The organism is Halobacillus sp. Marseille-Q1614, from assembly GCF_902809865.1.
GTDB lineage: Bacteria > Bacillota > Bacilli > Bacillales > Halobacillaceae > Halobacillus_A.
This window is the reverse complement of record NZ_CADDWH010000001.1, coordinates 3739064-3796734: the sequence shown is the minus strand read 5'-3', so window position 1 is coordinate 3796734 and position 57671 is coordinate 3739064. Positions and strand designations below refer to the sequence as shown.

Sequence of the window (57671 nt, the reverse complement as noted above, 5' to 3'; positions counted from 1 at the left end):
TTCCTCCTTGTGTTTGAATGTTTACGGTTGCTAGTTTGTCCAGTAATTGGAGGAGTTATGCAAAAAAATCATCAAAAAAACCGCCCTTCGACGAAGGCGGCTTCTCCCTGTTATTTTAACGCGAACATGATTTCAGCTTCACACGCGACTTCCCCGTCAACTGTAGCGGTGGCTTTTCCTTTGCCGATTGGTCCTTTTAAACGGATGATTTCGACTTCAAGCTTCAGCCGATCACCGGGCTTAACCTGGCGCTTAAAGCGGCACTTGTCAATTCCTGTGAAAAAGGCAAGCTTGCCCTGGTTTTCTTCTTTCTTAAGCATCGCAACAGCCCCCATTTGCGCAAGGGCTTCTGTAATAAGAACACCGGGCATTACCGGGTAATCCGGGAAGTGTCCCTGGAAGAACGGCTCATTCATCGTTACGTTTTTGTACCCGACCGCGCGCTTTCCTTCTTCGATTTCTTCGACCTGGTCGATCAGCAAGAAGGGATAGCGGTGGGGGATGATTTCTTTAATTTGTTGAATGTCCAGCATAAAAAAGCTCCTTTCCGTACAAACTACTCCTATTATAAAGGCAGCCTTCCGAAAGGACAAAGTTTTTTCGCAAGCGGAAGGTTTCGACTCGTTCGTTTTAGGAAAAGGAGTTAAAGAACGAATTTTTTCTAAGAAAAGGAGGACCATCCATGCTTTGGACTATTGTTGCCATCATCCTTGTGATCTGGCTGTTAGGTCTTGTGCTCGACATAGCGGGCGGTTTTATTAATTTACTGCTTATTGTCGCAGCGATTGTGATCATTATGAAAGTTGTTCGTGGCAGAAATAAACCGTAGCGGCAAAACAGGCGCTACGGTTTATTTAATTTGTCGTTTATTTGATTACCTGCTTGATATTTTCTTTGGCGGTTCGCAAGCGGAAAGCAAGCGATGTTCCCGAAAAAATCAACAATACAGCTAAGAAGACATCTGCTGCTGTTTCGCCAGCGTCTGCTCGGTGCTTCCGGCGAGCTGTGTCTGCCTGAGATCGTGAAGCGTAATTCCAGGACTCAGCCAGAACGTAAACCACGAGCCTTCTTTAATAATCGGATCTAAGTCAAACAGCTCAAACTGGCAGTCGGACGTTATCTGCCGCAGCTGATTTTTTGTCGGAAGCGCGAATAAGTTCGAATGAGCGACGAAAAAGCTGTTAAACGCAGAAGAGAAAGCTTCACCGTGTTCAGTTTCGCTGATTGGTGTAATCACAGAAATCAGGCCGTCTTTTGATAGATAGCTGTTTAAGTGATCGAGCAGTATCTGACGTGAATCAGGATGAACATAGTGAAAAATATTGTGCAGCAAAATGACGTCCGCTTTTCCTTCATCAGGCGTCCACGAATGAATGTCTCCCACTTCAAAATGGACATGATCATAACCCCGGGATTTATCACGTGCCTCTTCAATCACAACCTCGTTAATATCGACTCCGATCATTTCAACTTCCGAATGGTCGTCGGCCAGTTTTCGTAAGTAACCGCCGTGACCGCAGCCTAAATCGACAATCCGAGTGACTTTGCGGTCACCGATCATTTTCTTAATCTTCTTAATCGCAAAATGTTCGAGGAGTGCGGACGTTTCTGCTACAATGCCGCCGTGGCGCTCATGGTCAAAGCGGGCGCGCTTTTGTGATCTCATGTATTTGGGATAGTTTAAAAGTGTCGGCATATGCAGCTCCATGATCTCTTTTAAGAGAGCTTTTACTCCGGGTGAAGCGTTTCTGCCAACGAGTGAGGCGCAGCGTTTTTTCGAAGTCCTAAACGTCTGGTTCGGGCGGCGCTTTAAGTGCTTGACCGCAACTCCGACATTCGTCCAGGAGGCAAGTAAATCAACCGGGTAGCCGGTTTCTTCACTGACATCTTCGACAGTGCGGGATTTCTTAAAATGGTGGAATAAGTTGAGTTCTGCTCCTACATAAGCATGCCAGACCGGCAGAAAGGATTCGTTTTTCTTCATCCATTTGCGGGCCTGCATGGCGTGGATCCATTCATTCATATGATGACTCCTTTGTTTTTAAAATTTCCATGGATAGTCTTCCTGTTCACTGAATAACTTGTCCTGCTGCTTTTGATCAGAGATTCTCTTTCTCCTCACCGGCAGCATGCTTCCCTGAATCGCACGGTCGAGCAGGGAAAAATTCCAGCGCCCAAGCCCTGAGATATTCAGCATCTGCTTTACGTGCAGCTGATCGTCGTCATAGATGCGCTGGACCGCCCGCATTCTCAGCTTCCTCCACCATGGGTTTGAAAAAGAATAGACGAGTGCGGACATATGGCTTAATGCTAATAAAAACGAGACGCGCGGCTTTCGAACGTCTTCATAATAATGAAGGTGCTCGTGATACGACTTACCTTCTTCCTTACACCAGGCAAGCAGTTCACCGAGCACATCGGCATCCTGAATCGCCAAGTTCATCCCTTCCCCGGCCATCGGGTGAACGGTATGTGCGGCGTCTCCCACTAAGGTAAGGTTGCCTGATACATAGCGGTCGACGTGGTACGTGTGGGGAATCATCAGCTGGATGTCTTTCCAGTCAGTGATCGCTTGGACCGTCTCGGCAAGCTCAGGTTCCAGGTCTCCATAGGCCTTATAGACATAGTCGAGACCCTTTTGCTTAATTTTTTTAAACTCGCCGGCTTTAATGAGATAGACGGTACGTACTTCGTTGTCGGGTAATGGAAATAGTCCGAGAAAGCAGCTTGTCGTCGTAATGATTTTCCCTTTTGTAAAAGTCTCCGGCCTTGGAATCGTTACGGTTAAAAAGTGATGGTTGTATTCCTTGCGCTTCATCCTGACGTTCATCGCGTCTCTCGTTGGGGACGAGCGCCCTTCCGCTCCGACATAAATATCGGCTTCGATGTGAATGGTTTCTTTTTTCTGCCTGACTTTGGCGCGGCCATTTTCAAAACCTAGAAACCTGGCGCCTGGTAAGTAATGAAAATACTTTTCGTAGTTTTGAGCTTTTTCACGCAGGATGTCCTTCGTTGTTTCATGAGGAACCATGAGTGCATGGTCATAGCGGCTGGCGACGCGGCTGTAATTCAGCTCGGTCAGCTGGATGTTCTCCGGCTCTCGCCCGGGACAGCGCTTTATTTCCTGAAAGCGAAGCTGATCGATGACATGGCCGCTTGCTTCGATTTCATCAAGCACACCGAGACGATGGAGGATTTCGAGTGTCTTTGGCTGCAAAAGTTCGCCTTTATACGCGCGCGACTTTGATTTTAGCTGTTCAGCGATGGTCACGTGGACACCGCGGCTGGCCAGCTTTGCGGCTAAGGCGAGGCCGCCGACTCCTCCCCCGGCAATAAACACCTCGGTTCTCACAGGCTTCCCTCCCCCCTGTTTTTTCTAATACTGAGGTAATTCCACAAAATAAGGGATAAGAAACCTTAGGGCCGGCCCGATTTTCCGCTTAATTCAGCCGTATACCTATTCAGGTTTTTGGTTTTCCAAAACGCTTACAACTATATCTCCAATTTGCCTGCCTAATCTCAACCCTTCATCATTATCCACTTTAAAATGGACGCCCGCATACAAACGGGATTTGGCGCACTCTTCCATTACCTTTTTTATTCCTGCGGCTTCGGGTGGAAAGAAATAAGTCAATACGGATTCTGCACACCCTGCTACAGCGGCATGTGCGGAAGGATAGGAAGGAAAACGCGGGGTAGGCAGAACGGGAGGCAGGTTTCTGTCATATTGATTAGGACGTGCCACATCCCAAAGGTATTTAAAATACCACGACACCACAAAGGCATCATTCACTGCAGCGTTAAAATATCCAAGAATTCTAGCCGTATATGGCGAACCGAGCCTATATTTTTTGGCTAAATTGAAAATCATAGGAATCATATTCTGAGCAGCTTCAGAATTTCCCCAGTATTGTGCCATTTGGATATTTTGAGGTGTCAGGGAGGATAATATTCTTTCGACAATCGATAACTCTGTACCCCAATTCACCTCAGCAGGATTTTTAATTTGCCAATTAATACGCTTTCCATAGGGATCCAGGAATCCATTTTCCTGCCTAATCATAAAAAACATCGGATAATACGCTGGCGCAGGATAAGCTGTAGGCGGGGCTTGCTCTCCTTGATAGGGATATGATGACCATCTTCTGTAATTTACACTCATTTCTCCAGCCCCTTATATTTTATCTTCTTATTCTTTATGAATATGGTTATTGAAATATAACAATGGCCTGCCTCTATCCCCTACTCTCACAGGCTCGGTTTTTTAGCGAGACGTGTCGTAACTTTATTCGGCTGCCGACAATTTCTTTCAAAGGGATTGGATGTAAAATATAGAATTAAGGCTTATAAGAACTTCATGGAGGGTCGAGGAATGAAAAAATACTTAATCATTGTTGGATTAGCTACACTTATTGGCTGCTCACAAAGTACAAGTGCAAATGAAACGATTGAAGAAAAACCTACCCAGCAGGAATTGAATGAGAAACTAAGAGAAGAAGCGACAGCCATTGATTTCGCAGCTATAAATGCCGGGAAAGTAGAAATTGGTGAAAAAGTATCTATTATAGGAGGGATCACAGAGGAGGAGGGAACTGAATCAAGCATTTTCACCGTAACTACGAAAGAAGAGGATGGCTACGGAACGTATACCGTGGAAAGTATGGCAAAAGATGCTGATTATCAAACCGGCGAGATCGTCGAAGTTTTTGGCACTTATCAAGGGACTGATGAGGATGGCACTCCCCTTATTGAAAGTCCAGTCATCGACGCAGTAAAATAATCGAATAACACGGAGTTTATAAACATCTCACTAAAAATCAGGATAGATCTAGTTAGGAGAAGCTTATCTACACGAGACTCCTGCTTAAAAAACGAATGATCCGAAGCCCCAACAAGGCTTAAGCCTTCAGGAAGCTCACCTTACGCCTACTTCAAAGGATCCCTTTCCCGAAGCCCTTAGGAAGTATCGATCCTTTGAAAGAAAAGCCGGTCGTCCAAAAGCATGAGGTTTTTCTACAAACTAAAAAACACGAGCTCAAAGGCTCGTGTTTTTTTATTCTATTTGCCTGACATGATATCGATGATCTGCTGCCAGGTGGACCATTTAAGAGCATCGGTCGGATTACCGTCGCCGAGTACCCCATATCCGATCATCAGACCCGTAGCGAGGGCCACAACACTAAGAACGAGTACAATTACGATCCGGAGCCAAATGGGTATCATGCGGCGCCTTTCTGCTCTTGGCTGCCGCGCCTTTGGCTTCTTCTCTTTTTTTGGTTTTCTTAGTTGTTTCTCCTCTATTGCCATCGATATTATCTCCTTACTTTATGATCTTAACTGATTGACGAGCCCATCATCTGGTCTCCCGTGGATATCGAACGAGAGGTAAATTCTTAGGCTCGCTGTACAATTTGTAATTCCGTCATTTCCCGCGCTAAATCGACATTAGAAGATTCGAGAGTTCCCGTGACTATCTGGGCGTCTACCTGCTGTAAAATTCCACCAGGCTCTATGCCTTCAGGCAGCCGAAAACGATTAGCTCCTGCTGATTCAAGCATTCTTGGCCATACAGCTTCGATCACGCCAAGCCGACCTTCGACAGCTGACACTCCATTACGCGTCACCATGACCGAACCATCTACGCGAAACGCAATGTCTTCCATATTCCCTGTCAGAACTATTGGCTCTTCATTTGCCCAAAGGATCGGCTCACCGGCGGATGTCGCCAGCATTACTTGTCCATTTTCAAGGGCGTTAATGTAAAAATTGCCTGATGCAGGCTCTGGTCATAAGCCTTCAACGCTCGCTGATTCATCTCAAATGTACGGTATGTATTCATCATTTCCGTCATCGTCCGGGCAGGATCAACGTTCGAACCTTCTGACTGCTTCTGCTTCACTACAAAACCGGCGGCCGTTTCACGCGCATTCTGCATGACACCTTCGGCGGGGGTAAATAAATTATTTCCTTCTTTTATCATATCGAACGCATTAGGCGTGTAAGATAAACCAAGAAGGACTTCTTGTCCATCTGCTATGATCGCGCCGTTGTTCTGTACGGTAAAACCAAGTCCGTTCGTCTGAATCGGGTTTCCGTCGTTATCGAGCACATAATAGCCCTGATTCGTCGTCAAAAAACCCTCAAGATCTACGGAGAAATTCCCGTTTCGAGTGTAGGGATCTCCCCGTTTTCATTTTGAACATTAAAAAACAGAAATCCTGCCTCGTCAGGTAAACTGCCATTTAAGAGAGCCAGATCTGTCGTCTGGCCTGTCTCCCTTAAATCGCCCTGAGAAAATTCAGGCACGGTTTCCTGCAGGTAAACACCGGTGTTGAGAGAACCGACTTCATTCCTGGCCGGAAGCGTAATTCCTCCCCTGCTTGTTGGAATAGTGGTTCCTCCCATTTCTTGAATCAGTAACTCTGGAAAAGCCCGCAATGTGCCTTAATCTGCTTTGTATCCTGGCGTGCTTGAGTTCGTCATGTTGTTCGAAAGTGTTTCCTGCATGCGCTGGCTGGCCATCATGCCTGCCGCTGCCGTGTTAAATCCTCTCAGCAAGACGATCGCCCCTTGTATTATCCAATTTTATTACGAGTGATTTTATCGATGTTATCAAGCATAATGCCTGTCCCTTTGGCGACACAGTCCATTGGATCTTCCGCTATGAAAACAGGAACTTTCAACTCTTCGGCCAGCAGCTGATCGATGCCGTGCAGAAGCGCTCCCCCTCCTGTCAGGATAACGCCGCGGTCAATAATGTCCGCAGAAAGCTCAGGCGGAGTACGCTCAAGCACGGACTTGGCCGCTTGTATGATCGATTGCACAGACTCGTGCAGAGCCCCTTCAATTTCTTCAGAATTCACCGAAATCGTCCGCGGCAGGCCTGACACCATATCACGGCCGCGAATCTCAACCTCTTCATTACGGGAGCCCTTAAAAACCGTCGCTACTTCTAATTTAATGTTCTCCGCCGTACGCTCACCAATCAGCAGCTTGTACGTCTTTTTAATGTAATTTAAAATCTCGCTATCGAACTTGTCCCCGGCCATTTTAATAGAAGAAGCCGTTACGATATCTCCCATCGAGAGCACGGCCACATCTGTCGTCCCGCCACCGATGTCGACGACCATGTTACCGCTCGGCTGGAAAATATCCATCCCGGCTCCAATCGCTGCCACTTTTGGTTCTTCTTCTAAATACACCTTCTTGCCGCCTGACTTCTCTGCCGCTTCACGAATCGCTTTCTGCTCGACTTTTGTAATGTTCGTCGGACAGCAGATCAGCATTTGCGGCTTCGACAGGAATCCTTTAACGTTCGTCTTTTGAATAAAGTGACGCAGCATCGCTTCAGTCACATCAAAATCGGCAATAACCCCATCTTTTAAAGGTCGAATCGCTTCGATGTTTCCTGGTGTACGTCCTACCATTCGGCGAGCTGCTTCACCTACTTCAAGAACCCTGCCTGTGTTACGGTCCATCGCGACAACAGAAGGCTCATTAAGGACAATACCCTTCCCTTTTACATGTATCAGTACGTTCGCTGTACCTAAGTCAATTCCAATATCTCTAGCAAACATCTTGAGTAGATCCTCCCTATTTCTAAAAAAAGCTGCTTCACACTTTATATTCTTCTAAAGAATCGCACATCTAATTCTATATTCTATCATAAATTTGCAACATTCGTGTAAATTCTTAAGAAAAAAGTTCCATTTCGGGAGGGGGTAATTCGTCGGGAGGATACCGCTCCATTTTAACTGGTGGTTTCAGCAGGAGAATCTTTTCCGATCGTCTGATATTTCATTCGAGTGGCTTCGCCTCCCCTTAAATGCCTGATGTCCTTGTGGTGCTCCAAAATTTTCTTCACTTCTTTGGCAAGGGAAGCATTGATCTCTGGCAGCCGCTCCGTTAGGTCTTTATGCACGGTGCTTTTGGAGACACCAAATTCCTTCGCGATCACGCGTACCGTCTTTTTCGTCTCTACAATGTACTCGCCAGTCTTGATTGTCCGTTCTTTGATGTAGTCATGCACATCTCTCGCCTCCTGATATTGACTATCCAAGGGGGTGGTTGAGACGGGTTAGGGTTTTTCTCTGTGTTGGGAAGAAAAGCTCTTGTTGTATCACCCTGGATGGTACCGAAAGTTCGGTTATGATCATTCTATTAACCAATATCAGCAGTTATGCGCTATTTTGAGGTACCAGGTACCGAAATTGAACGAAGGTGTACCTGGTACCGGGAGGCGGCGTCGGCGTACCTGGTACCAAAGGAGCGTGAGCGGGTACCAGGTACCCAGAGAAAAAAGAAATAAATACCTCCATAAAAGAAGGCATAGAAAAAATGGAGACCGAAGCAGCCTCCATTTTTGGCACATGAGTTTTTCTAATTGATTAAGATTGAGTAGTTGATCTAGAAGAAGAAGTATCTTCATCTAATTCTGGCTGATCTGTTTCTTCTGTACCTTCATCTGCATTTTCTTCTGCAGGTGCATCTGTGTTATCGTCTGTTTGTGTTCCTTCAGACTCCACGCCTTCTTCACCTTCAGGAGCGGCATCTGATTCAGTGGATTCTGCGGACTCGTCTGCATTTTCCACAGTTTCGTCAGCTGTTCCGTCTTCTTCAGATGTAGCGGCAGCTTCTTCTTCAGCAGCTGGTGCTTCAATCGCGCTTGCTGCTTGTCCGAAGAAGGATTCAGGGTTCACAGGCTCACCATTTTTACGAACTTCAAAGTGTACGTGTACACCGCTGTCTTGTCCAAAAGAGCTTTGACCAGACTGACCAAGTACATCACCTTGTTTCACTTCGTCACCAGATTGAACTTGTACTTCCGCTAAGCTAGAGTAAACAGTTGTCACTTCTTCGCCGTGAGTTAATTCTACGACATTTCCGTAAAGCGGATCTTCTTTAACTTCTGTTACTGTTCCAGAAAGAGAAGCTGTTACATCAAAAGCTTCACCTTCTCCTTGCGTAATATCGATCCCTTTGCTCTGGTAATACTTATTGTTGTAAAGGACTAGTGCACTTTCCTGTTCTTCATCTGTTGCTCCATAATCGAAAAACTTCGTTACGACAGTGGCTTGTTCCTGATCGGCTACTGGCATTTGCAGGTTTTCATTGTGTGAGGTAACCGGTACGGATGGATTATCCTGGTCTACGTACACATCATCCTGGCTCTGCCCTTCCTTGAACTGATCAGCTACTTCATTCGAACTCTGCTGGTACCAAAACACTCCCACTAATACTAAAGCTGCAACACCCAGGTATAAAGCGGGAAACAACCATTTCTTGCGCATCAAGCGTTTGAACTTTAATTTAGTTACGCTTTTCTTTTCCTCTCTCATGTTCATCACCTCAAAAGTCATTCTGAACGCTTTTTTGGAAATATATACATTATGATGAAAAAATTTATTGGAAAGGAAAAAAATAAAAACCGCCCAATGATGGACGGATGATGTTGGATGATGTTGGGTGATGCTGTTGGGCACAGATGCGGTACCTGGTACCGGAGATGGTTATGTCGGTACCAGGTACACAGAGAAAAAAGAAAAAAAGTTTTTGGTACCAGGTACCATCAGAGGCTGACGGCGTACCTGGTACCAAATTTCATCAATCCATTCTGGCTTCTAATGGGAGGGCGGCGGTTTGTTTGTCGACTGGTGTGATTTCTGTATTTTGATAGTAGTGCTTGATGATTTCTTTGTAGCTCTTGCCGGCTTCAGCCATGCCGTTCGCACCATACTGGCTCATGCCGACCCCATGGCCGTATCCTTTTGTTCTAAAGATGACGTGGTCTTCTTTTTGTTCAATCGTAAAGTCGCTTGATGGGAGCTCAAACTTTTCCCTAATTTCCCTGCCGGTGAATGTCTGCTCGCCAAATGAAACTTTAGCGACGCGCCCTCCATCTGTTTTCGACAGCTTTAAGTTGCCCAATCCATTTTCCACCTGAACATTAAGCGATGCTTCCAGGCTTGAAATCGGTACAATTTTTTGATCGGTAAATTTAGGCGATTTCTGATCCCACGGACTTTCTACACTTTTTAAATAAGGAATCTCATTTTCCCAGTAGTCCTCGGAGTTCTCGGTGAACCCGTTGCTTGTTGAGAAAAAGGCGGCTGTAATTGGCTCTTCTTTATAAGTAATGATTTCTCCGGCTGTGTCTTTGACGGCTTGAGCGATGCGGCCCATGTTTTTATTGTAATCGTGCTGCCATTGCTTCCGCAGTTCTTCCTCACCTTTATACACCTGGTGCTGGGTTGTATCGGTGACATCCGCAATTTGTGAAAAAGGTGCTTCCTGCACGAGGTGCTGCGTAATGTAAGTACGTGCCGCTAAGGCCTGTGCTTTTAAAGCTTCCATTTGAAAATTCGCCGGCATTTCTGAGGCAACGACGCGTGCGACGTAAGATTCTAACGGGACCTCCTCGACTTTATCGGTCTGGCTTCTCAGCACTTTTATTGAAAAAGGCGAGAGGCTCTCGGGAAGTTCTGTTGTGTATTCCTCTTTTTGCTCAGCAGGCTGTACAGTAGCGCTGTCGTTTTTGCCGATGAATGGTACGACGATGAGGGCGGGAATGAGTAAAATGCCCACAAATAGACTGATGATTGTAATGATTCCTACGCGATGGTTCTTTTTCATATATCGTCCTCCTGAATCGTTAGTAGACCTCTCTACTAAAAAATATATCCATTTGGACCCTTTAATAGAACTAAAAAAAGCAATCCCCATGTGATTAAATGGGGATTGCCGTGGTTATAATGATGTTATAAGGTCGATACAGATTCACTAGGTTCTAATTCTTCGGCATGCTCTTCTTCTTCGTTGACACGTTCGATGTTAGCACCAAGCTGAGCGAGTTTTTCCGCAAAATCTACATAACCTCTGTCCAAGTGCTTCAACTCTGTGACTCGAGTATATCCATCGGCCACAAGACCCGCTAAAATAAGAGCGGCTCCAGCACGTAAGTCAGTGGCTTGCACTTCAGCGCCCTGAAGGTTAGATGGACCTTCAATAATTACGCTGTTGCCTTCAATCTTCATCTTCGCATTCATGCGGCGGAATTCTTCCACGTGCATAAAGCGGTTCTCAAAGACGGTTTCTGTGATTACGCTGGTACCCGTTGCCCCTAACATTAATGCCATCATTTGTGACTGCATATCTGTAGGGAAGCCAGGGTGAGGCATTGTTTTGATGTCTGTTGCTTTCAACTGCTTCGGACCAATCACTCGTAAGCCGTCTTCCTCTTCTTGAATGATTACGCCCATTTCTTCCATTTTCGAAACAACGGAACGTAAATGTTCGTGCATAGCTCCTTGAACAAGAACGTTTCCTCCGGTAATTGCTGCAGCTACCATAAATGTTCCCGCTTCGATTCTGTCTGGAATGATGTTATGAGTCGCGCCGTGAAGCTTCTCGACACCCTCAATGCGTATAGTTTCTGTACCAGCACCAACGATGCGGGCACCCATTTTGTTTAAGTAGTTTGCAAGGTCGACAATCTCCGGTTCTTTTGCACAGTTTTCAAGAACTGTCTTACCTTCCGCTAGTGCGGCTGCCATAATGATGTTTTCAGTAGCACCTACGCTCGGTACATCAAGATAAATCTTAGCTCCCTGCAGACGTCCGTCTACATTCGCTTCAATCGTACCGTTCCCTACTGTTATCTCAGCTCCCATAGCTTCAAAGCCTTTTAAGTGCTGATCAAGGGGACGAGAGCCGATCGCACAGCCGCCGGGCAGGGCAACTTTTGCGTGTCCATACCGGGCCAAAAGTGGTCCCAATACGAGCACAGAAGCTCTCATTTTGCGTACATATTCTATAGGGGCTTCTGTTTTAAGATCTCCAGAAGCATCGATAGTTACTGTTCTTCCATTCATATGAACATCCGCATTCATATGTCTTATCACTTCGTTAATTGTATAGACGTCAGCTAAAGCTGGTACGTCGTGCAAAACACTTTTTCCTTCACTTGCGATTATACTTGCTGCGATGACAGGCAGTACGGCATTCTTTGCACCTTCAGCTCTGACAGTGCCTTTAAGCTGCCTTCCACCACGGACGATGATTTTTTCCAAGGTTCATTCTCCTCCGCGTCCATATTCATTATTATTAATATTCAGCAGTTAGGATGGGTGTGCCAATTGTGACGATCGTCCGGTTGCCCAAATTTCGAATGCCCAGCTGAACATTCATCGGACCCCCCGGTAAATCAATGGCCTCGCCCCATCGTGTTGTATAGCCGGACCTGCTCGTCCAGCTTTCTTCGATGGTTTCTTCCACTGTTGCTATATCGAATGATTTTTTGAATGATTGATAGAATAAAGACTCATTTATTTTACCACTCTGCTCTGCCTTAACAAATGAGTATAAAGAGACATTTTCTGTAAAAACATGAGCTTTTACCCTACCGGCCATATGTTCCATAATTTGCGCTGCTAGTGGTGCTGTACCCCTTGATGTTACCGTGTAAACTACCTCAAATGAATTGATTTCATTTTTCGGCACGATTACAGTAAAGGTTTCGAATTCCGCATTTCTTTTCTGACCGTCTGTAAAGATAAGCTTACTTGCCTCTGTACTATTCTCTTCTGTAACGTTGACGGAATCAAAGTATTGTGTGATTGCTAGTTTGACCGCTGCTAAGTCTTTTATATTCATCGTTTCTTTTAATGTTATATTTAACTCACTAATCTCAAGCTGCTCATCCTCAGCGAAGGCTGCCATTTCTATAAGCGGGGAAACCTCGCTCCAGCCTTCAGCCTTTCCCTGTGGATGAACACCTACCCCTAGTACGACGGCGACGATTGAACAAATCCAAAAAAACTTCATATGTATCTCTCCCCATTCTTTTCTTGTATACCTACAAGTTTGAACGAAGACAGAGGATTTCATACGAGTTAATTGGCGACATCTTTAGACAACGTATTCTTTTTAAAAAAGGTAAGCAATGCTGTTTGACCAGCGGATTAAATCCAGGAAAAAGTTACTTACCGATGTAGCAATTGCAATCGTAATCAGAATCATCAAGACTCGGATCTCGAACACACGGCCTTTACGAAAAAAAGCGTCCAGGTTTACGGCTTGAAGCACTTTCCACGTAATAATGATAAAAATCACGTGGGAGGTCATGCTGAGAAGCGCTTCCTCTACGAAGTACTGTTCCATTTGGGTACACCTCACTACTGTGGTTTACCATTTCACGCACATATTCAAGAATCCCACGTCAGTGGATTTTTGTCAATGTATATAATCGCACAACAGGCTATTAATATGTGACAATTTTGTGAACGGCGCGATCTGCCATAAAATTTATTTCCCGCGCAATATTTTCTATTTCCCGGGGAATAATGACATGTCCGTCGAAAAGTGGATGCGCACGTTCCTGGAGTTAAGACTATTACGCTTTCAGCGGACAACCGACCGTGCCTCCTTGCGAAAAAACCGCTCTCGGAGGTCTCGGATCGCTCATTTTTCCGCAGCAGTCTTTCGCTCTTCGCTCCCTCCTCCTAGTGAGAATACCTTCCCTCGCCTAGTTGTTTCTCTAATTAAGAAAAAACTGCTTTCTCTCGAAAGCAGTTTTTTAGAAGTTATTTTCTTTGACGTCTAAACGGTTAATGGCTCGTTTCAGGGCGAGTTCGGCTCTTCTGAAGTCGATGTCTGACTGCTTTTGAGCGAGTCGCGCTTCAGCACGCTCTTTCGCTTTTCTTGCACGATCAATATCGATTTCGGAAGGCTTTTCTGCCGATTGCGCCAGGATAGTTACCTTATCTGGACGGACTTCGAGGAACCCACCACTCACTGCGATACGCTCGGAGCTTCCTTCTCTTTTAAGGCGAACGGCGCTAATGGTTAATGGGGCTACCATGGGGATGTGTCCAGGCAAGACGCCGAGCTCCCCGCTTTCCGCCTTACAGCTAACCATTTCAAAGGCGTCTTCTAATACCGGGCCATCAGGAGTGACAACACTCACCGTTAGTGTTTTCATAGCTATTCCTCCTTAGGCAGATCATAAGCGCCTGTGTCAGGCATTCCGCTGCAAGAGCGCAACACCTGAGTGACACTTGCAATGATATGCTTATTGCATTCCTTTTGCTTTTTCGACGACTTCCTCGATGCGGCCGACAAGACGGAAAGCATCTTCTGGGATATCATCGTGCTTGCCTTCAAGAATCTCTTTAAATCCTTTTACTGTTTCAGCTACTGGAACGTAAGAACCTTTTTGGCCGGTAAACTGTTCAGCTACGTGGAAGTTCTGAGATAAGAAGAACTGCACACGACGAGCGCGGGCTACGGTCAGCTTGTCTTCGTCAGAAAGCTCATCCATACCTAAGATAGCAATAATATCTTGAAGTTCTTTATAACGCTGAAGCGTCTGTTGCACTTCACGTGCCACTTCGTAGTGTTCTTCCCCTACGATGTCAGCGTCAAGAGCGCGGGATGTAGATGCCAGTGGATCCACGGCAGGGTAAATCCCTTGCTCGGAAAGTTTACGCTCAAGGTTAGTAGTCGCATCTAAGTGAGCGAACGTTGTCGCTGGGGCAGGGTCCGTGTAGTCATCGGCAGGTACGTAGATCGCCTGGATCGATGTTACGGATCCTTTATCTGTAGATGTAATACGTTCCTGAAGCTGACCCATCTCTGTTGCCAATGTAGGCTGGTAACCTACGGCAGATGGCATACGTCCTAGAAGGGCTGATACTTCAAGACCACCTTGGGTGAATCTAAAAATGTTATCGATGAAGAACAGTACGTCCTGTCCTTGCTCATCACGGAAATATTCCGCCATTGTAAGACCTGTTAAAGCTACACGCATACGTGCTCCAGGCGGCTCGTTCATCTGACCGAATACCATGGCCGTTTTCGTGATTACTCCAGAGTCTTTCATTTCATAGTAAAGGTCGTTACCTTCACGAGTACGCTCACCTACACCGGCGAATACGGAGATCCCGCCGTGCTCTTGAGCGATGTTGTTAATAAGCTCCTGAATCAGTACGGTTTTACCTACACCGGCACCACCGAACAAACCGATTTTACCACCTTTTACATAAGGGGCCAGCAAGTCTACAACTTTAATTCCTGTTTCAAGAATTTCAGTTTCTGTTGCAAGGTTTTCAAACTTAGGAGCTTGACGGTGAATCGGGTCACGACGAACATCACTAGGGATTGGATCGTCCAAGTCGATTTTTTCACCAAGTACGCTGAATACTCGTCCAAGCGTTACATCACCTACAGGAACGGCGATTGGTCCTCCTGTATCGATTACGTCTGTACCACGCTGCACACCTTCTGTTGAAGACATGGCAACTGTACGGACAGAGTTGTCTCCAAGGTGAAGGGCAACTTCAAGGGTAAGATCAACGCTCGTTTCATCTTCAGACTGTGCAAAATAGCTAACTTTCAATGCGTTATTAATATCAGGGAGGTTGCCGTCATCAAATGCAACGTCAACAACCGGTCCCATGATTTGGGTTACGCGTCCTTTACTCATCGATTTCCCTCCTTACTTATCATACAAGTCCAAGAATTCTATTCGAGGGCAGCTGCACCGCCGACGATTTCGGTAATTTCTTGGGTAATGGCTGCTTGGCGGGCACGGTTATAGGAGAGTGAAAGGTCGCCAATTAATTCATCGGCATTATCCGTTGCACTCTTCATCGCTGTCATACGGGCAGCGTGCTCACTAGCTTTTCCATCCAGCAATGCGCCGTAAATCAGGCTTTCAGCATATTGCGGGAGTAACACTTCCAGGATCTGTTCCTCATTCGGCTCATACTCATAAGCGCTGGAAGGAGCTTTGCCTCCTGGGTTTAAATCTGTTAATGGCAGCAGTTTCTTCTCAGTGACTTCCTGAGTAATCGCACTGACATAGTGATTGTAGTAAATGTACAGCTGATCGATATCTCCATCAATGAAAAGCTGAACCGTTTCTGATGCGATATCTTTGATATCAGCGAAGTTTGGCTGATCTGAAATACCGGTAATATCTTTATCAACAGGCATATTACGATTGCGGAAAAAGTCCCGGCCTACTCGTCCCATTGTGATCAGTGTATATTCATCTGCGGATGTATGGCGCTGGCGAATCTGCTGATAGACCTTACGCAGGACACTGCTGTTATAAGCACCAGCCAACCCGCGGTCTGAAGTGATGACAAGATAACCTGTACGCTTCACTTCACGGCTTTCAAGCATTGGGTGCCTTGCACCGCCGCCTGCAGCAATACCCGCGACTACTTCCTGGATCTTTTCACTGTAAGGAACGAAAGATCTGGCATTTTGCTCGGCACGGTTCAGTTTAGAAGCTGATACCATTTCCATCGCTTTCGTAATCTGCTTCGTTTTCTTAGTAGATGTGATCCGACCTTTAATATCTCTAAGGGATGCCACGCTGTTTCACCACCCTTTCTAACTAGCATGATCTTTTCGCTTTTCTTATTCAGAAACTACAAAAGTTTTCTTAAATGCTTCAATAGCGCCATTCATTTCTCCTTCGTCCGCTAACTTACCAGTTGAACGGATTTCAGAAAGAAGTTCTTTACGGTTGTTATCTAACCAAGTATGGAATTCTGACTCAAAACGAGTGATATCTTCCACTGGAATGTCATCTAAGAACCCTTTTGTCAGAGCAAAAATACTCATAACTTGTTTTTCAACGGCTAGCGGCTGGTGAAGTCCCTGTTTCAGTACTTCAACGGTACGAGCCCCGCGGTTAAGTTTGGCCTGAGTGGATTTATCCAGGTCAGAACCGAACTGTGCGAACGCTTCTAGCTCACGATAAGACGCAAGATCCAGACGCAGTGTACCTGCAACTTTCTTCATCGCTTTGATCTGAGCCGATCCTCCAACACGGGATACAGAAAGTCCGGCGTTGATGGCTGGACGTACACCAGAGAAGAAGAGGTCAGACTGCAAGAAGATCTGTCCGTCTGTAATGGAAATTACGTTTGTTGGAATATAAGCAGAAATATCGCCTGCCTGTGTTTCTACGAATGGAAGAGCTGTAAGTGATCCTCCACCCTTAGCGTCACTAAGTTTAGCGGCACGCTCAAGTAAACGGGAGTGCAGATAGAAAACGTCCCCTGGGAAGGCTTCACGGCCTGGCGGGCGGCGAAGAAGCAAGGAAAGCTCACGATATGCAGCAGCCTGCTTAGAAAGGTCATCATATACAACAAGGACGTGCTTGCCGTTATACATGAAATCTTCACCAAGAGTAACCCCAGCATATGGAGCAAGGTAAAGAAGTGGTGCCGGCTGGGACGCACTTGCTGTTACAACGATTGTATAATCAAGAGCTCCGTGGCGGCGAAGTGTTTCAACTGTACCACGTACTGTTGATTCTTTTTGACCGATCGCTACATAGATACAAATCATATCCTGGTCATGCTGGTTTAAGATTGTATCAATGGCTACAGATGTTTTACCTGTCTGACGGTCACCGATGATAAGCTCACGCTGTCCACGTCCGATTGGCACAAGAGCGTCAATCGCTTTAATACCGGTTTGAAGCGGCTCATCTACGGATTTACGATCCATAACTCCTGGTGCAGGAGATTCGATTGGGCGAGTTCGGGTCGTTTCGATTGGACCTCTGCCGTCTACCGGCTGTCCTAATGGGTTTACGACACGTCCCAGCATTTCCTCACCTGTAGGAATCTGCATGATACGGCCCGTACGACGAACTTCATCGCCTTCTTTAATATCTGTAAATGGTCCAAGAATAACGAGACCAACGTTACTTTCTTCCAAGTTCTGTGCCAATCCCATGACACCATTTGAGAATTCAACAAGCTCACCGGCCATACAGTTATCAAGACCATGAGCACGTGCGATACCGTCACCTACTTCGATAACTGTACCTACATCGTTGACTTCAATATCTGTTTCGTAGTTTTCAATTTGCTGTTTTATCAGCGCACTGATTTCTTCAGCTTTGATGCTCATGCCATTTCACCCCTATCGTCTATAATTCGGAGAAACTAGCTCACGTTCGATACGGCTAAGCTTCCCACTGACAGAACCATCAAAAATGCGATTTCCGACGCGCAGACGGATACCTCCAAGAATGGAAGGGTCGACCACATTCGTCAGGTTAAGTGACTGTTTGCCTACCTTAGGTGCAAACGTTTTTGAAATACGTTCTTTCTCATGGTCCGATAAAGGATTCACAGTATACACGGTTGCATCTGCAATACCTTTTTTATCATTCATCTTTAAAATGAACTGGTCGGCCATATCCTTAATGATTTCTTCCCGATGACGGTCGATTAACAGCATTAGCGTGTTGACGGTCTCTTTAGAAAAGCCTTTAAGAGAACCCTTTAACAACTGTTTCTTCTCGTTCACCGATAAGCGAGGGTGCTTCAGGAACTTCTCAAGACCTTTATTGCCTTGGAAAATTTCCTTTAACGCACGTAATTCATTTTCGATCTTGTCCAGTTTAGACTGTTCTTGTCCGATTTGAAAAAGAGCATTCGCATAACGTTTGGCAATGATTGTTTCACTCATCGCTCTTCTCCTGCCTCATTAATATATTGATCGATAAGCTGCTGCTGATCTTTCTCAGACAGTTCTTTTTCAATGACTTTAGAAGCAATCATAACGGACATGGAAGCCACTTGATCTTTAAGTACTTGTACTGCTTTATCACGCTCTTGCTCGATTTCTTGACGGGCAGACTCTTTTAAGCGTTCTGCTTCTTGACGAGCCGATTCGACAATGTCACGCTCTTGCTGAACAGCCGTTTTGCGTGCATCCTCGATGATATTCTGTGCGTCTTGACGCGTTCTTTTTAACTCTTCAGCTGCTTCACGATGTTGAATCGCAGCTTCTTCACGACTTTTTTCAGCTGTGTCAATTTCGTTGGCAATGTAGTCTTCACGCTCTTTCATCATGTTCATTAAAGGTCCCCATGCAAACTTTCTTAAAAGCACGAGAAGGATAATGAAGAAGAAAAGCTGAGCAAACATATCGCCAATCGCAAAACCTCCAGCCCCCAGGACTAAATTAGATGTAAATCCCAGCACAGTTGTCACTCCTTTCCACAAAAAACACCAGTTAGCTTCACCATATAAAAATGGAAGGCCCCTCATCGACGCCTGAATCTTACAGTTTTATAAACCCGGCTGAAACTCCGGCGGCTGCCTAAGTTTTCTTTTGAACAAACAGGGTACATATACCTCGAAGGACATAAAGGAAAAGCGAAGATTCACGAATATGAACTTCGCTATTTTCACCTTTACATTTACTGACCCATTACGATAAATGCTATTACAACACCGATAATCGGAAGTGCTTCTACTAGTGCGACACCAATGAACATTGTTGTTTGAAGAACACCGCGTAATTCCGGTTGACGAGCAATTCCTTCTACTGTTCTACCTACGATTAAACCGTTACCAATACCTGCACCTACTGCTGCAAGTCCTACTGCTATTGCCGCTGCAATTAGACCCATTTGAAAATCCTCCTCTTATTTTGTAAAAAGTATTTATGTTTTTTTATTAATGGTCGTCTGCCACTTTATGAGACATATAAACCATTGTTAACATAACAAAGATAAACGCCTGGATGAAACCAATGAAAGTACTAAAGCCCATCCATGCTACCATTGGAATAGTAGCTCCCAAGAAACCTAACACACTGCTTGTTGCCATGCCTACCAGTAACGATAACAGAATTTCACCTGCGTATATGTTACCGTAAAGACGCAGTCCAAGAGTTAAAGTGTTGGAAAATTCTTCTAAAATCTTGAATGGAAACAGGAACGGCAATGGTCGTACAAAGCCTTTTCCGTATTCTGCACCACCCTTTAACTTCACTCCGTAATAGTGTGTTAAAACTACAACCATAACGGCTAACGTTAGAGTGATTCCCGGATCAGCAGTTGGTGATTTCCACCATAGATCATGACCAACCACTCCGTTAGTTATAACACCGAGCATGTTTGATACAAATATGTATGCAAACAACGTAAGACCTAAAGGCAGGAAAAGCTTTCCTTTACGCCAGTCCATATTTGACCCGATAATGCCCTTAATAAAATCAATCAGCCATTCCATAAAGTTCTGAAAACCTTTTGGGTATCGCTGCATATTCTTTGTTGCGGCAACCCCCAGAATGAAAACTACTAATGAAGCAACAAACATCATTAATATGTTGGACAAGTTGAAACTCAACCAAGGAATCCCAAACGCGTGCTCCCACATCGGTGCTTCGTGATTCAATCTGTTCACCTCTCTTCCATCATTCTAATCTGTTGATCTGTTGAACAGGTAATCTATTAAAATGACAATGTAGGCTGTCATTAAGCCCAAAACTACTGAAATTAAATGGAAATATTCTTCATATTGTAGGGTGACGACTACCGCTAATGCAGCAGTTGCCATACGTGTAAGTGTTCCTAACCCTCTCTTCTTCGGCTTGTCCTTCGTGGACTCTTCACCAAACCTGGTGATTTTCTTCTGCATCAGCCAGAGATTGTAGAAACTTATTGTGCTTCCTAATAGAAGCCCGAGGAAAATTGTCTGCCAAGGGGTGATGCCCCAACCTAAAACGAGAATTGCCAGAAGGTAGAACATCCATTTTCGCTGACGGGCTATCATATACTGATACTCTTCCAAATTAATCGTCTCCCGTGTAAGCTCGTACTAAATGAATGGTTCCGTATGTACCCGATCCTAACCCTAGAAATAATCCTATAATTAGAAAAAGGGGACTTGTTGAAAATTGATTGTCCAGCCATTTCCCTAGAAACACACCTACAAGTGGTCCTCCTGCTAATTGGGAAACAATGGCACTAGTGATTGCCATTGCCCGGAAAGGAGACTGCGGCTGCTTCACTTCAACACCCTCTTTTTTAATATTGAAAAAAAGAGCTGTGGAGGCATGAAAACCTTATCATTCCACACTATGTAAGAATACAATAGGGGTCTATTCATGTCAATCCGTTTGTGAGGAAAAATACAATTGTCCGACACCGAATGATCACATTTTTGTCACATTTAGGGATCTTTTGGCTTTTAGTCTTTTTTAAAAATAAAACAGCCGCGAATCGCGGCTGTTTTATAAGTGAACAGGAAAGCTGAAATTGTACTTTTCTTCATTGATTTCGACAGTGACTACAGCGACATATGGACCGTAATACTCCTCGTCCATATTCAGGTTAATCTCGCCTTCGTTTAACCCTTCTTTTGGATCATCTATCTTCACGAGCTGGCCCTGATGAAGTAAAGTGCCGGCCCTGTATAAATCAATCGTTACCCGATCAGCTTCTTCCGTTAAATGGAAGCGGTACGATAAGTCGCTGTCGCTTTGCCAGTCCTTAAACAGTTCGAGCCCTGATACTTTTTCATAATTGGCGGTTTCTATCATAAACAAATACGGCAGGTGGTAATCCTTTGTATCACTTTGTATTTGCAAATACCCCTGATGTACACCTTCCTTAATAAAGGAACGGTTCATCTGTACTTCAAACGGCATTTCCGCTTTTTCTCCCGGAGCTAACGTAAAGCTTGGCGGCACCCGCCAATTTAAGCCGACTTTCTGCTTCGGCTGCTGTACACGGAACGTCCGCTCATCTTCTCCCTGGTTTTTTACGGTGACCGTTATCTTTTTACGGAAAAATGTCTCTTCCACCCGTCCAAAATTCAAGGCGCCCGGCGACAGTAAGACTTCCGGATCGAGCGCCTCATCCGTATCTACATAGCCTGATCCCTGCTCAGTCGGCAGAAATGTTCCATCCCCTTTTAGCAAAAGGTCCGCTGAACTCATGATCGACTGTTTAATATCGTGAGGCGACCAGTCGGGATGGGCTTCTTTAATCAGCGCCGCAGCCCCGGTGATGTGAGGAGCAGCCATGCTTGTTCCCTGCAAAGCCTGATATCCGCCTGGAACCGTACTGATGACATTCACACCCGGCGCTAAAATATCCGGCTTGACGCTCCAGCTCGCGGTCACAGGTCCGCGTGAACTAAACGGCGCAATGCCGTGGCTTGCTTTCTTGCTTATCGTCTCCAGCCACTGATCCTCCTGGACGCCTTTTTCAATCAGCCAGTCTCCTTGTTCTTTTGTTACCGCCGCCACAGGAATCGGGAGGTCCAGCCCTTCCATCGAGCCGTACAAGGGATCATCGCTGTTGTTAATAATGATCACCGCTTCTGCTCCACGCTGATAAGCCGCTTGAGCTTTTTCAGCAAAAGGAGTTTCTCCTCGTCTCATCAAAACGATTTTTCCGGTGACGCCAAAGAAGTTCTCATCCGATCCGTCAAAAAGCGGCATTTTTTTATTAAATGTCCATGGCTTTGAACCATGTAAGAGCAAGACGGGAACTTCTCGCTTTTCCCCAGGGATTTTTATAATAGGATGCTCAGCAGGCAAAGACGCTGCTCCTACTGTAATTGCATCAGGCGAAGTCGCCGGAGAACCGACCGTCCACGGACTTGGCCCTGCATTCCCAGCCGCAACAACGACCGTCGTCCCTAACTCGATCGCCTTATCGACCGCTTTTGTCGTCGGCCAGTCGGGCCCGTTCACATCGTTCCCTAGCGATAAGTTGATCACGTCCATCCCGTCTTCTACCGCTTCTTCAATTGCAGCGATTACCTGAACCGATGTCCCCATACCACCGGGACCTAGCGCCCTGTACGCATACAGCTCTGCATCAGGTGCCACACCTTTCATGTCGCCGTCTGCTCCGATCACACCAGCAACGTGTGTCCCGTGAATCGTGGCTCCCTCTTCCATCGTCTCCATCGGATCATCATCAAAATCGACTACATCAAATCCGCCCTGATAATTCACTTTAAGATCCGGGTGATTGTAATCGATTCCTGTATCAATCACGCCCACTTTTACTCCGCGTCCGGTATAGCCGGTATCGGGCCGAATAATATCCGTCGTCAGCGAAACTGCTGATTGATTAGCGAGCGGTTCAAACTGAGTTTCATACGTCAGCACTGGATACTGCTGAATCCCTTCATGCACCCGCACCATTTTCTCCAGTTCCCCCGGGGTCCCTTTTACCGCCACACCGTTAAAAATCGTGTCATACTCTGCTACCACTTCAAGCCGGGGCAGCCGAGACTCCACCTGCTTTTTAAAAGTAGACACATCCATTTCTTTTAGTTCCACAATTATCGTTACTTCTTCATCCGGTTTCGGCTGGCTGAATCCCATCAGAAGGAGCGCCAGCCCAATGATGGCCATGATCTTATACCGCATAGCGTGTCTCCTTTTTGGGATAGTTTGTGTCAGGAAGGATGGGGTTATACAGGGGATTAAGGTATCTGGCCGCGAGCACCGCCGCGGCCTATTTAAAAAAATCAAGCTCTAGTTCTAGAGCTTGATTTAGTCATCTGCTTTTATTCTGTTTCAAAATGCTCCGGTTTATCCTCACGATGATTGAAATAATAGCGGATCGCTTCCGCAATACGGGCAGAGGCCTGTCCATCTCCATAAGGGTTGGAGGCATGGGCCATTGCCGCGTGTTTTTCATCATCAGATAAAAGTTCATGAGCCAGGTTGTAAATATGATCTTCGTCGGTGCCGGCGAGCATGAGCGTTCCTGCTTCAATGCCTTCGGGGCGCTCGGTTGTATCACGAAGGACGAGCACGGGTACGCCAAGGGAAGGTGCTTCTTCCTGAACGCCGCCGGAATCGGTCAAAATTAAGTGGGCGCGGGAGGCGAAATTGTGAAAATCAATCACATCAAGCGGGTCGATCAGCTTAATGCGGTCATCGTTTCCTAAAATTTCGTCGGCGGTTTCCCTTACAACCGGGTTTAAGTGGACAGGATACACGACTTCGATATCGTCGTGAGTTTCCACTAACCGCTTGATCGCGCGAAACATCTGCTTCATGTTATTTCCGAGATTCTCGCGGCGGTGCGCGGTCATTAATACGAGTCGGCGTCCGTCTAAGCTGTCCAGCACGTCCGACTGGTACGCTTCATCCACCGTCGTTTTTAATGCATCAATGGCTGTATTACCGGTTACAAAAATGCTCTCAGCCGGCTTATTCTCCTCAAGAAGATTATCACGTGACTTATTCGTCGGGGAAAAATGAAGATCAGCCATAACCCCTGTCAGCTGTCGGTTCATTTCCTCAGGGAACGGTGAATATTTGTTCCATGTGCGAAGTCCCGCTTCAACGTGGCCGACGGGAATCTGATTGTAGTAAGCGGCGAGTGAAGCGGAAAACGTTGTTGTCGTATCGCCATGCACGAGCACGATGTCAGGCTCGGCTTCTTTCATTACATTGTCCAGACCCTCAAGCGCCCGGGTTGTAACTTGTGCGAGCGTCTGGCGGTCTTTCATAATATTCAAATCAAAGTCAGGTTCTATGTTGAAAATGTTTAATACTTGATCGAGCATCTGCCTGTGCTGAGCCGTCACTGCCACAATCGGCTCGAACTGCTCCGGCCTTTTTTTCAATTCTAAAACGAGCGGGGCCATTTTAATCGCTTCGGGACGGGTCCCGAAAATCGTCATGACTTTGAGTCGATTAGCCATAAGCGCCTCCTTATTTAGTTCCAAACAGGCGGTCGCCGGCGTCACCAAGGCCAGGTACGATGTAACCTTTTTCGTTCAGTTTCTGGTCCATGGCTGCTAAGTAGATGTCCACATCCGGGTGGGCTTCTTTTACAGCGTCTACACCTTCAGGGGCAGCTACAAGACACATAAGGCGGATTTGGCGCGCTCCGCGTTTTTTCAATGAATTGATCGCTTCGTTCGCAGAACCTCCTGTCGCAAGCATCGGGTCGATCACAATCAATTCACGCTCTTCGATGTCGCTAGGAAGTTTTACATAATATTCAACAGGCTGCAGAGTTTCCGGATCTCTATATAGTCCAACGTGACCGACTTTGGCAGCTGGAATAAGCTTGATAATACCATCAACCATTCCTAAACCGGCACGAAGAATAGGAACAAGACCAATTTTCTTCCCTGTTAGCACTTGAGCTTTCGCGTTCGGGACAACAGGTGTTTCAATTTCCACTTCTTCTAAAGGCAGATCACGAGTGATTTCAAAAGCCATCAGCGCCGCTACTTCGTCTACGAGCTGGCGAAAATCCTTCGTCCCTGTCTCCTGTTTCCGTATGTACGTCAACTTGTGCTGAATTAATGGATGGTCCAATACGTATACATTTCCCATGTCAGTCACTCCTTTTAATTGTTTGCATCCCTAAAATTGTACAGAAAATGTCGATAAAGAGCAAGGGGCCATATTTCGGTACCTATTTTCGGTACCTATTTCGGTACCTGGTACCACAACTCTCCCTCCGCGTACCTGGTACCGAGAATCAAACTCCCGGTACCAGGTACCCAGAGAAAAAAGAAAAAAACTCACCTAAAAAAGGTGAGTTTTCTCCATTATGGCGTACTTGGCATTAGTGATTGATAGAGTGGGAAGCGGGACGTTAGTTTTTCTACACGTTCCTTAGCTTCCTTAAGTTTTTCGTCGTTGTCATGGTTTTTAAGAGTGAAAGCGATCAGCTCGCCGATTTCTTTCATTTCATCTTCTTTAAAGCCGCGGCTTGTCACAGCTGCTGTACCAATACGGATTCCGCTTGTCGTAAACGGTCCTTCCGGATCATAAGGAATTGTGTTTTTGTTGGTCGTGATCGCAACAGCATCAAGAGCTTTTTCAGCCACTTTTCCTGTTAAACCAAGTTCGCGAAGATCTAACAGCAGCAGGTGGTTATCCGTACCGCCGGATACAATGCGGACACCGTTCTCCACAAGCGTTTCTCCTAACTGCTTCGCGTTTTTAATGATTTGACGGGAATATTCCTTAAATTCCGGCTGCAAGGCTTCTTTAAAGGAAACGGCTTTGGCTGCGATGATGTGCATTAGTGGACCGCCCTGCATACCTGGGAATACAGTTTTGTCGATTTTTTTAGCGAATTGTTCTTCACATAAAATCATGCCTCCGCGCGGGCCGCGAAGTGTTTTGTGAGTCGTTGTCGTCACAAAGTGAGCGTGCGGCACTGGATTCGGGTGTAGGCCAGTGGCGACAAGTCCTGCGATGTGAGCCATATCAACCATCAGGTAAGCTCCTACTTCGTCAGCGATTTCTCTGAACTTAGAGAAATCAATCTCACGCGGGTAGGCACTTGCGCCAGCAACGATCAGCTTCGGCTGAACTTCTTTTGCTTTTTCAAGGACAGCGTCGTAGTCAATGCGTTCATCTTTTTCAGTAACGCCATACTCTTCAAAATTGTAAAGAGTACCGCTGAAGTTCACAGGGCTTCCGTGAGTTAAATGTCCACCGTGGCTTAAGTTCATTCCAAGAACTGTGTCGCCAGGCTCAAGAATCGTGAAGTAAACGGCCATGTTCGCCTGAGCACCGGAGTGAGGCTGGACATTAGCGTGCTCAGCTCCAAATAGTTCTTTGGCACGATCTCTTGCCAGGTTTTCTGCTACATCGACGTATTCACAGCCTCCATAATAACGGCGGCCTGGGTAACCTTCTGCATACTTGTTTGTTAATACGGAGCCCATTGCTTCCATGACAGCTTCTGATACGAAATTCTCTGAGGCAATGAGTTCGATATTTTTTTGTTGACGATCCTTTTCATTCAAAATCGCTTCATATAATTCAGCATCCGAACGTTTTACGTGTTCCATAGTAAAAAATTCCCCTCTCCGTTTCCATTCTTTAGTTGGACTAGCATTCATAAACGGCTCTGGCGCCGCCGATTAATGGCGGACGTGTGCGAGCCACCGTGACGTGGGCCTGACCTATCGACTTTTGTTCAATCCTAAGTGGTACAGCAACGCGTTTGAGGTGCATCCCAATTAACGTATCCCCGATATCTACACCGCCCTGGGCTTGTACCGTTTCGACGAGCACCGGATCTTTCATATGCTTATACGCGTAGGAAGCCATCGATCCACCGGCTTTAGCCACTGGTATCGCGGTTACTTCCGTGAGCCCATAAGCTTTTTGGACTTCACGTTCAACGACTAATGAGCGGTTTAAATGCTCACAGCACTGAAAAGCAAGCTGTGCACCGGATTGTCTAGAGAACTCCTGCCATTCATCAAAAAGCACTTCGGCGATGGCTTCACTGCCAGATGTTCCAATTCGTTCGCCGGCTACTTCACTGGTAGAACAGCCAATGACGAATAACCCGTCTTTCATATGGCCGGTTTCCAGTAATTGGCGGGCAACATGAGCGACATCTTGCTGGATTGCCTGAACTTCTGTCATTTCTTAGCCATCTCCTTTTCCATGGTGAGTAAGCTTTTAGGCAGTTTCACCGTGACGACAAATACTTTCGAAAAACAACAATCACACTTTGCTATTTATTCTATTACTTATTTTCATATTCGGCAATCTTATTCACACGTTTTTCATGACGGCCGGCTTCAAATTCTCCGGTTACCCATGTTTTGGCAATCTCACGGGCAAGTCCAGGTCCGATGACGCGCTCACCCATGCAGAGCACATTGGAGTCGTTATGCTCGCGGGTCACTTTTGCCGTAAAAAGGTCGTGAACCAGAGCGGCACGGATTCCTTTTACTTTGTTGGCAGCAATTGACATGCCGATGCCTGTTCCGCAAATCAGTATGCCTTTATCAAATTCTCCGCTTGCTACACGCTCAGCTGCAGGGATCGCGTAGTCTGGATAATCGACGGACCCTTCACATTCACAGCCGATATCGTCAAAGTCGATGTTCAGTTCTTCTAACACTTCGGCAACTTCGCGGCGGATGTTAATCCCGCCGTGGTCGGATGCTAAAATGACTTTCATCTTGCTGTCACTCTCCTCTATCATCACATTGTCCACTTTATAGTGACAGGTCAGAAGATGTCTGTCAATTAAATAAAAGATTCAGTGAGCTTCATAGGCGGGGGGATGAAACACGGAAAAAGATGGTCGAGAAGATTTCCCGAAAATACTTACACGCTGTTCTTTAAAAGCCGAGCATATTTCCTTTCTTATACGGGGGATCAGCGACAAGGATGAAGTCAAGTGGCAGGAAATGGTGAGAGTCCTGCTTAAAAAACAAACGGGCAAGACCCCGCCGTGCGGTTTTCACGAGGGTTGTTGAAGTAAAAAAAGGGGGGAAATAAATGTGTCCTATTCAGGAGATTCAATGAACAGGACTTTTTTTACTGCTATTTATTTTTACTGCTTAATTTTTTCACTAGAGCATTTATTGTTTCATCGAGCTCGTCGCGGGTTCTGCGGTACACATCTTTATTTTGGCCATACGGGTCTACTATGTTTAAATTCGGCAGCTCCTGCTCTGCTTTTCTAATCGCATCAATCTCATCTGCTAATTCTTTCAGCAAATGTTCCTCCAGCTCGGCTTCACTTAAATCTTCTTCGACCTGACTTAAGATCCACGCCCGCTTCTCTTCTAATAGAGCATACAGATCTGTTAAATGCCGCCACTGGTCTTCTTTAATATATACATATTCTTTCAGGGTAAAAAATTTATCTTCAAATTCAGGATACTGAAGAGCAAGTGTCTGTTTATGGCTTTCGGTCATTGATAAAACGACGTCCGCCCATTCAAGCAGCTCTTCATCAACCTGTGTTGATGTATTGTCAAAGGTTAAGCCGAGTTCCTTTAACACTTCTGCAGCGTTGGTGGCAATTGGCTGATTTGCCCCGGCAAATATTCCCGCTGACTTGATTTCCGCGTCGTGCTCCTTGGCTTTCATAAGCGCTTCAGCCATCGGGCTTCGACATGTATTTCCTGTACACACAAAAAGGATATTCATCCGTGGTCCCCCCTTTTTCTATCATATTCCCTATTTTAACACAGCCCTGTTCTTCAAAAAAATTTAAAATATTGCATAAAGCCCCAGTGCACATAAGATACTGCCGCCAAACAGCTCACTGTAAGCCCCGACAAAATTCGTCGCTCTTCGGCCGACAAAAAAACCAAGCCATGTAAGAACGGTACTCATGAAGCCAAAGGCTAATATCGCAAAGATAAAGCTCGCATTGTTAAGCCCGAGACTGAAACCGACCGGAAAGCTGTCAATGCTCACACTAAACGCAAACAGCCACATCCCTGCTCCTGTCACGGAATAAGCGGTTGATTTCTTTTCCGAAAAAGAAGCAAACACGGTATAGGCGCCAATTGTCAGCAGCAGGAAGCCTCCGGCTAGGGAAGCCCACTCCGTTACGTTTACGAAAAGCCATTTGCCTAGTAATATCCCTAATCCCGGCATGACCATATGCAGCACGCCTACAAATAGACCGGCCAGTCCAATATACTTTAAGCGGATCGACTGCATCCCCATTCCAAGGGACACCGAAAAAGCATCCATTCCCAGCGCAATCGATAAAAGCACTAATGACGTGATATTCTCTATTTCCAATTGAAAGCCTCCTCCTCGGACATGCTAATGTAGCGTATGCGCCGAGAAGGAGGCATATGATTAGTGCTGAATGATTTTCTGGGAAGCGGCTTTTTGCAGACGGTTCATAATCGCTGCACCGACTCCTGTTTCTGCAAAAGTTTCGCATAATATGATGTCGACATCAGCTTTTTTAAATTGGCGAAGCGCACGGTAGAGCTCACCCGCTACTTCTGTTAGATCCTCTCGAGAGCCGCAGACGATAACCGGCTCGTGATCCAGCTGTTCCGCCAGTTCCGAGCTTGCGATAACTCCGACTCGATCACCATCATCTTTTAACTGCTGCAGCTGCTCCTTAAAAAATCGCTCATCTCCATCGATCAGCCAGAGCGGTGATTCAGGCGCGTAATGTGTATATTTCATCCCAGGCGACTTCGGCTGCTTGTCTTGTTCCGCTAAAGCCGGATCGACGATAATGCCGGGCACGAGCTCCTGTAGATCTTCTTTTGTTACACCGCCGGGACGTAAAATGATTGGATTTTCGGTCGTGCAGTCCACTACGGTAGATTCAACGCCTACCCCCGTCGGTCCGCCGTCGACGACTCCGGCAATTCGGCCGTCTAAATCCTGCATCACGTGTTCTGCATCAGTCGGACTTGGCCGGCCGGATCGATTCGCACTCGGAGCGGCAAGCGGCAGCCCGGAAGCATTTAAAATCGCAAGGGCAGTATCGTCACTCGGCATCCTTATCGCTACTGTGGATAAACCGGCCGTCACGTTTTTAGCAGCACGTCCGTTACTTGGAAGGACCAATGTTAATGGGCCCGGCCAGAAAGCAGACATTAACTTCTCGGCAATTGCCGAAATTTCTGTGACCAGCTCATCGACTTGATCACGATTCGATACGTGGACGATCAGCGGGTTGTCCGCCGGGCGGCCTTTTGCTTCAAAAATCTTCTGAACTGCATCTTCCCTGGTCGCATCGGCCCCGAGGCCATATACGGTTTCCGTAGGAAAAGCGACGACCTGCTGTGCTTTGAGCAGTTCCGCCGCTTCGATTATTGCTGAATTCTTTTTATCAATAGGTGTGGATAATTTCCACAGTTTAGTTTGTTCATTCATGCCTAAAGACTCCTTTTACTGCACCATTTCTACATATTATTATGAATAAATCCTATAAAAATCGCAAATTCAGGCATTATTAACAAGATATCCTCAACTTATCCACTGGTTTATCCACATATCCAGAGAATAAATAACGGTTACCGTTAAAAATAACTCCCACTATTCACAAGTTATTCACAGTTATATGAATGATTGTGAATAACTACTCCACTTTTCCACAATCCACTGTGTATGTCCACAGCTGCTCCTTTTGATTACAGAGGACGAACTGCTGATGTTTAAGGATGGTGCTGAGCTCCTGTGAATGACTTTTCACTTGAAGTTCACGCAGTTCTTCTATTTTCGCGTACGTCTGGATCAGTTCAAAAATATAGAGAATGCCTGTTGTCGTAACATTTCCATCGAGCTGCAGTCTTCTCAGCCTTTTTATCCCATTACCCTGGTCATCTAAAATAAACGTTCCTATGTCTTCATGCTTTTGTTTGATCGCATATTCGCTTTCTTTTCCATCTTTTAATTTTTCAATATACATAAACGCCACCGCCTTTCTCTACCACTCTATGAATCAGGGACGGCTGTTATGCTAGGAAAATAATTTATTCCATAGTTTTACGAGAAAGAACTCAACTTCTTCTTCTTGCTGTTCCTGTACTTCAGGCTCTTCTTTGGAATCTTCTGTTTCTGCTGCTTCTGCAACAGAAGCTCCGTTTGAAAAATCAAGGAAGCATAGCGGCGGAAACAACACACACCACCAATTATCGCCTTCCCCTTCCCCTATTGTAATTAAAATCGCTTCATACTCACCGGCCGGGTAAATGTAAGATCCATACATTTTCGTCGGGAATTTGACGGATTTTCCGTAATCGACTTGATAACTTTGCTTAACCCCATAATCTGCTACTGTCTCACCGACAATCTCTTCAATTTCTCCTAAACGGCTTTGAATCAGTATTCTGGCTGCTTCAATCGATGTTAAAGATTCCACCCATGTCGTGATTTCAGCATTCACGCGGTCACGCACTTCTCTTTTTAGTGCCTGTGCCGCGTCATCGTTGCTGTCGGCCAAGATTCTCAAGCGGATCGCTTCATCAGGGATCACTTGATATTCAGCCCCGCTTACTTTTTCTTCCGGTGTTCCATATAAAAGACTTGTAACAGTAATAAAAATAATAAGTATAGGTATGATTGCATTTTTCATAAAAAAATCCCTCCCTGTTGATAACCATTGTGGCCCGGGGAGGAATTTTTTAAACCTATGAATCTTGAATTGCGAAAACCATTCGGTCTTTTCCGTTAATATCCTTTTCAATCGTGACTTGATAGTTTCCTAGAATCGTTTGAATGATCCCTTTAACTGCTTCACCCTGCTGATAGCCGATTTCAAAAGCGATCAGCCTAGGCTTCTGCTCTCTCTTTTTAACTTGGGTAAGGATGGTTTCATAGGCGGCCAATCCTTCATTATCAGCAAAAAGAGCGAGAGATGGATCATAATTTTTCACGGTATCATGAAGCGGTTCCGATCGATCAATATACGGCGGGTTTGAAACAAGAACATCAATCGCAGCATTGTGTAATGGCTCAAGGAAATCTCCAGTTCGCCAGTCGATCGAAGCACCTTGCTGCTTCGCATTGGCTTGTGCGGTTTGCACAGCTTCCGGCGAGATATCGCTCGCGATGACGCGGCGTCCTGTTTCAAGCTGAAGTGTCACAGCAATAATGCCGCTGCCTGTGCCGATATCTGCGATTGTTTGGTCACTTGGCACAAGACGCGAAAGGACGCCATCGATCAGCTCTTCGGTTTCCGGCCTAGGAATCAGGACGTGTTCATTAACATTAAACTCACGTCCGTAAAAGTGAGCGCGGCCGATAATGTGCTGAACCGGTTTTCCCGTTTCGGCGTGCTCTTTTACTTTTTCAATAAAAGAATTTTTCAGCTCCTGAGGTAAAGGATCCCGTCCGTAAGCAAGCAGCATCGCAAAGCTCAAATCCAGAATATCCTCTAACAAGAGGTCGGCGACGCGTGGTTCACGGTCATATTCTTTTAAAAAAAGAGAAGCCCAGCGGCGGGCTTCTTCAATCGTAGTAAAAACCATAATTATTCTCCGATCGCTTCCAGTTTCTTCGCTTGTTCTTCCATAATCAGAGCATCCAAAATCTCATCCAAGTTCCCTTGCAGAATCTGGTCAAGCTTCTGAAGCGTAAGACCGATGCGGTGATCGGATACACGGGACTGCGGGAAGTTGTACGTACGGATACGCTCAGAGCGGTCTCCGGTGCCGACAGCGGATTTACGTGTTTCATCCAGTTTTGCCTGTTCTTCGCGCTGGAACTTATCATAAACACGGGCACGAAGAACTTTCATTGCTTTTTCCTTGTTCTTAATCTGGGATTTTTCATCCTGACAGGAAACAACGATTCCAGTTGGTTCGTGTGTCAATCGTACGGCTGACATCGTCGTGTTTACACTCTGTCCGCCAGGTCCGCTTGAGGCAAACGTGTCAACACGGATATCTTTATCGTGAATTTCAACCTCTACCTCTTCCGCTTCAGGAAGTACAGCCACTGTCGCTGTGGATGTATGAATACGACCTCCTGATTCGGTTTCCGGTACACGCTGAACACGGTGCGCTCCGTTTTCGAATTTCATTTTAGAATAGGCACGGTTACCTTTAATCATAAAGATAATCTCTTTATAGCCGCCGACTTCGTTGGACGTAGACTCAATGACTTCGATTTTCCAGCCTTGAGATTCCGCATATCGTGCGTACATACGGTACAAGTCACCCGCAAATAAAGCGGCTTCGTCACCACCGGCTGCACCGCGGACCTCTACGATAACGTTCTTGTCATCGTTCGGGTCAGAAGGAAGCATAAGAACCTTCAGTCTTTCCTCAAGCTCTGTCTTGCGTTCGGACAGTTCGGAGATTTCTTCTTTCACCATCTCTTCCATGTCGTCGTCCAGGCTTTCACTCAGCATGGCTTTCGCATCATCCAGCTGTTCGATGACTTCTTTATACTCGCGGTAAGCCGCCACCGTTTCTTGTAAACCGGATTGTTCTTTCGAGTATTCACGCAGCTTATTTGTATCAGAAATTACTTCAGGATCGCTGAGCAATTCATTTAATTTTTCATAACGATCTTCAAGGGTTTGTAAACGTTCGATCAATGGTATGCACCTCTTTCTCCATAACAGTACAATTATATTATAGAGCCGTTACGGTTACAACCACGTCGAGTAAAAGGAGCAGGAATTCAGTTCCTTACCCTTCTGTTTTTACCGTTACGTCATAGCCTGGCACCGCATCCCGAATCGTCTTGGCCATATCCTTGGTCCATTGCTCTTTCTCATCATCAGCCAGTTTCTTATCTGTTGATACGGTCACCCATGCGTGGTTGTTCTCCATAATAATTCTTTGTACGTGGACACCAGGAACGGTATGAGCCGCATTGCGGATCTGGTCACGGTCCTGCTTTAATCCCCAAGTATCTCCAACGCGCTCAATCGAACGCGGGTTATCTGTTGTAGGGGACGGCTCTTTTTGAACGCCCATATCCATAATATCCTGGCGATTCGTATGGCCCTGCATTTCATTAGTATTATAACAGCCTGCTGTTAAAAGGATCAGGCCGATAGTCAGTAGTAAACGAAGCATAAAAAATCACCTCTTCTCTTTTTTACTAGTTTGACCGAGAAGAGGGTGATTATGCTTCCTTATGACTGGCGGTTTATGGGTAATGTACAGCAGCGGAACGAGCCGCCTGATTTTATAATTTCGGATAAATCCACTTCCAGCACTTCAAATCCGGCGCCGCGAAGCTCTTGATTCACCCGTTCATTTTGCGGAAGGCTGATCACTTTACGACCGCCGATCGATAACACATTCGTCCCTAACTGGAACTGTTCCTGCCCGCCTACTTCAATACAGTGGAACGTCTGTTTTAAAAGGTCAACGTCCTTTTGTTTAAAGGCATCCGGAAACAGAAGCGCCGTTTTTTCATCGACAATATTAAATGCGCAGTCTAAATGTAAAATATCCTCACGAAGCTCAAGCGGGATGACTGTGTAGGCAGGCAGTGTTTTTTGAAGCTGCTCTGCTGCTGAAAGCGTCGTACGCTCACTAATGCCGACATAGATGGTCTGGCCGTTAATAATGACGTCTCCTCCTTCAATCGAAGGCCCCGTCAGCTGTGTATACGTAATGTTCATTTCTTCTATGAATTCAATCAGCGGCTCGACTTCCTCTTTCCTTAAGTCACTTGCCAGCGAAGAAATGTATAAGTGCTGGCCAATGCAAAAGCCAATATCTCTCGTAAAAACCTGTTCATTAAATCGCGGATGTGCCGGAATATACCCCACATCGACGTTATGATTCTGCAGGAGACTTACGAACTCCTCGTGCTGCTTTAACGCACGGTCGACATCGATATTCTCTGAAGCGTAATGCTTTTGAGTTTCGTTAATAATTTCGGTGATTTTCATGTGTTCCGGCTTGCTCACCAAGACATTGACTAACGTGCCATACTCGGTTTCACAACCCATTGATTGATTTGAGTTCGCATTCATCGTCTGCATTCATGATTCCTCCATCGCCCAGGGGGTGTTATTCTCCTTATATTTTCACTTAAACCCATATACTCTAAACCTTTTTCAGCTGATTTTTTTGGGTGGTACCCGGTACCTGGTACCAGTGAAGCGACTTTTGGTACCTGGTACCTCAGTTAGTACCTGATCCTAAAATGGCCGCCTTTTTATTCTAACCTTAGGTTGCTCGATGAACCTGTATGTATTCCTTTACGGCTTATGTTTTACTGCTTATTATACAAAAAACCTTCCCCTGGACCAAGAAATCCGATCCAATTAAAAAATCCCGTGCACCAGGGCACGGGATTTTTTTATTTAGCGATAGGTCTCGACGTGTTCTTTTATTTTGGGCTGCCTGGGCTTATTAGGCACCTCATGGTGGTGGCGGCAGCGCGGTTCATAAGATTCGGAAGCCCCGACTAAAATAATCGGGTCATCATAAGAAGCCGGCTTGCCGTCAATCAGTCGCTGCGTACGGCTTGCCGGTGAGCCGCATACCGGGCAGATGGCGTTAAGCTTTGTGACACTTTCGCTTAAGGCCATAAGCTCAGGAACTTTTCCAAAAGGCTCTCCGCGAAAATCGGTATCGAGACCGGCCACAATGACACGAATGCCGCGGTCCGCGAGGCATTCGACGACTTCTATAATATTATCATCAAAAAACTGCACTTCATCAATTCCGACTATATCGACATCTTCCCCGACTTCTGGAAGGATTTCGAGGGATTCACTCACCGGACGGGCTAATACCGATGTCCCGTTGTGGGATACAATCGAGTCCTCTTTATATCGATTATCGATCGCAGGCTTAAATACACGTACAGACAAATTTCCATATGTAGCACGGCGTACCCGGCGGATCAGCTCCTCCGATTTCCCACTAAACATACTTCCACAGATGACTTCTACCCATCCACTTTGCTTCATCACATACACGTCAACTGTCTCCCTTCTCCTCGTAAGCACTTCACTAAAAAAGCTCTCTCTGGACGACCACGAGATCCATGATCGTCTCAGGACAGCTTTCCTTCATTCGTTCTTTATTTTATCTAAACGGCGCTGTTCTAAACATTTGAATGCGGTTCTGGCGTTCGGCTGTGAAGATAGAGCACTTCACTCCGCGTTTTGCTTATACGTACGCTCCTCAACTCTCGCCTTCGCTTTTCTTTTGTCCAGCTCGAGCACCTAGCTGCTCGAGGTCATAAGCAAACTGCCTTCATCATGCAAAACCATCTGATTGCGGCACCTTGCTTATGCGTGTCGTGTCTACCAGGCCGCCTACGCTTTTCTTACAATAAAAAACAGGCAAACGGTAAGTGAATTTGCCTGTTTTCGTTCAAAATATTCAAGGAATGCTTTGTGGGCACTCGTTGATAATTATGAAAGGTTATATTTTTTCTTAAAGCGATCCACACGGCCACCAGCTTTGTCAGCTTTCTGTTTGCCTGTGTAGAACGGATGAGATTCTGAACTGATTTCTACACGGATTAGCGGGTAAGTGTTGCCATCTTCCCATTCAATTGTCTCATCGGACGCTTGAGTTGATCCGGTTAGAAATTTAAAATCAGAACTTGTGTCTAGGAATACAACTTTACGGTATTCTGGATGAATTCCTTCTCTCATGTTCTTCCACTCCTTTTTGCCCTGATTCCTTTGGAAACAGAGTTATTGTAAGAGCCGTCGAAGGTTAGTCGATACACCTTGTACTGAAACTCACATAGAAAGATTATATCAGCCTGGGATAATCATTGCAACAGCTTATCGGTTATTATTTTCTTGCGCCTGCTTTGGCGGGCTTGCCTTGCATTTCTTTATCCATCAGGTCAAAGAATTCTTTATTATTCTTAGATGAACGCAACCTTCTCAGGAAGCGGTCGGTAAAATCGTGGGAGTCTGACATCGTTTTACGGATCGCCCAGACTTTATCCAGCTCAGCTTTAGGTAAAAGAAGCTCCTCTTTACGGGTCCCTGAGCGGCCGATATCAATTGCAGGGAAGATACGTCGCTCGGCAAGGCTGCGGTCGAGGTGCAGTTCCATGTTCCCTGTTCCTTTGAATTCCTCATAAATGACATCATCCATCCGGGATCCTGTATCGATTAAGGCGGTAGCCAGGATTGTTAAGCTTCCTCCTTCTTCGATATTCCTTGCTGCTCCGAAGAAGCGCTTCGGACGGTGGAATGCTGCCGGGTCGATACCGCCTGAAAGTGTACGTCCGCTCGGCGGGATGACAAGGTTGTAGGCACGGGCAAGGCGGGTAATGCTGTCCATCAGTATGATAACGTCACGCTTGTGCTCCACTAGACGCATCGCGCGTTCTAAAACGAGCTCAGCCACTTTAATATGGTTCTCCGGGACTTCATCAAAAGTAGAGCTTACCACGTCTACATCGGGCGCTACGGAACGCTCAATATCTGTTACTTCTTCCGGGCGCTCATCGACAAGAAGAATAATCAATTTAGCGTCCGGATGGTTCGTTGTAATGCTGTTCGCCATTTGTTTTAAAAGCATCGTTTTACCGGCTTTTGGCGGTGCAACGATCAATCCACGCTGGCCATAGCCGACCGGGGACATAATGTCCATAATACGTGTGGACAGCTTTTTACTTTCCGTCTCAAGCTTCATTTGCCGGTCAGGATATAAAGGCGTCAATGCCGGGAAATGTACGCGTTCCTTAGCCGTTTCTGGATTTTCTCCATTCACCGCATCTACGTGCAGCAAGCCGTAGTACCGCTCGTTTTCTTTTGGTGGACGGACTTTTCCAGATACTTTATCCCCATTACGCAAGTCGAAACGGCGGATTTGGGAGGCTGAGATATAAATGTCTTCGGCACTTGGAGAATAGTTAATCGGACGTAAGAAACCAAAACCTTCGGATGGAATGATTTCAAGAATTCCGTCCATAAATAAGAAACCATCTTTTTCTGCCTGAGCTTTTAGAATCGCGAAAATCAACTCTCGCTTCGTCAGCTTCGCATAATAAGAAACTTTGAATTGCTTAGCTAAGGAGTAGAGTTTTTTTAATGTCATCGTTTCTAAGCTAGAAATTGTTACTTCTGACACAAAATCACCACTTTTATTGAATTTTTTCTATAGATTTTAAAATTTCGAACAAGCTTCCGTTCAGCAATGGGCAAAAATTGGACTGAAATGGTTGTGAAGATGATAAGGAAGGTTATCGAAGTTCATTGAAGAATCTTTTTCTATTGAAACAATATACATTTTACAACTTGTACGGTATAGGATTCAAGAAATTTATTAGGCAGGTAAGTAAACGGGGCAGCAACAAAGAAGAAAGAAAGCCAGTTTCCTGGCCTTCTTCTATTATTTTATTACTAGATTTGGTTTTTTCTTCAGACTGTGGTCTCCGTCGATGAAACGTACGGTACCTGACTTCGCTCTCATAACAAGAGTTTGAGTGGTCGCTTTTTGTCCTTTAAACTGTACCCCCTGAAGGAGTTCACCATCGGTTACGCCGGTAGCTGCGAAGATGGCGTCATCGCCGCCAACGAAGTCATCCATGTTAAGGACTTTATTGACATCCTCGATCCCCATCTTTTTACAGCGCTCCAACTCCTCATCGTTTGACGGTAAAAGTTTACCCTGGATCTCACCACCGAGGCATTTTAACGCCACAGCTGCGAGTACCCCTTCAGGAGCTCCGCCGGAACCGAATAAAATATCGACACCTGTATCATCGAATGCTGTATTAATAGCCGCTGCTACATCTCCATCAGGAATCAGCTTAATACGGGCGCCTGCCGCTCGGATTTCCTCAATGATTCCCTGATGGCGCTCACGGTCCAGGATAGTTGCTACGACATCCTCAACATCTTTTCCTTTCGCTTCAGCTACCGCTTTTAAGTTATCGGCAACTGATGCGTTGATATCGATTTTTCCGACAGATTCAGGACCAACCGCGATTTTATCCATATACATATCCGGTGCGTGTAACAGCTGCCCATGATCAGCAATTGCAATTACCGCCAAAGCGTTCCACGTTCCATTGGCTACAATGTTTGTACCTTCTAACGGATCGACAGCGACGTCTACACGAGGGCCATAGCCGTTTCCAAGCTTCTCCCCTATGTATAACATGGGGGCCTCGTCCATTTCGCCCTCCCCGATAACAACGGTGCCTTTCATCGGAATAGTGTCAAAAACGTCACGCATCGCTGAAGTTGCGGCGTCATCCGCTTCTTCTTTCTTTCCTCTTCCCATCCAGCGAGCTGACTTTAGTGCAGCTGCTTCTGTTACTCTCACTAATTCCATTGATAGACTTCTTTCCAAGGTACTTCTCCCCCATCGCAAAAAAGAATTTCCCCTCATCTCCCCATGGAAATGAATAAGTTTTTACAATAGTCATATTAGGTAATTAGAGGAGCTGTTAATCCCCGAAGGCTGTCAGTTTGGTCTCGATGTTAAGGTTACTTTTATTTTCGCGTCATAAGCAATCTACCTGCATCGGGAAAGATCACCCGATTTCGGCATCTCGCTTATGCGAATCGTGTCTATCAGGCCGTTTCCGCTTTTCTCTTGTCTAGCTGCAGCGCCTAGCTGCTCGAGGTCATAAGGCAATCGACTCTGTGGAGAAAATGCACTCCACGCCGCCGCTTGGCTTATGCTTGTCGCAGCTGACCAAGGCGCTTTTCTTTTGTCCAGCTTCGGCTCGCAGGCCCTAGCGTCATAAGCCTACCTGCATCGGGAAAGATCACCCGATTTCGGCATCTCGCTTATGCGTACAGGCCTGAACACTCGCCTACGCTTTTCTATTAAGAATTCTGGAATTGTTCGACTTCTTCTTCTGACATTTCTTCGTACCAGATTTTAGCTCCGAGTTCAATGAGTTTGTTGGTGATGTTCTCATAACCTCGTTCGATATGGTCGATTCCGGTGATTTCGGTAATGCCGTCGGCCATTAAGCCAGCGATGACTAAAGCGGCACCGGCTCTAAGGTCGGTGGCTTTCACTTTAGCTCCTTCGAGGTGTGATGGACCGGCTATGATCGCCGACCCGCCTTCGGTCTTAATCGATGCATTCATGCGTCTGAGTTCATCGATATGCTTAAAACGAGCGGGATAAACCGTGTCTGTGACAACGCCTGTCCCGGTTGCCTGGGTCAGCAGTGTAGTAAACGGCTGCTGAAGATCAGTTGGAAATCCTGGATAAACGAGTGTTTTGATATCGACACTCTTTATCTTTTCTCCTGGTTTCACGTAAAGCTGTTCTTCGTTTTCCTCAATGGTAACGCCCATTTCACGAAGCTTGGCTAAAAGGGATTCCAGGTGCTGCGGGATGACGTTATCAATAATCATGCCGTCTCCCTGCGCAGCGGCCATAATCGTATACGTTCCGGCTTCAATTCGGTCTGGAATGATCGTGTGCAGACAGCCTTTCAGCTCTTCCACACCTTCGATACGGATGACGTCTGTTCCGGCTCCTTTGATTTTAGCTCCCATGCTTGTCAGCAATGTGGCTACATCAATGATTTCGGGTTCTTTCGCGGCATTTTCAATCGTCGTTTTTCCTTTGGCTTTGACAGCAGCGAGCATAATATTGATCGTTGCTCCCACACTGACAACATCCAGGTAAATACGCGCTCCGCGAAGCTCTTTGGCACGCAGATAAAGAGCACCCTGTTCATTGCTTACTTCAGCACCTAAAGCTTCAAATCCTTTAATATGCTGATCGATCGGACGAGGACCTAAGTGACAGCCTCCAGGAAGGCCGATAACCGCCTTTTTAAAGCGGCCGAGCATGGCGCCCATAAAGTAATAGGAAGCACGCAGCTTTTTGACTCGTCCATTCGGAAGCGGCATAGAGATCATTTCTGATGGATCAATTTCGATCGTTTGTCCATCTTTATTGACTCTTCCGCCGATCTCTTCTAACAGCTCTGATAGAGTCTGAACGTCAGATATGTTAGGAAGTCCTTCAATAGTTACCGTAGAATTGGCCAAAATCGCAGCAGGTAATAAGGCAACAGCACTGTTTTTTGCGCCGCTTACGCGAACTTGTCCACGTAAACGGGGTCCGCCTTCAACTATTAATTTTCTCATGAGTAACTCCTCACTTTACAAGGTAAAGATTATGACCTTAGTGTATGCACTTTTTTCCAATTGACTCGTATTACTTTTGATTATTCCAGTCATTTAGAAATTTTTCAATACCCTGATCCGTGAGCGGGTGCTTCACGATTTGCTCAAATAGTTTAAATGGCACAGTCGCGATGTGAGCACCGTTTAATGCTGCTTCTGTAAGGTGCATTGGGTGGCGTACAGATGCTGCAATGATCTCCGTTTCAATGGCGTGGCGGTCAAAGATCTCCGCAATTTGAGCAATAAGTTCTATTCCGTTTTGGCCAATATCGTCCAATCTTCCTAAGAAAGGTGACACGTAGGTAGCTCCTGCGCGGGCGGCCATAAGCGCCTGATTGGCATTGAAAATCAAGGTAACATTCGTTGTTATATTTAAGTCGCTCAATGCTTTAACGGCTTTAAGACCTTCTAAAGTCATCGGCACTTTAATGGTAATATTCGGCGCGATTGCAGCCAGCTCTTTAGCTTCTTTCAGCATACCTTCTGCATCCAGAGAAATAACCTCGGCACTGACTGATCCTTCTGTTACTTCTGTAGTAATTTCTTTTAACCGATCGTGAAAAGAGACACCTTCTTTAGCAACTAGGCTTGGATTTGTTGTTACTCCATCAAGCAGTCCGAGGGCGTTTGCTTCTCTAATATCTGAAATATTGGCTGAATCAATGAAAAATTTCATTTTAAAAATCCTCTCCTTGGAAGTAATTGTCGAATGGTGGCGTTTTCATATATGTGGAAAAGGAAACCGCTACTTGGTAACGGCTTCCTTTCTTGAATCTTTTATGCTTTTTGAGAAGAACCAAATTCACGCATCTTGCCAATAACCGTTTCTTTAATAGCGTCGCGGCCAGGTCCAAGATATTTACGTGGATCGTATTGCTCAGGCTGATCAGCCAGTACCTGACGCACAGCTTTACCTTGAGCGATTTGGTTTTCTGTATTTACGTTAATTTTCGCTGTTCCGAAAGAAATAGCTTTCTTAATATCATGTGTAGGGATTCCTGTTCCACCGTGAAGAACCAGCGGCTTGTCTACAAGACCCATGATTTCTTCCATACGGTCGAATCCAAGGTTAGGCTCCCCTTTGTAAGGTCCGTGCACAGAACCAAGAGCTGGAGCGAATACGTCAACGTTTGTTTCATCAACTAGCTGCTTACATTCAGATGGAATCGCGTAAGCTGCTTCTGCATCATCAACGATAAGATCGTCTTCTTGTCCTCCTACACGGCCAAGTTCTGCTTCAACAGAAACTCCGTGGATGTGAGCAAGTTCAACAACTTTTTTCGTTACTGCAATGTTCTCTTCTAGTGGATCATGAGATGCATCAATCATAACAGAAGTAAATCCAGCGTGGATAGCTTCTGCACATTTTTGGAAGCTTGATCCGTGATCTAAGTGGATGGCAACTGGCACAGTTGTTCCATAAGATTCCATTAGAGATTTAACCATAGCAACTACAACGTTGAATCCGCCCATGTAGCGGCCAGCACCTTCTGATACTCCAAGGATTACCGGAGACTGTTCTTCTTCTGCAGCTTGAAGAATTGCTTGAGCGTACTCTAGGTTGTTAAGGTTAAACTGCCCAACTCCATAGCGTTCTTCCTTCGCTTTTTCTAGCATTTCTTTCATTGAAACTAACGGCATGAAAGATCCTCCTTTAAATGTATGAAACTTCTCTATTACTAACATATAGATGTCCAAATTATCCCAAATATATGTCTGTAAGCTCTTGTCACAGTTACTAGAATACCAAGACCGTTAGAAAGGTGCAACATCCACTTCCAATAGATAACGCTTACATTGTAAAAAACTTTTTATTTTTTTGCTGTCATTGTTTTTGAGACTAATTCACGCAGCTCATGAATGTCGAATGGCTTGGAAACAACTTCCTTAACAAAAGAAAATTGGATATTCTCAGCAATGGATTTAGGAGATAAACCTGTCATTACGAGGACGGGCTGATGAAGGTCTTTCCCTTCTAAAAACTGTAAGACTTCGCTTCCATTCATTAAGGGTAGTCTATAATCCATTAAGATTAAATCCGGCTGATGTTCGACAGCTGCTTCGCATGCTTCTTTTCCTGTTTTTGCTGTGATAATTTCATATCCGTCCGCTTTGAGTAATTCTTCAAGCAACAGTCTGATACCTGGTTGATCGTCTACTACTAATAGTTTGTTTCCCATCAGTTCTTTTCACTACCTTTCCATAACATGTATCCCCTATACCTATTAAGTCTTTTGGTCTATCATTTCTACATGTATATCCAGTTATCCTGCTTTAAATTAAAATTAATATAGTTAATAAAGTGATAATTGTACATAAATCCTGTTTATATTTAAAAATTCGAATAGCATTTTTTGTCCAAAAGAGTAACTTCCTGTAAAGCGATGACGGACCATGCAGCGCTTTATCTTCTCTTAACTCGTGAGAAACGCTGAAATTATGTATAAACATGCAAAACCCGAACTTATTAAAAAAAGCTGTCCATAAATTTACAATCCACCCATGGTTTTCAAGTCAACCGAAAAGCGGGTATATTCCCCTTTCTATTAACTTCAAAAAAATGCCCCAAATACCGATCTGGCATTTGAGGCACTTGGCTTTTATTTCTCCTGCATAACCGCTCCAATAAATCCGTTGAAAAGTTCCTGCGGACGTGTTGGGCGTGATTTGAATTCCGGGTGGAACTGGCTTGCTACAAACCAAGGATGATCCTTGACTTCGATAATCTCAACAAGGCGTCCGTCCGGGCTTGTCCCTGAGAACACAAATCCTTTTTCTTCCATTTGTTCACGGTAGTGATTGTTAAACTCAAAACGGTGGCGGTGACGTTCGTATACGACTTCCTCTCCGTAAGTTTCCATCGCTTTTGTGCCTGGCTTCAAGCGGGATGGGTAAATTCCAAGACGAAGCGTCCCCCCAAGATCAGATACCTCTTTTTGCTCAGGAAGCAGATCAATAATTGGGTGCGGCGTGGATGGATCGATTTCTGCTGAGTGAGCTCCTTTAAGTCCAAGCTCATGGCGGGCAAATTCAACCGTTGCCAGCTGCATGCCTAAGCAGATTCCAAGGAAAGGCACTTTACTTTCTCTTGCGTAACGGATCGCTTCAATTTTCCCTTCAATTCCGCGGTCGCCAAATCCGCCGGGAACAAGAATTCCATCAACATCCTGAAGCTGGGCTTCCACGTTCTCGCGAGTAACCTCTTCAGAGTTGACCCACTTAATTTCAATGTCGGCGTCATAGCTGTAGCCTGCGTGTTTCAGAGCTTCAACGACAGAAATATAAGCATCCGGCAGCTCGACATATTTACCGACTAACCCGATTGTTGCTTTTTCTTTTAAGTTTTTAACTTGTTGCACAAGCTGATACCATTCGTCCATTTCCGCCGGTTTGGTTTCAAGGCCGAAGTGCTGGCAAGTCAGCTCGTCAAGCTTCTGCTCCTGAAGGGTAAGCGGCACATCATATAATGTATCAGCATCTCCTGCTTCAATAACCGCTTGTTTATTGATGTCACAGAACAGAGCTATTTTTTCTTTCATATCTTCAGAAATCTTCATTTCTGTACGCAATACGATCACATCAGGCTGAATACCAAGAGAGCGTAATTCTTTTACACTGTGCTGGGTCGGTTTTGTTTTCATTTCGCCTGCCGCTTTTAAGTAAGGAACAAGCGTACAGTGAAGGTACATGACGTGTTCACGGCCGATATCACTCTTAATCTGGCGGATTGCTTCTAGGAATGGCAGTGATTCGATATCCCCTACCGTACCTCCGATTTCAGTGATGACGACATCTGCATTCGTTTCATGGCCGGCACGGAAGACACGGTCCTTGATTTCATTCGTAATATGAGGAATAACCTGAACCGTTCCTCCAAGATAATCGCCGCGGCGTTCCTTTTTAATAACATTTGAATATACTTTTCCTGTTGTGATGTTGCTGAACTTATTTAAGTTGATATCAATGAAACGCTCATAGTGGCCAAGGTCGAGGTCTGTTTCCGCTCCATCATCTGTAACGAAAACTTCCCCGTGCTGGTATGGACTCATCGTACCCGGGTCCACGTTGATGTACGGGTCAAATTTTTGAATCGTAACCTTTAATCCTCGGTTTTTCAGCAGTCGTCCTAAAGAAGCTGCCGTAATCCCTTTCCCTAAGGACGATACTACACCACCTGTGACGAAAATATACTTTGTTGCCATGGTTTATCCCTCTTTCTATCCATTAATTATACAATCTCTATAAAGGAGAAAATTTATGTGTCATCTTCCTAAAAAAATTATAAATTAGGTTCATGCACCAAAAACAAAAAACGCCCCCCAGTACAGGGGAGCGTTAAACGTTCAACTAAATTAAAGAGCCCAAATAAAATAATACTCATTTGGTTATTGAAAGTCAACCTTAGGATTCATCTTCCTCGTCTTCGTCACCAATGAAGCTTACTTCGTCACTGTTCGTCAACTCGTCTTCGTCTTCTTCATAATCCTCGTCGAACTCATCCGTAACGTCTTCCTCTTCATCAAGCTCAAGATCTTCATCTGTCAGATCAAGATCGTCATCGAGGTCTTCTTCAATCTCATCGTCGAAGCCTTCAACACCAAGCTCGTCTTCCAAAAGGTTCGCCACTTTTTTCTTCTTCTTCTTACGCTTCTGCGGCAGTGTAGCTATTTCTTCTTCCATTTGTTCCACAGGATACCAGGTTTTCAGTCCCCATCGGTTTGTCCCGATCGTCATGAAACCGCCGTCCACATTTAAATCTGTATAGAATTGGGCAATATTGGTTTCTTTTTGTGCAGCTGTAAATCCTTTTAAAGAAGCAATACGCTCAAAGATTTCGTTAAAATCCATCGCTTCTCTCTCCTCTTCCAGGATGGCGACAGCTAATTCAATCATTGAAGTTTCTTCAATTTGTTCTCGGCTCATTTCCTTAATAGTCACGACCTAAGCACTCCTTTATCCATCCGCAACCAAAGGGCATACGAATGACATATAATCATAACCCTCATTATATGGTTAGCCTTAGCAAAAATCAATCCCGAGGCGATCTTATTTGGTCGTTTAGTGATTTTATCGTAAAATAAGAGAAGCAAATCGTGAAAAAGGAGAGAAACTAATGTTAAAATCACACCCTATTAATTTGATCGGTACCATTATTCTCCTCCTTGTTGTTGGGGTATGGCTGATTGTAAATTTCGGATACATTGAAGAGCATCACCTAGAGGATGCGATCGTTGAAGCTAAGTCTAAGGATGAAGACGGGCATTATATAACGGTAAATAATGAAAAACTGCTCGTTAAAGATAAGACTCTCTGGATGGTTATCAAAGAGGGTGAACCCTACGAAGTTATTTATGAATCCTACGGTCTGCAACCTGCCTATGTGGTAGAGATCGACCAGGCAAATGACGATGAATCGTTAGGCGGCGGTCATTAAAGGTTATTGTTGATACCTGCTCGCTTTTACGCGGACTACCGGCCGATCCTCTTCGTTCGCTGGCTCTCTGCGGGGTCTTTAGCAGGCCGTTTTTTAAGCAGGAGTCTCCCCAAATAGGAGAACCTAAAAGAACCCCCCTCTCGAAGAAAATTCTCCGAGGAGGGTTCTTTTTTACGTCCCTTATTTTCGCAGCGAGTTTAAAGATGTGCTCGTATTACGTGCTCCACATGTCGCCGGCTCTGCTCCCCCAGCTCATAACTTAGATGAAAGAGAGTCTTCGCTCCCGGAGCAAAGTATACGATATAAGCTGTAAACTTTACATATTGCGTCGGTATTGGCCTCCGACTTTGTAAAGTGCATTGGTGATCTGACCGAGGCTGGCTACTTTTACGGTCTCCATTAATTCAGCAAAAATGTTTCCTCCACTGGCGGCTGTGTGCTGCAGTCGCTGAAGTGCGGTTTCTGTTTCGTTCTCATGCTGCTTCTGGAAGCTGCGCAGCTCTTTAATCTGGTGTTCTTTCTCTTCTTTAGAAGCACGTGCTAACTCCATAGAGTCAATCTCTTCTTCAGAAGGCGGATTAGGGTTCAGGTACGTATTTACACCGATAATCGGCAGTTCGCCTGAATGCTTTTTCCCTTCATAATAAAGCGATTCTTCCTGAATCTTGCCGCGCTGATACTGGCGCTCCATAGCTCCAAGCACACCGCCGCGATCGTTGATTCTCTCAAACTCCTGCAGTACGGCTTCTTCGACAAGATCTGTCAGCTCGCGAATAATGTAGGATCCTTGCAGGGAGTTTTCATTCTTTGTCAATCCGAATTCTTTGCTGATGATCATTTGAATGGCCATCGCTCGGCGAACAGACTCCTGTGTTGGTGTCGTGATCGCTTCATCATAAGAGTTCGTATGCAGCGAGTTACAGTTGTCCTGGATCGCAATTAAAGCCTGAAGGGTAGTCCGGATGTCGTTAAAATCAATCTCCTGTGCGTGCAGAGAGCGGCCGGACGTTTGAATGTGGTACTTCAGCTTCTGGCTGCGCTCATTTGCTCCGTATTTATTTTTCATTACAATCGCCCAGATTCTTCTCGCTACTCTCCCAAGCACGGTATATTCCGGATCTAAACCGTTGGAGAAGAAGAACGACAGGTTCGGTGCGAACTTATTGATATCCATGCCGCGGCTTAAATAGTATTCAACATACGTAAAGCCGTTCGCCAGCGTAAACGCAAGCTGAGTAATCGGGTTTGCGCCAGCTTCGGCTATATGGTAGCCGGAAATCGATACAGAGTAATAGTTGCGTACCTCATGGTCAATGAAGTACTGCTGAATATCGCCCATCATCCGCAATGCAAATTCTGTGGAGAAAATACACGTGTTCTGGCCCTGATCTTCTTTTAAAATGTCAGCCTGAACCGTACCGCGGACGACTCGAATCGTTTCTTCTTTAATATTAGCCGCTTCCTCTTCATTCGGTTCACGGCCGTTTTCTTCTTTAAACTTCTCCATCTGCTGATCGATCGCTGTATTGAAGTACATGGCTAAAATAATCGGTGCCGGCCCGTTAATCGTCATTGAAACCGATGTGGACGGATCGATCAGGTCAAAGCCATCGTACAACTTTTTCATATCTTCGAGTGTACAAATGTTAACGCCGCTCTCCCCGACTTTCCCGTAAATATCAGGACGCTCATCAGGATCTTCCCCGTAAAGTGTTACGGAATCAAACGCCGTACTTAAGCGCTTCGCTTCGTCTCCTTCAGATAAATAGTGGAATCGGCGGTTCGTACGCTCAGGTGTACCTTCACCGGCAAACTGGCGCTTTGGATCTTCACCTTTACGCTTAAATGGAAATACTCCAGTAGTAAACGGAAACGCACCCGGCACATTTTCTTTTAACAGCCATGTCAGTCTGTCACCCCAATCGCTGTAATTTGGAAGTGCAACTTTAGGAATCTTCAAGCCTGATAAGCTTTCAGTTGTAATGTCCATCGTGATTTCTTTATCACGTACTTTAAATGTGTACGTATCCCCGCTGTAGCGCTCATGCAGAGCGTCCCAGTCATTAAGCAGATCTGTTGAATGACGATCGAGCTTTTCTTCATGCTCTTCAATAGAGGAAAGAAGCGCTGGTTTTGTCTGATCATCCTCAAGAAGTTGAGCAGCTCCTTTTAACTGATAAAGCCTGCGTGCCTGCTCTGCCTGTTCCTCTGCATGCTCATGGTAATCCCGCACGGCTTTTGAAATATCGCGCAGGTACTGCTGGCGTTCATTAGGAATAATCACATTCTGTTTCTCAACTTTTTCTACTCTCTCAAGCTGCGTATCTTCCTGCCAGCTGTAATCTTCATTCAATTTATCGACAATTCCAGCAAACAGTGTGTTTGTCCCTGGGTCGTTAAACTGGCTGGCAATCGTTCCGTAGACCGGATACTTGGAACTGTCTGAGTGAAATAGCATGTGGCTGCGCTCATACTGCTTTTTCACCTGATTAAGAGCATCCTCAGTGCCTTTTTGTTCGAATTTATTAATGACGATAAAATCAGCGAAATCGATCATGTCGATTTTCTCAAGCTGTGAAGGCGCCCCGAATTCTGCGGTCATGACATACATCGAAAGATCCGTCACGTCGGTAATCGCCGCATCCCCCTGGCCGATCCCACTCGTTTCCACGATGATTAAATCCATCCCGCCGGCTTTCATCACTTGAATCGCTTCTTCGACTGCGGTGGACAGTTCAGAACGAGCGTCTCTCGTGGCCAGTGACCTCATATATACACGCGGGCTAAAAATCGCGTTCATCCGAATCCGGTCGCCAAGCAGCGCGCCGCCGGTTTTCTTTTTCGTCGGATCGACAGATAAAATCCCGATCTTTTTCTCAGGAATTTCATTAACGAAACGGCGGATCAGCTCATCAGTAAGCGAGCTCTTACCTGCTCCCCCTGTTCCTGTGATACCGAGGACGGGAATTTTCTTTTCCGTTACTTTCTCAATTGCTGTTTCAAAAGTTGCGACAGCTTCGCGTTCCTGCTTTGGCGTATTCTCGACATACGTAATAAACCGCGCCATCGCCTGCGGATCACCGCTGACTAAATCAGAAACCGCACTTTCTATATCATGAATCGGCGGAATAAAGTCACACTCTTCGACCATCTGATTGATCATACCCTGCAGGCCTTGAGAACGGCCATCTTCTGGAGAGAAAATTCGAGCCACACCGTATTCGTGAAGCTCTTTAATTTCTCTTGGGATGATTACACCTCCGCCTCCGCCGTACACACGGATATGACCTGCGCCTTTTTCACGAAGCAGGTCGACCATATATTTGAAATATTCGACATGTCCCCCTTGATAGGAACTAATCGCAATTCCCTGGACATCTTCCTGAATCGCCGCATTGACGACTTCTTCGACTGACCGATTGTGGCCTAAGTGGATGACTTCTGCTCCTGTCGCCTGCAAAATCCGGCGCATGATGTTGATTGAAGCATCGTGGCCGTCAAACAAGCTTGAGGCTGTGACAAATCGTACTGGACGCTTCGCCTGATAGACCTTTGGCTGTTCCATAAAAGCTCCCCCTTTTTTAGGTTGGCTCTGTTAAACGATGATGTTGGCTTTAGAGACTCCTCATCTTGTGGAGCCGCTAAAAAGCGAGCGGATTGCCTTAAACCAACATCTCTAAACAGAGCAGTTAAGTTAATTCACTTTCCGTAATGTTCAATCCCTGCAGCAGCATTTGAATCTGCTGCTCGGTATAGGACTCCAGCGTAAACGTTCTCTGGAGAATCCAGCGCCTGAACCCCCACATCTGGCCCTGGACAAAAATATTATTCGCCACAAGCGTAACTGCTTCTTTGGAAATCTCAAACGGCAGGCTGTTTTGAATCACTTTTTCGAGCATGGCGACCATCTCGCGCTCCTTCTGCAGCACATAATCCTTCGCATCTTTCGGCAGCGATTTGACTTCCTGATACATGACGAGTACTTCCCCCTGCATGTCATCCATGAGGTAAAAATAAGCCCTGACCGCTTCTATTAAGTTGGCGACACTTGTTTCATTCTGGTCAATTGAAGCTTCCATTCTCTCTTTTACGCGCTCATATATCGAATCACAAACAAGAAACAAGACATCTTCTTTCGTGCGGATGTACTCATAAAGCGTCCCGATGCTAAACCCCGAAGCTTTCGCAATTTCCCGCGTTGTCGTTTTGTGGAATCCCTTTTCAGTAAAAAGAGTGACAGCTCCTTTGATCATCTGTTGCCGCCGCTTTAATACGAGTGCTTCATCTTTAATTGAAGAGTGGACTTGTTTTTTTGCCATTATCTTTCACCCTTCCATTCTTGGTACCAGGAGCGGGCCAGCTCATATGGATCGGCGGCCGGGTCTTCTAGTTCTTTGAGTTTCCCGGCCTCTTGTTCTATTTTGCTTCTTACGTCGCGCCAGATCTCTTCACGAATCAGTTCATAAACCTCAAGCTGCAGCTGCAGCTGCCGCTGTTTTTCCCCCTGGTCTGTTTCATAAAGGTAGGCATAGTGATCACACATGCCCTGCCACAGTTCTTCCATTCCTTTGTTCTCTGTTGAAATGGTTTTGACGATCAGCGGATGCCATCCTTTCGGCTGAGCGATCATCATATACTCTTCAAGCGTCGCTTTCAGCTTAACGACCCCTGGAAGATCCGCTTTATTGATCACGAATAAATCAGCAATTTCCATAATTCCGGCTTTAAAAATCTGCAGCACATCCCCACTGTTTGGAGTCAGGACGAGGCCTGTTGTATCGACGACTTTCATAATATCAAGCTCCGACTGTCCGACGCCGACGGTTTCTACTAAAACGACGTCGAAGCCGTAAGCATCACAGACCCGGATCGCATCTTTTGTTGCCCGTGCTAAGCCGCCGAGACTTCCGCGAGTCGCCATGCTGCGGATGAAGATCCCGGGATCGAGAAAATGCTGATTCATCCGCGTCCGATCACCGAGCAGTGAACCGCCGCTAAACGGGCTGGTGGGATCGACAGCGATGACAGCGACCGTCAAGTCCTGGGCCCGCAAATGAGTGAGCAGCCGATTAATGAGTGAACTTTTCCCTGCACCAGGCGAGCCGGTAATCCCGATGTGGTGCGCTTTTTTCTGTACGGAAAAAATGTCGCTCATCAGCTTCAGTTTGTCTTCATGGTCATTTTCAATCAGTGTGATGGCACGAGCGAGGGCCCGCATGTCTTGTTGTTGAATTCTCTCAGCTAACGAATGCATGGTCGGGCCTCCTCTCTTTTATTTCGTAACCATCCGGCCAATCACGAGACGCTGGATTTCATTCGTACCTTCATAAATCTGGGTGATTTTCGCATCGCGCATATAGCGTTCAACAGGATAATCCTTCGTATAGCCATACCCTCCGTGGACCTGTACCGCTTCAACTGTAATCCGCATCGCCGCATCGCCGGCAAACAGCTTCGCCATCGCAGAAGCTTTCGCGTACGGCTTGCCTTCAGACTCTAAGTAAGCGGCCTGATAAGTAAGCAGGCGGGCTGCTTCGATTTCAGTAGCCATATCGGCAAGCTTAAAGGAAACGCCCTGGTGCTGAGCAATCGGCTTGCCGAACTGCTCACGTTCTTTCGCGTAATTGACAGATTCATCAAGAGCTCCCTGAGCAATTCCAAGCGCCTGGGCAGCGATACCGTTACGTCCGCCGTCTAATGTCATCATTGCAATTTTAAAGCCCTGCCCTTCCTCGCCTAACAGGTTTTCTTTCGGAATACGGCAGTCTTCGAAAATCAGCTCAGTTGTTGGGGAAGAGCGGATGCCGAGCTTTTTCTCTTTCTTCCCAAACGTAAATCCTTTCATTCCTTTTTCAACGATAAAAGCACTTACTCCGCGGCTGCCTGCATCAGGATCAGTTTTAGCAAACACGACATAAATATCACCGACACCGCCGTTTGTGATCCATACTTTGCTGCCGTTCAATACATAGTGGTCGCCGTCAAGCTTCGCCTGTGTACGCATGGATGATACGTCACTGCCGGCACCCGGCTCAGATAACGCGTAAGCTCCCAGTTTTTCGCCAGTGGCGAGCTGTGTGAGGAACGTTTTCTTCTGCTCTTCTGAACCAAACTTATAGATCGGCCAGCTTGCCAGCGAAATATGAGCGGACAGCGTAACGCCTGTTGAGGCACAGACACGGGACAGCTCCTCAACAGCAATCACGTAGCTGACAAAATCAGAGCCGATGCCGCCATACTCCTCAGGCCACGGAATACCCGTTAAGCCAAGCTCCGCCATTTTGTCGAAGATCTCCCGGTCAAACCGCTCTTCTTCATCACGCTCAGCCGCTGTTGGCTCCACTTCATTTTTGGCAAAATCCCGCACCATTTTTCTGAGCATTACTTGTTCTTCGCTTAGTGTAAAATCCATTTTGTATCCTCCTAGTCTTTCGTTAAGTGATTGCTGATGACGATGCGCTGTATTTCACTCGTTCCTTCGTAAATCTGGCAGACTTTCGCATCTCTGAAAAGCCGTTCGACCGCGTAATCCTCGGTATATCCATATCCCCCGTGAACCTGAACCGCTTCGATTGAAGCATCCATCGCGGCCTGAGAAGCAAACAGCTTGGCTATTGAGGCTTCTTTACCGCATGGCTTTCCGGCCCCCTGTAAGGAAGCCGCCTGATAGACCAATAGTTTTGCAGCCTCCACATTTGTTGCCATATCTGCGAGTTTAAAAGAAATGCCCTGATGCTGGGCAATTGGACGGCCGAACTGTTCACGCTCTTTCGCATAAGCGACCGCGTGCTCTAAGGCAGCCTCAGCAATTCCGAGTGACTGTGCCGCAATTCCGATTCTTCCTGTGTTTAAGTTGGAAAGGGCAATTTTAAACCCTTCCCCTTCTGGTCCAAGCAGCTGAGAAGCTGGCACCTTACACTGGTCAAAGCTTAAAGACACTGTGCTTGAACCATGCATTCCCATCTTCTTTTCCGCTTTTCCAATCGTAAACCCTGGAGTATCCCTCTCAATGATAAAAGCGCTTACACCTTTGGCGCGTTTTTCTTCACGGTTGGTACGAGCAAAAACTATAAATGTATCTGCCGCTCCGCCGTTTGTGATAAAGATCTTTTCACCGTTTAAAAAGTAGTGATCGCCCTGTTTTTCAGCGCGTGTTTTTAAGCTTCCTGCATCGGACCCGGCACTTGGCTCTGTTAAGGCAAAGGCTCCTAAGTATTCTCCAGAAGCAAGCTTCGGAATATATTTCTGCTTCTGCTCCTCTGTTCCGAAATAAAGAATCGGGTTGGTGCCGACTGATGTGTGGACCGAAAGTATAACGCCGAGTGTTGCGCTAACCTTTGAGATTTCATGAATCGCCATCACATAAGACGTATAGTCCATCTCTGAGCCGCCGTACTGTTCAGGAATCGGAATTCCCATCAGTCCAAGCTCCCCCATCCTTCTCACTAGCTCGACCGGAAAGCGGTCTTCCTTCCCCATTTCCCCAACCGCCGGTGCGACTTCTTTTTCTGCAAAGTCTCTAACCATTTTCTGAAGCATTCGCTGTTCATCCGTAAACTCCAGGTTCATCGTGCTTCTCTCCCTCACCTTTATTCATAGCTGTAGAATCCGCGGCCGGACTTCTTACCAAGCCATCCCGCTTTTACGTATTGTCTCAACAAGGGACAAGGTCGATATTTGCTGTCGCCAAATCCTTCGTGAAGAACTTCCATAATATATAGACATGTATCAAGGCCAATGAAATCAGCTAACGTCAGCGGTCCCATCGGATGATTCATTCCGAGCTTCATGACCGTATCGACGTCTTCTACGGAAGAAACACCTTCATAGACGGTGTAAATCGCTTCGTTGATCATAGGCATCAGAATTCTGTTTGAAACGAACCCCGGAAAATCATTTACCTCAACAGGCGTTTTGTTCAGCCTTTTCGCTGTATCCTCAATCGCCTGATACGTTTCATCACTCGTCTGTATCGCGCGGATGATTTCCACCAGCTTCATGACCGGGACCGGGTTCATGAAGTGCATGCCAATCACTTGAGACGGACGATTTGTGACAGCCGCAATTTCTGTAATCGGAAGCGATGAAGTATTGGACGCGAGGATCGCATGTAACGGTGCAACTTCATCAAGCGTCTGAAAAACTTTCGTCTTTATGTCCATGTTTTCAACAACGGCTTCAATGATAAGGTCACAGTCTGATGCATCCTTAAGGTCAGTCGTGCCGCTTAGATTCTGAACGGTTTGCTGCTGTTTTGCTTCAGTCATTTTCCCTTTCTCCACCGCACGGCTGAGACGTTTTTGGATTCCTTCTAATCCTTTTTCTAAAGCCTCTTCTTTTAAATCATTCAGCTTCACTTGAAGTCCGGCCTGGGCAAACACTTGAGCGATTCCTGCTCCCATCTGCCCGGCACCGATGACCATTACTTTTTCAATTGCCATTTATGCACGACCTCCTGCGACTTCAATCAGCACGGCATCTCCCTGGCCGCCTCCTGAACAGATCGCTGCAATTCCAAGACCCCCACCGCGGCGTTTCAATTCATGGGCAAGTGTTAAAATAACCCGCGCTCCGCTTGCTCCAATCGGGTGGCCTAAAGCGACTGCCCCGCCGTTTACGTTAACTTTTTCCGGATCAAGACCGGCGATCTTTCCGCTTGCAAGAGATACTGCAGCAAATGCTTCGTTCACTTCATATAAGTCGATATCATCTGCCGTCTTTCCTGCTTTTTCTAGAAGTTTATTAATCACAAGACCAGGAGTTTTTGGAAAATCATGCGCTTCAACCGCTATTTCTTCGTGAGCAAGAATTACAGCCAGCGGCTCCACTCCAGCTTCTGCCGCTTTCTCATCGGACATTAATACCATTGCCGCCGCTCCGTCATTGACTCCAGGCGCGTTACCGGCAGTAATCGTTCCTTGCGGGTCAAATACAGGGCGCAGTTTAGCCAGCGCTTCAACGCTCGTATCTTTACGTGGTGCCTCATCAACGCTGATCACTTTCGGATCGCCTTTTCGCTGGGGTACTTCAACAGGAACGATCTCTTCAGCTAATTTATCAGCAGAGGCTGCTGCACGCTGGTGGCTTCGGTACGCCCACTCATCCTGCGCTTCACGCGTCAGCTCCAAGTCTTCTGCTGTCCGGTTTCCGTAGTTCCCCATGTGGACACCTTCAAAAGAACACGTCAATCCGTCGTGCACCATCATATCTTTCACCGGAGAATCTCCCATGCGCAGACCCCAGCGTGCCTTTGGCATAAAGTATGGCGCATTGCTCATGCTTTCCATACCGCCGGCTACGATGATGTCTTCTTCACCAAGTCGGATAAACTGATCGCCCATCGTCACACTGCGCATTCCTGACGCACACACTTTATTAACCGTTTCTGTTTTCACTTCCCAAGGGATATTCGCTTCTCTTGCCGCCTGGCGGGATGGCAGCTGTCCTTGTCCGCCTTGCAGGACAGTCCCCATGATGACTTCATCAACATTCTCGGGGCTTACGTTCGCACGTTTCAACGCTTCTTTAATCGCGATCCCTCCGAGCTGGGCTGCGGTTAATGGCGCTAACCCTCCTCCGAATTTTCCAAAAGGTGTTCTGGCTCCTGAAACGATTACTGTTTTGCGCATAAGTATTGTTCCTCCTCTTTATTTTCTGCTTCTGTGATTAATTGCAGGTGGAAGCTGCTCGCTTTCTAGCTGCCATAAGTCAATTGCTTGCGGGAAGAAAAACCACTCCCCTCCCCGCTTGGCTTATGCTTGTCGCAGCTGAACAAGGCATCTCCGCTTTTCTTGGTGTCCAGCTTCGATGCCTAGCTGCTCGAGGTCATAAGTCAATCGCTTGCGGGAAGAAAAACCACTTCCCTCCACCGCTTGGCTTATGCTTGTCGCAGCTGAACAAGGCATCTCCGCTTTTCTTGGTGTCCAGTTGCAGCGGTCAGACACTCGCGTCATAAGCAATCTACCTTCATCGGTAAAAAAACAACCGATTGCGGCATCTTGCTTATGCGTTTCGTGTCTACCAGGCCGCCTCCGCTTTTCTTGGTAAACGCTTTCAAAAATTATGGTGATTGAACGCTCGCTCAATCTTCTCTCATAAGGAAAGTGTACAAAAAATTCTGTACACTTTCCACTGGTATTTTACTATTAAAGTGGATTTTTGCAGATTCACCGCCAAATTTATGATTTTGCGGCAAACTCTTTAAAAATCGCGGCCAAATTAAGATTTTCGCGGCGATTCTGCTAAAATCGCGGCGAAACCGAAATAATCGCGGGTAAATCAGCATTTTATTTATCGCGTCCGGCTCAAAAAAATCCTTAAGCCGAAGTCTTCTCTTCTTCTTTTTCAGCAAAAATTGATTTCGCTAAAATTTCTGCAATATCCATGGTGCTCACTTTTTCTTCAACTTCTTTCGCTTTCGTTCCATCGGACAGCATCGTCAGGCAGAATGGGCAGCCGCTTGAAATCATTGTCGGCTCGACTTCTAGAGCCTGCTCGGTACGTGCGACGTTTACGCGGTTTCCTGACTTTTCTTCCATCCACATCATGCCGCCACCGGCTCCACAGCACATGCCGTTTGAGCGGTTTCGCTTCATCTCAACGACTTTGACGCCTGGAATCATTTCAAGAACATCGCGAGGCGGCTGATACACTTCGTTATAGCGGCCGAGGTAACAGCTGTCATGATACGTGATCGTTTCATTGACTTCAGCTTCCGGCTTCAGTTTGCCTTCTTTCAGCCACTGGGCAAGCATTTCAGTATGGTGGTACACCTCTGCCTCAAATCCAAGGTCAGGATATTCGTTTTTAAAAATGTTGTAGGCGTGAGGGTCGATCGTAATAATTTTCTTCACATCGTGCTTATTGAATTCCTTAATGTTCTTTTCCGCAAGCTCCTGGAAAAGGAATTCGTTCCCCATCCGGCGGGCGGTGTCTCCAGAGTTCTGCTCTTTGTTTCCTAAGATCGCAAACTTAATTCCCGCTGCGTTCATCAGCTTGGCAAAAGCCATCGCAATTTTCTGGCTGCGGTTGTCATAAGAACCCATTGAGCTGACCCAGAAAAGATATTCAAATTCTTCGCCGGATTTCTTCAGTTCTTTAACTGTCGGGATGTTCACATCT

Annotated in this window: 63 protein-coding genes (1 of these 63 cut by a window edge); 3 read left to right on the top strand and 60 right to left on the bottom strand. The window is 46.0% G+C overall.

The annotated features are described in order from the left end of the window. Positions 1-110 precede the first annotated feature (110 nt). Positions 111-533 (bottom strand): 3-hydroxyacyl-ACP dehydratase FabZ, encoded by a 423-nt coding sequence (fabZ, locus tag HUS26_RS18995; RefSeq protein WP_173918599.1) that lies wholly within the window; start codon positions 531-533, stop codon positions 111-113. A 149-nt stretch (positions 534-682) separates the two neighbouring features. On the opposite strand from fabZ, the gene HUS26_RS18990 reads away from it, so the two are divergent. Beyond that, positions 683-829, top strand: a complete 147-nt coding sequence (locus HUS26_RS18990) for a lmo0937 family membrane protein (RefSeq protein ID WP_173918598.1) — start codon at positions 683-685, stop codon at positions 827-829. Positions 830-949: 120 nt separating this feature from the next. Here HUS26_RS18990 and HUS26_RS18985 read toward each other — a convergent pair whose 3' ends face one another. From HUS26_RS18985 to HUS26_RS18975, 3 genes are all read right to left on the bottom strand, one after another. Next, on the bottom strand, positions 950-2023 hold the full coding sequence (locus HUS26_RS18985; protein ID WP_173918597.1) for a class I SAM-dependent methyltransferase: 1074 nt from the start codon (positions 2021-2023) through the stop codon (positions 950-952). Between the two features lie 18 nt (positions 2024-2041). After that, on the bottom strand, positions 2042-3352 hold the full coding sequence (locus HUS26_RS18980; protein ID WP_173918596.1) for an NAD(P)/FAD-dependent oxidoreductase: 1311 nt from the start codon (positions 3350-3352) through the stop codon (positions 2042-2044). Positions 3353-3457: 105 nt separating this feature from the next. After that, positions 3458-4162: a vanadium-dependent haloperoxidase gene (locus HUS26_RS18975; protein ID WP_173918595.1), complete on the bottom strand. Its 705-nt coding sequence runs from the start codon at positions 4160-4162 to the stop codon at positions 3458-3460. A 210-nt stretch (positions 4163-4372) separates the two neighbouring features. Between HUS26_RS18975 and HUS26_RS18970 the strand changes: the two genes are divergently transcribed. Next, complete coding sequence (locus HUS26_RS18970; protein ID WP_173918594.1) at positions 4373-4780, top strand: hypothetical protein; 408 nt, start codon at positions 4373-4375, stop codon at positions 4778-4780. Positions 4781-5058: 278 nt separating this feature from the next. Here the strand turns inward: HUS26_RS18970 and HUS26_RS18965 are convergent, their stop codons facing one another. From HUS26_RS18965 to rpoE, 47 genes are all read right to left on the bottom strand, one after another. Further along, positions 5059-5307: a DNA-directed RNA polymerase subunit beta gene (locus HUS26_RS18965; protein WP_173918593.1), complete on the bottom strand. Its 249-nt coding sequence runs from the start codon at positions 5305-5307 to the stop codon at positions 5059-5061. 86 nt (positions 5308-5393) lie between these two features. Continuing rightward, a complete protein-coding gene (locus HUS26_RS18960) occupies positions 5394-5732 on the bottom strand; it encodes a flagellar basal body rod C-terminal domain-containing protein (RefSeq protein ID WP_173918592.1) in 339 nt (112 codons plus the stop codon). Continuing rightward, the gene (locus tag HUS26_RS20320; RefSeq protein ID WP_371809610.1) at positions 5732-6133 is read right to left on the bottom strand and encodes a flagellar basal body rod C-terminal domain-containing protein; all 402 of its coding nucleotides are present in this window, start codon (positions 6131-6133) and stop codon (positions 5732-5734) included. Before HUS26_RS20320 ends, HUS26_RS18960 begins: the two co-directional genes overlap by 1 nt. Before the next feature lie 14 nt (positions 6134-6147). Next, complete coding sequence (locus HUS26_RS20315; RefSeq protein WP_371809609.1) at positions 6148-6438, bottom strand: hypothetical protein; 291 nt, start codon at positions 6436-6438, stop codon at positions 6148-6150. 6 nt (positions 6439-6444) lie between these two features. Further along, positions 6445-6558 (bottom strand): flagellar basal body protein, encoded by a 114-nt coding sequence (locus HUS26_RS20310; RefSeq protein ID WP_371809608.1) that lies wholly within the window; start codon positions 6556-6558, stop codon positions 6445-6447. A gap of 17 nt (positions 6559-6575) precedes the next feature. Next, entirely contained in the window at positions 6576-7577 is a 1002-nt protein-coding gene (locus HUS26_RS18950) for a rod shape-determining protein (protein ID WP_173918591.1), read from the bottom strand. Between the two features lie 173 nt (positions 7578-7750). Beyond that, entirely contained in the window at positions 7751-8029 is a 279-nt protein-coding gene (spoIIID, locus tag HUS26_RS18945; protein WP_173918590.1) for a sporulation transcriptional regulator SpoIIID, read from the bottom strand. A gap of 358 nt (positions 8030-8387) precedes the next feature. Next, positions 8388-9338, bottom strand: a complete 951-nt coding sequence (locus tag HUS26_RS18940; protein ID WP_173918589.1) for a M23 family metallopeptidase — start codon at positions 9336-9338, stop codon at positions 8388-8390. A gap of 265 nt (positions 9339-9603) precedes the next feature. Beyond that, positions 9604-10632 (bottom strand): stage II sporulation protein D, encoded by a 1029-nt coding sequence (gene spoIID, locus HUS26_RS18935; RefSeq protein ID WP_173918588.1) that lies wholly within the window; start codon positions 10630-10632, stop codon positions 9604-9606. A gap of 125 nt (positions 10633-10757) precedes the next feature. Then, positions 10758-12068 carry a UDP-N-acetylglucosamine 1-carboxyvinyltransferase gene (gene murA, locus HUS26_RS18930; RefSeq protein ID WP_173918587.1) on the bottom strand — a complete coding sequence of 437 codons (1311 nt, stop codon included), beginning with the start codon at positions 12066-12068 and terminating at the stop codon, positions 10758-10760. A gap of 34 nt (positions 12069-12102) precedes the next feature. Next, positions 12103-12822 carry a YwmB family TATA-box binding protein gene (locus tag HUS26_RS18925; RefSeq protein ID WP_173918586.1) on the bottom strand — a complete coding sequence of 240 codons (720 nt, stop codon included), beginning with the start codon at positions 12820-12822 and terminating at the stop codon, positions 12103-12105. 102 nt (positions 12823-12924) lie between these two features. Then, on the bottom strand, positions 12925-13158 hold the full coding sequence (locus tag HUS26_RS18920) for a DUF1146 family protein (protein ID WP_173918585.1): 234 nt from the start codon (positions 13156-13158) through the stop codon (positions 12925-12927). Between the two features lie 415 nt (positions 13159-13573). After that, positions 13574-13978, bottom strand: a complete 405-nt coding sequence (locus tag HUS26_RS18915; RefSeq protein ID WP_173918584.1) for a F0F1 ATP synthase subunit epsilon — start codon at positions 13976-13978, stop codon at positions 13574-13576. A gap of 90 nt (positions 13979-14068) precedes the next feature. Next, positions 14069-15481, bottom strand: a complete 1413-nt coding sequence (gene atpD / locus HUS26_RS18910) for a F0F1 ATP synthase subunit beta (RefSeq protein WP_173918583.1) — start codon at positions 15479-15481, stop codon at positions 14069-14071. A 38-nt stretch (positions 15482-15519) separates the two neighbouring features. Continuing rightward, positions 15520-16380: an ATP synthase F1 subunit gamma gene (atpG, locus tag HUS26_RS18905; RefSeq protein ID WP_173918582.1), complete on the bottom strand. Its 861-nt coding sequence runs from the start codon at positions 16378-16380 to the stop codon at positions 15520-15522. 45 nt (positions 16381-16425) lie between these two features. Further along, entirely contained in the window at positions 16426-17934 is a 1509-nt protein-coding gene (gene atpA, locus HUS26_RS18900) for a F0F1 ATP synthase subunit alpha (RefSeq protein ID WP_173918581.1), read from the bottom strand. Between the two features lie 12 nt (positions 17935-17946). Beyond that, positions 17947-18498: a F0F1 ATP synthase subunit delta gene (locus tag HUS26_RS18895; RefSeq protein WP_173918580.1), complete on the bottom strand. Its 552-nt coding sequence runs from the start codon at positions 18496-18498 to the stop codon at positions 17947-17949. Beyond that, positions 18495-19016, bottom strand: a complete 522-nt coding sequence (atpF, locus tag HUS26_RS18890; protein WP_173918579.1) for a F0F1 ATP synthase subunit B — start codon at positions 19014-19016, stop codon at positions 18495-18497. Before atpF ends, HUS26_RS18895 begins: the two co-directional genes overlap by 4 nt. Before the next feature lie 218 nt (positions 19017-19234). Further along, positions 19235-19447: a F0F1 ATP synthase subunit C gene (atpE, locus tag HUS26_RS18885; protein ID WP_035548636.1), complete on the bottom strand. Its 213-nt coding sequence runs from the start codon at positions 19445-19447 to the stop codon at positions 19235-19237. Between the two features lie 46 nt (positions 19448-19493). Continuing rightward, positions 19494-20216: a F0F1 ATP synthase subunit A gene (gene atpB, locus HUS26_RS18880; protein ID WP_173918578.1), complete on the bottom strand. Its 723-nt coding sequence runs from the start codon at positions 20214-20216 to the stop codon at positions 19494-19496. A gap of 24 nt (positions 20217-20240) precedes the next feature. Beyond that, complete coding sequence (locus tag HUS26_RS18875; protein WP_173918577.1) at positions 20241-20612, bottom strand: ATP synthase subunit I; 372 nt, start codon at positions 20610-20612, stop codon at positions 20241-20243. Between the two features lies 1 nt (position 20613). Then, positions 20614-20802, bottom strand: a complete 189-nt coding sequence (locus tag HUS26_RS18870) for an AtpZ/AtpI family protein (protein WP_371809642.1) — start codon at positions 20800-20802, stop codon at positions 20614-20616. Positions 20803-21054: 252 nt separating this feature from the next. Further along, complete coding sequence (locus HUS26_RS18865) at positions 21055-23211, bottom strand: S8 family serine peptidase (protein ID WP_173918575.1); 2157 nt, start codon at positions 23209-23211, stop codon at positions 21055-21057. A 140-nt stretch (positions 23212-23351) separates the two neighbouring features. Then, on the bottom strand, positions 23352-24500 hold the full coding sequence (gene wecB / locus HUS26_RS18860; protein WP_173918574.1) for a non-hydrolyzing UDP-N-acetylglucosamine 2-epimerase: 1149 nt from the start codon (positions 24498-24500) through the stop codon (positions 23352-23354). 10 nt (positions 24501-24510) lie between these two features. Next, on the bottom strand, positions 24511-25143 hold the full coding sequence (upp, locus tag HUS26_RS18855; protein ID WP_173918573.1) for a uracil phosphoribosyltransferase: 633 nt from the start codon (positions 25141-25143) through the stop codon (positions 24511-24513). Between the two features lie 218 nt (positions 25144-25361). Next, complete coding sequence (glyA, locus tag HUS26_RS18850; RefSeq protein WP_173918572.1) at positions 25362-26618, bottom strand: serine hydroxymethyltransferase; 1257 nt, start codon at positions 26616-26618, stop codon at positions 25362-25364. 40 nt (positions 26619-26658) lie between these two features. Beyond that, complete coding sequence (locus tag HUS26_RS18845) at positions 26659-27204, bottom strand: TIGR01440 family protein (RefSeq protein ID WP_173918571.1); 546 nt, start codon at positions 27202-27204, stop codon at positions 26659-26661. A gap of 103 nt (positions 27205-27307) precedes the next feature. Next, on the bottom strand, positions 27308-27748 hold the full coding sequence (gene rpiB / locus HUS26_RS18840; protein WP_173918570.1) for a ribose 5-phosphate isomerase B: 441 nt from the start codon (positions 27746-27748) through the stop codon (positions 27308-27310). A 368-nt stretch (positions 27749-28116) separates the two neighbouring features. After that, complete coding sequence (locus HUS26_RS18835) at positions 28117-28728, bottom strand: low molecular weight protein arginine phosphatase (protein WP_173918569.1); 612 nt, start codon at positions 28726-28728, stop codon at positions 28117-28119. Between the two features lie 63 nt (positions 28729-28791). After that, on the bottom strand, positions 28792-29334 hold the full coding sequence (locus HUS26_RS18830) for a manganese efflux pump (RefSeq protein WP_254434248.1): 543 nt from the start codon (positions 29332-29334) through the stop codon (positions 28792-28794). Between the two features lie 60 nt (positions 29335-29394). Next, on the bottom strand, positions 29395-30435 hold the full coding sequence (locus tag HUS26_RS18825; RefSeq protein WP_173918568.1) for an L-threonylcarbamoyladenylate synthase: 1041 nt from the start codon (positions 30433-30435) through the stop codon (positions 29395-29397). Positions 30436-30640: 205 nt separating this feature from the next. Next, positions 30641-30970 (bottom strand): hypothetical protein, encoded by a 330-nt coding sequence (locus HUS26_RS18820; protein ID WP_173918567.1) that lies wholly within the window; start codon positions 30968-30970, stop codon positions 30641-30643. 51 nt (positions 30971-31021) lie between these two features. After that, complete coding sequence (gene spoIIR, locus HUS26_RS18815; protein ID WP_173918566.1) at positions 31022-31636, bottom strand: stage II sporulation protein R; 615 nt, start codon at positions 31634-31636, stop codon at positions 31022-31024. 55 nt (positions 31637-31691) lie between these two features. Continuing rightward, the gene (gene prmC, locus HUS26_RS18810; protein WP_173918565.1) at positions 31692-32531 is read right to left on the bottom strand and encodes a peptide chain release factor N(5)-glutamine methyltransferase; all 840 of its coding nucleotides are present in this window, start codon (positions 32529-32531) and stop codon (positions 31692-31694) included. Positions 32532-32533: 2 nt separating this feature from the next. Further along, positions 32534-33604 (bottom strand): peptide chain release factor 1, encoded by a 1071-nt coding sequence (gene prfA / locus HUS26_RS18805; protein ID WP_173918564.1) that lies wholly within the window; start codon positions 33602-33604, stop codon positions 32534-32536. A gap of 94 nt (positions 33605-33698) precedes the next feature. Further along, positions 33699-34091: a hypothetical protein gene (locus tag HUS26_RS18800; protein WP_173918563.1), complete on the bottom strand. Its 393-nt coding sequence runs from the start codon at positions 34089-34091 to the stop codon at positions 33699-33701. 59 nt (positions 34092-34150) lie between these two features. After that, a complete protein-coding gene (locus HUS26_RS18795) occupies positions 34151-35011 on the bottom strand; it encodes a dimethylarginine dimethylaminohydrolase family protein (RefSeq protein WP_254434247.1) in 861 nt (286 codons plus the stop codon). Positions 35012-35335: 324 nt separating this feature from the next. Then, a complete protein-coding gene (locus HUS26_RS18790; RefSeq protein WP_173918562.1) occupies positions 35336-35956 on the bottom strand; it encodes a thymidine kinase in 621 nt (206 codons plus the stop codon). Positions 35957-36397: 441 nt separating this feature from the next. Then, on the bottom strand, positions 36398-36643 hold the full coding sequence (locus HUS26_RS18785) for a type B 50S ribosomal protein L31 (protein WP_173918561.1): 246 nt from the start codon (positions 36641-36643) through the stop codon (positions 36398-36400). 145 nt (positions 36644-36788) lie between these two features. Next, on the bottom strand, positions 36789-38081 hold the full coding sequence (gene rho / locus HUS26_RS18780; protein ID WP_173918560.1) for a transcription termination factor Rho: 1293 nt from the start codon (positions 38079-38081) through the stop codon (positions 36789-36791). Between the two features lie 261 nt (positions 38082-38342). Continuing rightward, positions 38343-39308, bottom strand: a complete 966-nt coding sequence (gene glpX / locus HUS26_RS18775; protein ID WP_173918559.1) for a class II fructose-bisphosphatase — start codon at positions 39306-39308, stop codon at positions 38343-38345. Positions 39309-39790: 482 nt separating this feature from the next. Further along, the gene (locus HUS26_RS18770) at positions 39791-41077 is read right to left on the bottom strand and encodes a UDP-N-acetylglucosamine 1-carboxyvinyltransferase (protein WP_173918558.1); all 1287 of its coding nucleotides are present in this window, start codon (positions 41075-41077) and stop codon (positions 39791-39793) included. Positions 41078-41147: 70 nt separating this feature from the next. Beyond that, positions 41148-41792, bottom strand: coding sequence for a fructose-6-phosphate aldolase (fsa, locus tag HUS26_RS18765; RefSeq protein WP_173918557.1), 645 nt, complete (start codon positions 41790-41792; stop codon positions 41148-41150). 101 nt (positions 41793-41893) lie between these two features. After that, positions 41894-42757: a class II fructose-1,6-bisphosphate aldolase gene (fba, locus tag HUS26_RS18760; RefSeq protein ID WP_173918556.1), complete on the bottom strand. Its 864-nt coding sequence runs from the start codon at positions 42755-42757 to the stop codon at positions 41894-41896. A 170-nt stretch (positions 42758-42927) separates the two neighbouring features. Further along, complete coding sequence (locus tag HUS26_RS18755) at positions 42928-43296, bottom strand: response regulator (protein ID WP_173918555.1); 369 nt, start codon at positions 43294-43296, stop codon at positions 42928-42930. 420 nt (positions 43297-43716) lie between these two features. Further along, complete coding sequence (locus tag HUS26_RS18750) at positions 43717-45318, bottom strand: CTP synthase (RefSeq protein WP_173918554.1); 1602 nt, start codon at positions 45316-45318, stop codon at positions 43717-43719. Positions 45319-45517: 199 nt separating this feature from the next. After that, entirely contained in the window at positions 45518-46054 is a 537-nt protein-coding gene (rpoE, locus tag HUS26_RS18745) for a DNA-directed RNA polymerase subunit delta (protein WP_173918553.1), read from the bottom strand. Positions 46055-46229: 175 nt separating this feature from the next. Here rpoE and HUS26_RS18740 point away from each other — a divergent pair, with 175 nt between their 5' ends. Beyond that, positions 46230-46550, top strand: a complete 321-nt coding sequence (locus HUS26_RS18740; RefSeq protein ID WP_173918552.1) for a hypothetical protein — start codon at positions 46230-46232, stop codon at positions 46548-46550. Positions 46551-46866: 316 nt separating this feature from the next. Here HUS26_RS18740 and icmF read toward each other — a convergent pair whose 3' ends face one another. The 9 genes from icmF to HUS26_RS18695 all read right to left on the bottom strand — a co-directional run. Further along, entirely contained in the window at positions 46867-50115 is a 3249-nt protein-coding gene (icmF, locus tag HUS26_RS18735) for a fused isobutyryl-CoA mutase/GTPase IcmF (RefSeq protein ID WP_173918551.1), read from the bottom strand. A 124-nt stretch (positions 50116-50239) separates the two neighbouring features. Then, positions 50240-50869: a TetR/AcrR family transcriptional regulator gene (locus HUS26_RS18730; RefSeq protein ID WP_173918550.1), complete on the bottom strand. Its 630-nt coding sequence runs from the start codon at positions 50867-50869 to the stop codon at positions 50240-50242. Then, complete coding sequence (gene meaB / locus HUS26_RS18725; protein ID WP_173918549.1) at positions 50869-51804, bottom strand: methylmalonyl Co-A mutase-associated GTPase MeaB; 936 nt, start codon at positions 51802-51804, stop codon at positions 50869-50871. Before meaB ends, HUS26_RS18730 begins: the two co-directional genes overlap by 1 nt. Before the next feature lie 18 nt (positions 51805-51822). After that, positions 51823-52962, bottom strand: a complete 1140-nt coding sequence (locus HUS26_RS18720; protein ID WP_173918548.1) for an acyl-CoA dehydrogenase — start codon at positions 52960-52962, stop codon at positions 51823-51825. Positions 52963-52973: 11 nt separating this feature from the next. Further along, a complete protein-coding gene (locus HUS26_RS18715) occupies positions 52974-54119 on the bottom strand; it encodes an acyl-CoA dehydrogenase (RefSeq protein ID WP_173918547.1) in 1146 nt (381 codons plus the stop codon). Positions 54120-54139: 20 nt separating this feature from the next. Further along, on the bottom strand, positions 54140-54991 hold the full coding sequence (locus HUS26_RS18710) for a 3-hydroxybutyryl-CoA dehydrogenase (protein ID WP_173918546.1): 852 nt from the start codon (positions 54989-54991) through the stop codon (positions 54140-54142). Further along, complete coding sequence (locus tag HUS26_RS18705; RefSeq protein ID WP_173918545.1) at positions 54992-56179, bottom strand: acetyl-CoA C-acetyltransferase; 1188 nt, start codon at positions 56177-56179, stop codon at positions 54992-54994. A 123-nt stretch (positions 56180-56302) separates the two neighbouring features. Beyond that, the gene (locus HUS26_RS18700; protein WP_173918544.1) at positions 56303-56503 is read right to left on the bottom strand and encodes a hypothetical protein; all 201 of its coding nucleotides are present in this window, start codon (positions 56501-56503) and stop codon (positions 56303-56305) included. 363 nt (positions 56504-56866) lie between these two features. Next, positions 56867-57671 carry the 3' end of a (Fe-S)-binding protein gene (locus HUS26_RS18695; RefSeq protein ID WP_173918543.1) on the bottom strand. Its footprint extends 1334 nt past the window's final position, so 805 of the gene's 2139 nt are visible here — the last part of the coding sequence; the start codon falls outside the window, past its right edge; the stop codon is at positions 56867-56869.

What these genes read in the sequence shown, in the direction of transcription:
- fba (WP_173918556.1), bottom strand. Translation starts at nt 42,757, where the DNA reads ATGCCGTTAGTTTCAATGAAAGAAATGCTAGAAAAAGCGAAGGAAGAA.
- wecB (WP_173918574.1), bottom strand. Translation starts at nt 24,500, where the DNA reads ATGGCTAATCGACTCAAAGTCATGACGATTTTCGGGACCCGTCCCGAA.
- atpE (WP_035548636.1), bottom strand. Translation starts at nt 19,447, where the DNA reads ATGGGTCTAATTGCAGCGGCAATAGCAGTAGGACTTGCAGCAGTAGGT.
- spoIIR (WP_173918566.1), bottom strand. Translation starts at nt 31,636, where the DNA reads ATGAAAAATGCAATCATACCTATACTTATTATTTTTATTACTGTTACA.
- icmF (WP_173918551.1), bottom strand. Translation starts at nt 50,115, where the DNA reads ATGGAACAGCCAAAGGTCTATCAGGCGAAGCGTCCAGTACGATTTGTC.
- atpD (WP_173918583.1), bottom strand. Translation starts at nt 15,481, where the DNA reads ATGAGTAAAGGACGCGTAACCCAAATCATGGGACCGGTTGTTGACGTT.
- HUS26_RS18940 (WP_173918589.1), bottom strand. Translation starts at nt 9,338, where the DNA reads ATGAGAGAGGAAAAGAAAAGCGTAACTAAATTAAAGTTCAAACGCTTG.
- HUS26_RS18770 (WP_173918558.1), bottom strand. Translation starts at nt 41,077, where the DNA reads ATGAGAAAATTAATAGTTGAAGGCGGACCCCGTTTACGTGGACAAGTT.
- HUS26_RS18950 (WP_173918591.1), bottom strand. Translation starts at nt 7,577, where the DNA reads ATGTTTGCTAGAGATATTGGAATTGACTTAGGTACAGCGAACGTACTG.
- fsa (WP_173918557.1), bottom strand. Translation starts at nt 41,792, where the DNA reads ATGAAATTTTTCATTGATTCAGCCAATATTTCAGATATTAGAGAAGCA.
- HUS26_RS18985 (WP_173918597.1), bottom strand. Translation starts at nt 2,023, where the DNA reads ATGAATGAATGGATCCACGCCATGCAGGCCCGCAAATGGATGAAGAAA.
- HUS26_RS18915 (WP_173918584.1), bottom strand. Translation starts at nt 13,978, where the DNA reads ATGAAAACACTAACGGTGAGTGTTGTCACTCCTGATGGCCCGGTATTA.
- HUS26_RS18925 (WP_173918586.1), bottom strand. Translation starts at nt 12,822, where the DNA reads ATGAAGTTTTTTTGGATTTGTTCAATCGTCGCCGTCGTACTAGGGGTA.
- HUS26_RS18990 (WP_173918598.1), top strand. Translation starts at nt 683, where the DNA reads ATGCTTTGGACTATTGTTGCCATCATCCTTGTGATCTGGCTGTTAGGT.
- rpiB (WP_173918570.1), bottom strand. Translation starts at nt 27,748, where the DNA reads ATGAAAGTCATTTTAGCATCCGACCACGGCGGGATTAACATCCGCCGC.
- HUS26_RS18730 (WP_173918550.1), bottom strand. Translation starts at nt 50,869, where the DNA reads ATGGCAAAAAAACAAGTCCACTCTTCAATTAAAGATGAAGCACTCGTA.
- HUS26_RS18705 (WP_173918545.1), bottom strand. Translation starts at nt 56,179, where the DNA reads ATGCGCAAAACAGTAATCGTTTCAGGAGCCAGAACACCTTTTGGAAAA.
- HUS26_RS18700 (WP_173918544.1), bottom strand. Translation starts at nt 56,503, where the DNA reads ATGACGCGAGTGTCTGACCGCTGCAACTGGACACCAAGAAAAGCGGAG.
- HUS26_RS18920 (WP_173918585.1), bottom strand. Translation starts at nt 13,158, where the DNA reads ATGGAACAGTACTTCGTAGAGGAAGCGCTTCTCAGCATGACCTCCCAC.
- HUS26_RS18965 (WP_173918593.1), bottom strand. Translation starts at nt 5,307, where the DNA reads ATGGCAATAGAGGAGAAACAACTAAGAAAACCAAAAAAAGAGAAGAAG.
- spoIID (WP_173918588.1), bottom strand. Translation starts at nt 10,632, where the DNA reads ATGAAAAAGAACCATCGCGTAGGAATCATTACAATCATCAGTCTATTT.
- HUS26_RS18755 (WP_173918555.1), bottom strand. Translation starts at nt 43,296, where the DNA reads ATGGGAAACAAACTATTAGTAGTAGACGATCAACCAGGTATCAGACTG.
- HUS26_RS18975 (WP_173918595.1), bottom strand. Translation starts at nt 4,162, where the DNA reads ATGAGTGTAAATTACAGAAGATGGTCATCATATCCCTATCAAGGAGAG.
- HUS26_RS18720 (WP_173918548.1), bottom strand. Translation starts at nt 52,962, where the DNA reads ATGGATTTTACACTAAGCGAAGAACAAGTAATGCTCAGAAAAATGGTG.
- HUS26_RS18750 (WP_173918554.1), bottom strand. Translation starts at nt 45,318, where the DNA reads ATGGCAACAAAGTATATTTTCGTCACAGGTGGTGTAGTATCGTCCTTA.
- HUS26_RS18740 (WP_173918552.1), top strand. Translation starts at nt 46,230, where the DNA reads ATGTTAAAATCACACCCTATTAATTTGATCGGTACCATTATTCTCCTC.
- HUS26_RS18795 (WP_254434247.1), bottom strand. Translation starts at nt 35,011, where the DNA reads ATGCAGACGATGAATGCGAACTCAAATCAATCAATGGGTTGTGAAACC.
- atpA (WP_173918581.1), bottom strand. Translation starts at nt 17,934, where the DNA reads ATGAGCATCAAAGCTGAAGAAATCAGTGCGCTGATAAAACAGCAAATT.
- HUS26_RS18970 (WP_173918594.1), top strand. Translation starts at nt 4,373, where the DNA reads ATGAAAAAATACTTAATCATTGTTGGATTAGCTACACTTATTGGCTGC.
- HUS26_RS18785 (WP_173918561.1), bottom strand. Translation starts at nt 36,643, where the DNA reads ATGAGAGAAGGAATTCATCCAGAATACCGTAAAGTTGTATTCCTAGAC.
- HUS26_RS18820 (WP_173918567.1), bottom strand. Translation starts at nt 30,970, where the DNA reads ATGTATATTGAAAAATTAAAAGATGGAAAAGAAAGCGAATATGCGATC.
- HUS26_RS18865 (WP_173918575.1), bottom strand. Translation starts at nt 23,211, where the DNA reads ATGCGGTATAAGATCATGGCCATCATTGGGCTGGCGCTCCTTCTGATG.
- HUS26_RS18825 (WP_173918568.1), bottom strand. Translation starts at nt 30,435, where the DNA reads ATGAATGAACAAACTAAACTGTGGAAATTATCCACACCTATTGATAAA.
- upp (WP_173918573.1), bottom strand. Translation starts at nt 25,143, where the DNA reads ATGGGAAATGTATACGTATTGGACCATCCATTAATTCAGCACAAGTTG.
- HUS26_RS18845 (WP_173918571.1), bottom strand. Translation starts at nt 27,204, where the DNA reads ATGACAGAAGTTCAGGCAATCCAGCAAGATGTCGCTCATGTTGCCCGC.
- prmC (WP_173918565.1), bottom strand. Translation starts at nt 32,531, where the DNA reads ATGGTTTTTACTACGATTGAAGAAGCCCGCCGCTGGGCTTCTCTTTTT.
- HUS26_RS18710 (WP_173918546.1), bottom strand. Translation starts at nt 54,991, where the DNA reads ATGGCAATTGAAAAAGTAATGGTCATCGGTGCCGGGCAGATGGGAGCA.
- meaB (WP_173918549.1), bottom strand. Translation starts at nt 51,804, where the DNA reads ATGCATTCGTTAGCTGAGAGAATTCAACAACAAGACATGCGGGCCCTC.
- fabZ (WP_173918599.1), bottom strand. Translation starts at nt 533, where the DNA reads ATGCTGGACATTCAACAAATTAAAGAAATCATCCCCCACCGCTATCCC.
- glyA (WP_173918572.1), bottom strand. Translation starts at nt 26,618, where the DNA reads ATGGAACACGTAAAACGTTCGGATGCTGAATTATATGAAGCGATTTTG.
- HUS26_RS18715 (WP_173918547.1), bottom strand. Translation starts at nt 54,119, where the DNA reads ATGAACCTGGAGTTTACGGATGAACAGCGAATGCTTCAGAAAATGGTT.
- HUS26_RS18800 (WP_173918563.1), bottom strand. Translation starts at nt 34,091, where the DNA reads ATGCTTCGTTTACTACTGACTATCGGCCTGATCCTTTTAACAGCAGGC.
- HUS26_RS18870 (WP_371809642.1), bottom strand. Translation starts at nt 20,802, where the DNA reads ATGGCAATCACTAGTGCCATTGTTTCCCAATTAGCAGGAGGACCACTT.
- HUS26_RS18895 (WP_173918580.1), bottom strand. Translation starts at nt 18,498, where the DNA reads ATGAGTGAAACAATCATTGCCAAACGTTATGCGAATGCTCTTTTTCAA.
- HUS26_RS18835 (WP_173918569.1), bottom strand. Translation starts at nt 28,728, where the DNA reads ATGAATATCCTTTTTGTGTGTACAGGAAATACATGTCGAAGCCCGATG.
- HUS26_RS18960 (WP_173918592.1), bottom strand. Translation starts at nt 5,732, where the DNA reads ATGCTGGCGACATCCGCCGGTGAGCCGATCCTTTGGGCAAATGAAGAG.